We start from the raw sequence: 56425 nt of genomic DNA on the forward strand, positions 1-56425 counted from the left end.
GGCCTGCACCGCCGCGGCCCGCACCCCGAGGGCCAGCGGCTCGGCCAGCAGCGGCCGTTGGGCCAGCCGCTGCCGGCGCCGGGCGCCGACCGCGTCGGTGCCGTTGCGGGCGTCGAAGCGGTCCGCCAACTCGGTGGCCTCGGCGCTGACCTGGGCCAGCAGGGTGGCGACCGTCGAGTTCGTCCCGGGCGGGCCACTGACCGTCAGGTCCCGGTGCCCGCGCTCGGCCAGCCCGGCGGTCAGCAGCTCGACCCCGATCAGGAACTCCAGCCGGGCCAGCGGGTCGCCGTGCCCGCCGAACAGGTCGCGGTTCTCCGCCAGGATCTCCAGACCGCGTGCCTCGTTGCCGGAGAGCGCGCAGAACTCCAGGTGCAGGCCGATCTGTTCGGCGGTGCTGGACTTGCCCCGGGCGAACCGGTAGCCGACCAGGTGGCTGGAGACCGCCTCCTCGGTGCGGCCCTGCCGCAGCAGCGGCAGCAGCGCGTGCGCGTGGCTGGTGTACGGCTCCTCCGCGCAGGTGCGGTGGCCGTCGAAGACCGGCTGCCAGACCGTCAGCGCCCGGGCGTCGTCCCCGCCGCGCACATGGTGGATCGCCTGGGCCCGGATCTCGCAGGCCAGGCAGTCGCTGTACTCCGTCCGGCCCCGCCCGGCCCACAGCTCGAAGTCCTCGGGGCGGTCCTCCCCTAGGTGTGCCGCCAGGTGGAACCGCTGGGCGTAGTACGGCTGGAGCCCGTGCCCGGCGGCCCGGTAGCGGTCGCGCATCTCGGTGTGCCAGCGTCGTACGGCGGCCAACGGCACGTCAGGAACGCTCAGCAGGGCGGCGGCCACCCACTTGAAGCGCCAGAAGACCTGCCGCCCGGCCCACTCGTCGAAGTCGTCCGGGTTCTTGTCCCAGAGCTGCAGGACCCGGGCGAAGACCACCGGCGACTTGCGCTGCTCGCCGTCGTACTCGTACGCCTCCATCAGGTCGAGCAGGGTGGCGATCAGCAGTGCGGGGTCGTCGAACTGCTCGGCCGCCGCGACGAGTTCCTCGGCGGTGACGGTGCGGGGCCGCCCGTAGGGCTGGCCGTCGTTGGCCCGCAGGGCCTCCAGCACGGCGTCCTGGGTGTCCAGCATTACGACTCCTTCTGCGGCTCGGCCGACTCGTGACCGAGCATGGCGTGGTCGAGCAGGCTGATGAACGACCGGTTGAGCAGTGCGCTCTCGCTGGCGCGCAGCGGGCGGCGGGTGAGCAGCACGGCCTGTCCGTACAGCGCCTCGACGGCTGTCACCACCAGCTCCCGGTGGCCGATCGAGGCGGCCCGCCGGACCAGCGGGTTGAGGTGGTTCAGCACCAGCTGGGCGCGCGGCACCTCGGCCCGCAGCGAGCCGAGGATGTCGGCCCACAACCCGTCGGCGTCGTCCGCCAGTTGGGCCCGGGTGCGCTCGTGCCTGGCCTCCCGGTTGTCCAGCAGCAGGGCCGGCGCGCTGGCCGGGTGGAAGCTACGCAGCGCGACGTCGCAGTCGAACCGGCCGACCACCTCGCGGGCGATCGCCAGGAAGGCGGCCGCGGCGAGCTCGGCCTCCGGGGCTACGGTGTCCAGGTGCGCGGTCACCGTGCCCGGGTCCAGGTCGGCCACCGAGCTGCCGGGCCGGATCTCCGGCAGCCGGTGCACCAGGTCGCGGTCGTAGGTGTAGCCGCCGTTGACCACGCCGAGACCGGCCGCACCCGCGATCGGGGCGACCTGGCGGAACTCCTCGACGGTGCGGGCCACCAGGATCACCGGGTGGGCCCGGGCGAACTCGTCCAGTGTGACGTTGCCGTCGGTGGTCTCGAAGGGGAGCCACGGCAGCAGCATCTTCAGCAGCTCGTCGTCGTGCCTGGCCAGCGACTTGACGGCCAGGTGGTGCACGCTGATGAAGCGGTGCAGCAGCGCCGGGTCGCTGGCGGACAGACCGGTCAGCCAGTCCCTGATCCGGGCGCCGAGCGCGTCCCGGACGGCCGCCAGCGTCTCGTCCGCGTACAGCCCCTCGCGGGAGGCGGTCGGCCGCAGGCTGTCGGCGTCCACCACGCAGCGGACGAAGAAGGCCCAGTCCGGCAGGAGTTCGTCGGCCTGGTCGGAGACCAGCATGCCCTTGAGGTGCACCCGGTGCCCGGCCCGGCGGGACGGCGGCACGGCGTCGGGCAGCACGTACGCCGCGCCGCGCAGACCGACCAGCGGGAGGTCGAGCTCGATGGTGTCCAGCGGGGTGAAGTCGAAGGTGGAGCGGCAGTACGCGGTCAGCGCGTCCCGGCGGGCCAGCGGGGAGCCGTGGTCGGCGGCCCAGGGCGCGGTGACGTTGATCGTGGTGGCGGTGCCCCGGCCGTCGACCACGGTGACCTGACGGCGCAGCAGGCTGCCGTAGTGGCGGGCGAGTTCGACCACCTTGTCGGCCCTGGTCCACTCGGCGGCGTCCGGGCGCGGGATCAGGGTGACGGTGGTGCCGGGCTCCGGCTTCGCCGAGGACGGCAGGGTGGTGATGGTGTAGCGGCCGTCGGAGCTGCCGCGCCACTCGATCACCGGGGCGTCCGGGGTGGCGGCGGAGCGGGTGACCACGGTGATCTCGTCGGCCACCACGAAGCAGGCCAGCAGGCCGATGCCGAACTGACCGATGAAGTCTCCGCGCGCGGAGGCCAACCCGGCCCCGTCCAGCCGCCCGTCGGCGTCCCGCTTGGAGCTGCGGCCGATGGTGGCCAGGAAGGTGTGCACGTCGGCCTCGGTCAGGCCGACCCCGGTGTCGGTGACGGAGAGCTTGCCGTCGGCCAGCACGGTGATGGTGGCGGGCGAGGCGGGGTCGAGCGCCTGGCGGGCGGAGATCGCGTCCACCGCGTTCTGCAGCAGCTCGCGCAGGTAGACCTTGGGGCTGGAGTAGAGGTGGTGCGAGAGCAGGTCCACCAGGCCGCGCAGGTCCACCTGGAAGGTGTGGGCGGCCGTGGGGCTTTCGGAAGAGGACACCGGTGYTGGCTCTTTCGGTCGGTGCGGGAGGGATCAGGGCGGGGCGGACTTGGGCCGACCGGTCTTACTTCGCGCAGCGGTCCCGGAGCGCGGTGAACGCCTTGGCGGGGTCGTCGCCGTTCAGGTACTGCCAGGGCGAGCTGGTGACCGTGCCGTCGATGGCCTCGAACAGCTGCCGGGCGGTCCACTTCTCGCCCACCAGGGCGAACACCATGGCGAAGGTGTTGTACGCGGACTTCCAGTCGGCCGGGCGGACGTAGTCGGGGTGCAGGATCGAGCGGCCGAGCGCCTCGTGCAGCTCCGCCAGCACGTCGGGGCTGGTCAGGTAGGCGTGGTCGGCCTCGGACGGCAGGTCGAGCCAGCGCTCCAGGTGACCGAGCGCGACCAGCTCGCCGAGCGGGCTGCCGGGTGCCGCGGCCAGCATCGAGCTGCGGGCGAACTCGTGCATCTGCTGGTGCGAGCCGCCCCACTTGGCGCACAGCTGCTGGAGCCGCTGCTTGTGCGAGCCCAGGTGCCCGGGGCAGCGGCGGACCGCCGCCTCGAAGCGGATCCGGCCGGCCTCCTTGTCCACCGACGCGCCCCGGCCGCTGATCTGCAGGAAGTACCAAGGGGCGAGCCACTCCGGCTCCCGCTCCGCCACCTCGAAGAGTTGCTGCTCGGCGAGCTCCAGGCGCTGCCCGAACACCTTCCACTGCTCCTCGGAGACGTGCTGCGCCCGCGCCCCGGTCCTGGCCTCCCAGGCCCAGGCCACCTGCCGGGCACCGGAGAGCAGCAGCGGCAGCGCCGAGTCGGGCTCGCCGGTGGCCGCCTCGGAGACCCACTCCTCGATCCCGCCGACGTTCGACACCCCGGCCAGCATCCAGGTCAGCTCGGAGGGGTCCTGGATCGCGGTGAGGCTCGCGCGCAGGGCGAGCCAGTCGCCCGCCTCGGCCTGGCGGAGCATCAGGGCCAGGGTCTCGTTGCCGCAGGCGGGATCGACCGCGGGCGGCACGCTCCGGTCGCGCGACCTCCACCGGAAAAACGTCATGGTACGGCCCTCTCACCTTTGTTCGCAGACTCCGCCGGGCAGCCCGAGGACCGTCCCGAAAGGAGTGCCTATCGCCCCGAGTGCTGTGTGTTCAACGGATTATCACCGGTCGAACTGACGATCAGTTCTGCGGGAGCCGAGCTGCGACGGGGCAGGCGGAACGATTGGCACCGGTACGTCCCGGGATCGGACGTACCGGCACCGTCGGCGGCGGGGCATACCTCGGTGCCTGACCGGGCGTCAGGGCAAATGGCCGTCAGGGCAGGGTGGCGGCACCCGCGTGCAGGAAGGCCATCGCGGTGTCGATGTTCGCCTCCTGCGGGTGGTGGCACAGCTCGCTGATCATCGCCGCGGTTGCTGCGGCGGCCATCCGGGGGCCGAAGGCGTCGGGCGCGCTGCCGCGCTCCTCGGCGAGCATCCGGGCGCCCTCCTGGATCACCTCGGCCAGCCGGAGATTGCCGGCCGCCGCGAGCTGGGGGTTGGCGTCGAACATCCGGTCGGTGAGGTCGTCGAGGTCGCTGCGGTCGGTGAACTCGTGGCGCAGCCAGTGCTCCAGTGCGTCCAGGATCGTCCAGCCCTCCGGCCGCTCGCGCAGTGCGCCGGCCAGCCGGTCGGTGAAGGACTCGAACTGTGCCAGCGCCAGTTCGAGCTTGGACGGGAAGTACAGCGTCACCGTCCGCGGTGAGACCTCGGCCGCCTCGGCGATGTCGGCGATCGTGGTCGCCTCGAAGCCCCGCTCGGCGAACAACTCGTACGCGGCCCGGACGATCGCCTCGCGGCGTCGCGCCTTGCTGCGCTCCCGTAGCCCCTCAGTCGTCATGGCCGAAGCTTACCAGCGAGCGCTAAATTACAGCCGACTGTAAAAATGCCTTAGGCTGTAGCAAGACGGTGGCCCGTGGGGGCGCCTGCCGGGACGAGAGAAGGGCATCGACATGGCGTCACGCCTGTACGCATGGGGGCGCTGGGCGATCCGCCGCCGGGGCCGGGTGATCGGGGTCTGGCTGCTGCTGCTCGCCGTGGTCGGCGGCCTCGGGATCACCCTGCACGGCAAGCCGAGCACCGCGTTCTCGGTGCCGGGGATCGAGTCCCAGCAGGCCCAGGAACTGTTGGAAGCTCAGTTCCCGGCCGCGGCGGGCGGGGTGGCCCGGGTGGTGTTCGCGGCCCCCGAGGGCGGCACGCTCGCCGGGCCCGCCGCCGGGGCGGCGATCGCCACCGGCCTGCGGACCGCCGCCCAACTGCCGGGCGTGGTGGCCGTCTCCGATCCGGCCCGCGGCGGTGCGATATCGGCGGACGGGCGGATCGGCTACGCCGACGTCCGGTTCGGGGTAGCGGCCGACGAGGTGCCGCAGACCGCCAAGGACGCCCTCGCGGAAGCGATGGCCCCGGCCCGGGACGCCGGCCTGCAGGTCGAGTTCGGCGGATCGGCGATGCAGCCCAAGACCGAGGTCGGCGGCCCGGCCGAGGTGGTCGGCGTGGTGCTGGCCTTCGTCGTGCTGGCGCTCGCCCTCGGCTCACTGGTGGCGGCCGGACTGCCGCTGCTGACCGCCGCCGTCGGCGTGCTGATCGGCGTCCTCGGCGTCCAGTTCGTCTCGCGCTTCCTGGAGATGACCAACACCGCCACCGTGCTCGCCCTGATGATCGGTCTGGCGGTGGGCATCGACTACGCGTTGTTCATCATCTCCCGCCACCGGGAACAGCTCGCCGACCCCGAGGCCGACCTCGACGACTCGATCGCGCGGGCGGTCGCCACCGCCGGCAGCTCGGTGGTCTTCGCCGGAGCGACCGTGATCATCGCGTTGGCGGCGCTCGCGGTCACCGGTATCCCGTTCCTGACCGTGATGGGGCTGGCTGCCGCCGGTACCGTGCTGCTCGCGGTGCTGATCGCCGTCAGTCTGGTGCCCGCCGTGCTGAGCCTGCTCGGTGAGCGGCTGCGCCCCCGGGTCCGGCAGCCGCGCCCCGGCCGTACGCCTGCCCGCCCCGGCACCTGGAGCCTGGCCTGGGCCCGTACCGTCACCCGGCGGCCGCTGGTCGTCCTGCTGGTCGGGGTGGTCGGCCTGATCGCCCTCGCCCTGCCCGCCCGCGACCTGCGCCTCGGGCTGCCGAGCTACGCCTCCCAGCCGGCCGACAGCACTCAGCACCGCAGCTACGACCTGCTGACCGACGGCTTCGGCCCCGGTTTCAACGCCACGCTGGCCGCCGTGGTCGACACCAGCGGCATCGCGGCCGACCAACGGGACGCCACGGTAAGGGAGTTGGGACGGACGCTGGCCGCCGACCCGGGGGTGGCCGCGGTCGCCCCGCCGGTCACCAACCCCGGCGGCGGCCTCGCGGTGATCGCGGTGGTGCCCAGGACCGGCCCCGACGCCCAGGCCACCACCGACCTGGTGCACCGCCTGCGGGAGAACGCCCCCGCGGTCGACCGGACCGGCGGCACCCTCTACATCGCCGGTGCCACCGCCGCCGGCATCGACGTCTCCCACAAGCTCTCCGACGCCCTGCCGCTGTTCGTCGCCATCATCGTGATCCTGGCGCTGATCCTGCTGACCATCGCGTTCCGGTCGCTGCTGATCCCGGTCAAGGCCGCGCTGGGCTTCCTGCTGTCGATCGCCGCCTCGCTGGGCGTCACCGTCTGGGTGTTCCAGAACGGTCACCTCAACGGCCTGCTCGACATCCCCTCGGCCGGGCCGGTGACCGCCTTCCTGCCGGTGCTCCTGATCGGTGTGCTGTTCGGGCTGGCGATGGACTACGAGGTCTTCCTGGTCAGCCGGATGCGCGAGCACCACGAGCAGACCGAGGACGCGGCCGCCGCGATCATCCACGGCGTGGCCCGGAGCGGGCGGGTGGTCTCCGCCGCCGCACTGATCATGGTCGCGGTGTTCGGCGGCTTCATCTTCAACCACGACCCGATCATCAAGTCGATCGGTTTCGCGCTCGCCGTCGGCGTGCTGATCGACGCCTTCGTGGTCCGGATGGCCCTGGTGCCCGCCGCGATGGCGCTGCTCGGCCGCCGCGCCTGGTGGCTGCCCCGGTGGCTCGACCGGCTGGTGCCCGACGTCGACATCGAGGGCGCGCACCTTCCCGCGCCGGTGATGCCGACACCGGAGGGGGAGCGGTCCCGGGACACCGCCCAGGTGGGCTGACCAGGTCCGATATTCTGGCCATATGAGCGAGAACCTGCCTGCGTGCCCGAAGTGCTCCGGTGAGTACACCTACGAGATGGACGCCCTGATGGTCTGTCCGGAGTGCGGCCACGAGTGGGCCCCTGACGCAGCCGAGGGCGCCGCCGCCCCCGCCTCCGGTGAGCGCGTGATCAAGGACGCGGTCGGCAACGTGCTCGCCGACGGCGACACCGTGACCGTGGTCAAGGCGCTCAAGGTGAAGGGCAGCCCGTCGGGGATCAAGGCGGGCACCAAGGTCCGCAACATCCGGCTGGTCGACGGCGTGGACGGCCACGACATCGACTGCAAGGTCGACGGGTTCGGCCCGATGCAGCTGAAGTCGAGCGTGGTGAAGAAGGCCTGACGGTCCGTCAGGAGGGTGGGCGTTCGCCCGACGCCAGTTCGGGGGCACTGGCGTCGGGCTGTTCGGGGGACCGGCTGGTCAGGCGGCGTCGGGGCCCACGTCGGCCGGGGTGAGGGGCCGGCGGAGCGGGGCGAGGGTGGTGTACTCGTCGGCGCCGATGTCGCGGCTGCTGCCGCGCGGGTGGCCGTCGAGGTCCTGGGTCACGGCCGGAGCGGCCGTCGTCGCCGCGTTGATCGCGGGACTGCCGGCCGACAGCCGGTACACCCCGTCGGACTCCTTGCGCAGGAGCGGGTCGACCCGGCGGTAGCCGGTGGACGGGATGGTGCCGTTGGCGGCCGCGCCCCACAGGATGTTGCTCCGCCAGGTGAAGCCGGAGGTCGCCCCCATCGCGACCAGAGTGCCGGTGCTGCCGGACAGGATGTTGTCGGCGACCACCACGTCCCGGGGCGGGAAGGTCCGGGTCTCGCCCGAGAGCGTCCGGGCGTTGCCCACCAGGGTGTTGTACGCGATCACCGCGCGGTCGCAGGCGTCGTGGCCTTGGCGCTCCTCGGTGCTCTCGCCGTCGTGGTGGTCGCGGGTGGTGCCGCTGCCGATCACCAGGGCGCGGCCCGACAGGCCGGCCAGGTAGTTGTTCACCACCAGGTGGTCGTTCCCGTAGAGCCGCAGGCCGTCGGTGCCGCCGAGCAGGTAATTGCCTTCCACCGTCGAGCCGTTGCCGTGCCGCAGCACGATCCCGCCACGGCTGTCGCGGACGGTGTTGTACCGGACGGTGTTGCCCGAGGACTTCACCGAGACGGCCTCGGGATCCCCGTCGCAGCGCTCGAACAGGTTGTACTCCACCAGCGCGTCGGCGTCGGCGAGTGCCCGGCTGCTGACCCCGAGCCGGATCGACTCGCCGCCGTTGGCGCCGGAGTAGCTGTGGTCGCGGAAGTGGTTCCGGAGGATCTGCGGGCGCTGCGCCATGGCGGTCGAGCCGGGACCGTCGACCACCAGGAAGATGCCCTCGGTCGTCCGGTCGTGGAAGCGGTTCCGGTCGATCTTGGCATCGTCGCCCCGCACGACCACCCAGTCGAGCCCGCTGATGTCGGCGAACCGGAAGTCGTTGCGGGTCAGCCGGATCCGCGGGCAACTCGCCGGGATCTCCAGGGTGGTGCGCTGCCGGAAGGCGAACCCGCTGACCGTGATGTTGCCGCTGTCGCTGAAGACGAAGCCGCGTTCGCCCTGCAGCACCGCACCGCCGCGGGACTGCGAGAGGATGGTGATCGGCGCTTCGACGGTGCCGTTCCGGCCGGAGACCCGGATGGAGCCTCCTGACGGGACGGTGTACGTGCCGTCGGCCAGCGTGATCCGGTCGCCGGGAAGCGCCCGGTCGATGGCCTTCTGAAGGTCGTTCAGGGAACCGACCGTCACCGTGGTCGCGGCGCGGGCCGAGAGCGGAACCGCGGCGGCCGCCGCGCCGAGCAGCGTGCCGGTGATGAACGTGCGTCGTCGCATCGCGCCTCCTGAGTGGATACGGGCCGGACCGACGCCGAGCGCTGAGTGGCAGCAGCGCCCGCCCTCCATCCGCCGAACATTCCAGCAGAGCTGTCGGCTTACGGGGAAGCCCGCGGCGGGGCACCGAGTACTGCCCGATCGGGCAGCTGACGGAGGCTCAGGCCGTGCGGCGGTAGGTGGTGACGATGATCCTGACCGGGCTGTCGTCCGATGCTGCCGGGCTGACGGCCCGTACGAGAGCGATGTCGGTCCCGGCCGGGCTGCGGAGACAGAAGCCGGAGCCGAACGGCACGGTGGAGACGGGCCGGGTCTCGATGCCCTTGACGCAGTCGTCAAGGGTGAGCCGGTCGGCCGGGGCGACGTAGGCGACGCTGCTCTCGGGCAGGTAGAACTCACCTGCGTGGCGGCCCAGGTACCAGGTCGAGGCGTCCTGCGGAACCACCTTTCCGGCGCTGAGGTCGAACTCGAAGGAGGAGTCGGGCGAGGTGAGTTCGAGGTCGCTGTGGACCGCTACATAGCCGGGCCGGGCGGACGGGGACGGCGAGGGTGTGGGTGTGGGCGTGGGCGAGGGGGAGGCTGCCTGCACGGCGGAGTCCGGAGCAGCAGGCTCGTCCAGGTCGAGCAGGACGAACGTGCCGCCCGCGCCGACCAGCAGGGCGGCGGTCACCAGGAGCGCGGTCCGGACCGGTCGGCGCCGGCGAGCCGCGCGTCTGCCGGAGTCCGGCTCCAACCGGCGCGTGGGTGCCGGGAGGGGGACACGCGCGGTCGGTGCCAGGGCGGCATCAGGGGTGGAGGGCGTGGTCGGCAGGTCGGTGTGGCCGAGGACGGTGGTGCTGACCTGTCGGGGCAGCCAGCCCTCGGCGAAGCGGAGCTCGCCGCCGGTGGCCGGGTGGTCGCGGACCCACTCGATCAGCCGGTCGGTGCCGGGGCGGTGCCCGGGGTCCTTGGCCAGGCAGCTCCGGACCAGGTCGTGCAGGCCGGTCGGGAGGTTGGTGAGGTCGGGCTCCTCGTGGACCGCCCGGTAGAGGGCGGTCGCCCCCGGCCCGTCGCCGAACGGTGGTGTGCCGGAGCCGACCCAGCAGATCAGGGCGCCCAGGGCGAAGACGTCGGTGGGTGGCAGGCAGGCCGAGGGCCTGCTCCGGGGCCATGAAGCCGGGCGACCCGATCCGCAGGCCCGTGCCGGTGAGCGGATGGGCGTCGGCGGCGCGGGCGATGCCGAAGTCGATGACCCGGGGACCGTCGGCGGCGACCAGGACATTGCCGGGCTTGAGGTCACGGTGCACCACACCGGCGAGGTGGATGACCTGCAGGGCCTCGGCGATACCCGCGAGCAGCAGCAGGACGGTCCGTTCGGGGAGCGGACCGTGACGGTGGATCACCTGGTGCAGGGAGGGCCCCGGTACGTACGTGGTGGCCAGCCAGGGGGTGACGGCGTCGGTGCCGGAGTCGACCACCTGGGCGGTGTACAGGCCGTGGATGCGCCGGGCGCTGGCGACCTCCTGGGCGAACCGGCTGCGGAACTCCGGGTCCTCGGCGAGCTCGGGGCGGACCACCTTGAGGGCGACGGGCCGTCCGCCCGGTGTGTAGGCGAGGTAGACCCGGCCCATGCCGCCCGCGCCGAGCCGGGCACAGAGGCGGTAGCCGCCCACCTCGCGTGGGTCGTCCGGGGACAGCGCCTGGAACGCCGTGGGTGACGGGGCGCCGAACGGCTCTGTGATCATGCGGACTCCCAGCGGGTGGAGCGGGTGAGGGTGGTGCGGAGCATATCCTGACCCAAATTTCAGTCAGTGCCATCCTGTCGATCGGCCGGTGCCCCCCGGGTAGGGTGATCCCTTGTGGCTGACCGTCGAACCTTGATCATGGAAGCGGCCGCGCGGGTGATCGCCCGGCGCGGTGTCCGAGGGCTGCGCGTGGAGGAGCTCGCCGCGGAGGCGGGCGTGTCCACGGCGCTGATCTACTACCACTTCAAGGACCGCGCGGGGATCCTCCGCTCGACGTTGGAGTTCATCAACGACCGGGCCGAGCGCTACACCACGGAGCGCGCGGCGGACGCACCGCCGCTGGACGCCAGGGGCGAGCTGGAGCAGACCCTGCTGCTGGAGTTCCAGGACATCCCCGAGGTGCGGGAGAACAGCACCGCGTGGGGCGAGCTGCGGGCGAGCGCCGTGTTCGACCCCGACCTCCGGGAGGACGTGGCCCGGGCCACCCTGGTCTGGGTGCAGGAGGTGGCCGAACTGCTGGGTAGGGCAAGGCCGATGAACGGCGCCGCCGCCCTGGCCGCCTCCGCCGAGCGGCTGACCGCGCTGCTGGAGGGGCTGAGTGTCCGTTGGCTCAGCGGCAGCCTGCCGATGGAGCACGCGCGCGAGCTGATGGCCGGCGCGATCGACGGCGAGCTGGAGCGACTGCGCGGCTGATCGCCGAGCGCGAATGCCCCGGACCGGATGGGGTCCGGGGCATTCGTATGTCCGCCTGCTGAATCTTGACTGAAATTTCAGTCAGTGCGAGAGTGGGGATGCGGTCCCGGCCGCAGGTGCAATTCTTGAACCTGGAGATCCGCATGAACGACGACCGCTCCTTCCTCAGTCGCCTCTTCGGAGCCGAACCCGCTCGGGTGTCCGGCCCACGCGAGTGCCGGGTGGAGCCCGACGACGTCCCGCACGCCCGGACCTGGATGTCCTGGCCGTCCCGCAAGGGCGTCTGGGGCCGACAGCTGGCCGGCGTCCAGGAGGACATCGCGCTGATCGCCCGGACGATCGCGCGCTTCGAGCCGGTGACCGTGTGCGCCCCGGACGACTACAGCGTCCGCGAGGCCCGGTCCCGGTGCGGCCCCGCCGTGAGCGTGACCGCCGCCGTCCCCACCGACGACCTGTGGATGCGGGACACTGCCCCGGTGTTCCGGCGGGACGGCCACGGGCGGCGGGACGCCGTCGGCCTCAACTTCAACGGCTGGGGCGGGAAGCAGACCCACCAGGACGACGCGGAGGTGGCCCGGGGCATCGCCGAGATGCTCGAACTCCCCTTCTCGTACGCCGACTTCGTCGGTGAGGGCGGGTCGGTCGAGACGGACGGCGACGGCACCCTGCTGGCCACCGAGAGCAGCCTGGTGAACAGGAACCGCAACCGGGGCATGAGCCGGGACGAGGTCGAGGACGCCGTCCTCGACGTGTACGGCGCGGAGAAGATGATCTGGGTCCCCGGGATCAAGGGCAGGGACATCACCGACAACCACATCGACGTCACCTCGCGGTTCGTCCGCCCCGGCACGGTGTTGGTGCAGCTGCCTCCGGCGGACCGCCACGACGTCTGGGCCCGGGACGCCCGCGAGCAGTTCGACATCCTCTCCCGGGCCACCGACGCCAGGGGCCGTCGGCTCCGGGTGATCCGGGTGGAGGGCCCCGACACCGTCCGCTCGCGGGACTCGAAGTTCGTCGACTCCTACCTCAACTTCCATCTCGTCAACGGGGCGGTGATCACCGCCCAGTTCGGCGACCGGGAGAAGGACGAGGCCGCCCGGCGCACCCTCGCGGAGGCCTTCCCCGGACGCGAGGTGGTCCAGCTCGACGTCGACCGCCTGATGGCCGGGGGCGGCGGCATCCACTGCTCCACGATGCAGGAGCCCCGGTCCTAGCGACGCTCGCCCTCCTCACCCGCTCACCCTCATTCACCGGAGTGACTCCGTGTCAGACCCGACCATGCCCTTTTCCGCCTCCCGCCGGACGGTGCTGCGCGCCGCAGCCGGTGCGGGACTGCTCACCCTGGGGGCCGCCGCCTGCGCCCCGCCGGAGGACGGCGACCAGGCGCTGCCGCCGGGCCCCTCCGAGCCGGCCACGCCGGGCGGCGGTCAGCCGGGTCCGACGCCCGGCCGCCGGTTCGGCGCGGAGTGGGAGAACCACGTCCGGACCTTCATGTCCTGGCCCGCCTCCACCGGCATCTGGGGTGACCAACTGCCGGACGTGCGTGGGGACATCGCGCGGTTGGCCCGGGCCGTCGCGGGCTACGAGGCGGTGGTGATGTTCGCCCGCCCCGGGCAGCTGGAGGCGGCGCAGAACGCGTGCGGCAACGGTGTCGAGGTGGTCCCGCTGCCGGTCGACGACCTGTGGGCCCGGGACACCGTGCCGGTCTTCGTGGAGGACTCCGGCACGCTCAAGGGCGTCGACCTCAACTTCAACGGCTGGGGCGAGAAGCAGAAGGAGCACGGCAACGACACGGCGCTGGCCGCCGCCGTGCTCGGGAAGTACGGGGTGGAAAGGGTCCGGACGCCGCTGGTGGCCGAGGGTGGCTCGTTCGAGACCGACGGCGAGGGGACGCTGCTGGTCACCGAGAGCTCGGTGGTCAACGAGCGCCGCAACCCGGGGAAGAGCCGGGACGAGGTCGAGGCCGAGCTCAAGAAGGCGCTGGGCGTGACCAAGGTGATCTGGTTCGCCGGGGTGCGGGACCAGGACATCACCGACGCGCACGTGGACTGCCTGGTGCGGTTCGCGGCGCCGGGCGTCGTGCTGCTGGACCAGCCGTTCCCGGGCGCGCCCGCCGATGTCTGGTCACGCTCGGCCGCCCAGGCGCGCGAGGTGCTGAAGAGCGCCACGGACGCGCACGGCAGGCAGTTGCGGGTGATCGACCTGCCGCAGCCCGATCCGGACCGGATCACCGGGCGCGGCGATGCGTTCGTCTCCTCGTACATCAACTTCTACGTCGCCAACAAGGCGCTGTTCCTGCCTCGGTTCGGCGACGCCAAGGCCGACGACCGGGCCCAGCAGCTCCTGCGGGACCACTTCCCGGGCCGGGACATCGTGCCGGTCGTCATCGACAACATCGCCTCCGGCGGCGGTGGGATCCACTGCTCCACCCACGACCAGCCCGGCAAGCCGGAAGCCTAGGAGACGCGCGATGCGACTGACACCGACCGAGCGGGACCGGCTGCTGATCTTCACGGCGGCCGAACTGGCCAGGGCCCGCCGGGCCCGGGGCGTGAAGCTGAACATCCCCGAGGTGCACGCGCTGATCGCGGACACCGTGTGCGAGGCGGCCCGGGACGGCCGGCGGCTGGCCGAGGCGATCGAGGCCGGGCGCTCCGTGCTGAGTGCCGAGGACGTGCTGCCCGGGGTCGCCGACGTGGTGACGACTCTTCAGGTGGAGGCCGTCTTCGAGGACGGGACGCGGCTCTGCGTCATCGACGACCCGTTCCGGGCCCTGGGCTCGCTGGGGAAGGACGCACCCGGTGCGGCCCTGCCGGGGGACGGAGCGGGCTACCGGCCGGCCGAGGCGGCGCTGCGACTGCCGGTGCTCAACACCGCGGCGGTGCCGGTCTCGGTCACCTCGCACTTCCACTTCTTCGAGGTCAACCCCCGGCTGGCCTTCGACCGGGCCGCCGCCTACGGCCACCGGCTCGCCGCCCCGGCGGGCTCCTCGGTGCGGTTCGACCCCGGCGCCGTGGTGGAGGTGGGCCTGCTGCCGATCGGCGGGGCGCGGGTGGCGATCGGGTTCGCGGGTCTGGTGGACGGCCCGCTGGACGCGCCCGGGGCGAAGGAATCGGCGCTGGCAAAGGCCCGCGCGACCGGCTATTTGACGCACTTTCAGGAGCAGGAATGAGCGGCAGCGTCTTCGACTCCGCAGGTTGCCACGGCCGCCCGGGCGGGGTGGCCGGGGGCGGCATCGACCCGGAGGACTACATCGCGGTGCACGGCCCCCGGGCCGGTGACCGGATCAGGCTCGGCGACAGCGGTCTGATTGTGCGGGTCGAGTCCGACTCGCAGGCGCCGGGGGACGAGTTTCTGGCCGGGTTCGGCAAGACCGCGCGGGACGGGATGCTGCTGAAGGCCGCCGCCGTCCGGGACACCTGTGACGTGGTGATCAGCAACGTGCTGGTGATCGACGCGGTGCTGGGGATCCGGAAGACCTCGATCGGCCTGATCGACGGCCGGATCGCCTCGATCGGACGGGCCGGCAACCCCGATACCCTGCACGGCGTCGAGGTGGTCGTCGGGACGGGGACGGCGATCGTCTCGGGGGAGGGGCTGATCGCGACGGCGGGTGCGATCGACACGCATGTGCACCTGCTGTCGCCGAGGATCATGGAGGCGTCGCTGGCTTCGGGGGTGACCACGATCATCGGGCAGGAGTTCGGCCCGGCGTGGGGGGTGGGGGTGAACTCGCCGTGGGCGTTGCGGCACGCGTTCAACTCCTTCGACGCGTGGCCGGTCAACATCGGGTTCCTGGGCCGGGGTTCCTCCTCCGATCCGGCGCCGCTGATCGAGGCGCTGGCCGAGGGCGGCGCGTCGGGGTTCAAGGTGCACGAGGACATGGGCGCCCACACCCGGGCCCTGGACACCGCGCTGCGGGTGGCGGAGGAGTACGACGTGCAGGTGGCCCTGCACACCGACGGCCTGAACGAGTGCCTCTCGGTCGAGGACACCCTGCGCGTCCTGGACGGCCGCACCATCCACGCCTTCCACATCGAGGGCTGCGGCGGCGGACACGTCCCCAATGTGTTGAAGATGGCGGGGGTGGAGAACGTCATCGGGTCCTCCACCAACCCGACCCTGCCGTTCGGCCGGGACGCGCTGGGCGAGCACTTCGGGATGATCGTCTCCGCCCACGACCTCAAGGTCGACCTGCCCGGCGACGCCGCCATGGCCCGCGACCGCATCCGGGCCGGCACGATGGGCGCCGAGGACGTGCTGCACGACCTCGGGGTCATCGGCATCACCTCCTCGGACGCCCAGGGCATGGGCCGGGCCGGCGAGACCGTCCGCCGCACCTTCGCGATGGCCGGCAAGATGAAGGCCGAACTCGGCCCCCTCGACGGCGGTTTCGGGACGGCGGAGAGCGGCGACGATAACGAACGCGTCCTGCGCTACATCGCCAAACTCACCATCAACCCCGCCATCGCCCACGGCCTCGCCCACGAGGTCGGCTCCATCGAGGTCGGCAAACTCGCCGACATCGTGCTCTGGCGGCCCGACCACTTCGGCGCAAAGCCGCAGCTGATCCTCAAAGCAGGCTTCCCCGCCTACGGCGTGGTCGGCGACCCCAATGCCTCCACCGACCGCTGCGAACCCCTGGTCCTCGGGCCGCAGTTCGGTGCCCACGGCGCCACCGCCGCCGACATCTCCGTCGCCTTCGTCGCCCGAGCGGCAGTGGAGAACGGGGACCTGATGCCGACTCGGCGCCGCCGGGTCGCGGTGCGCGGCACCCGGGGGATCGGCCCCCGCAACATGATCCGGAACGGCCGGATCGGACAGGTCGACGTGGAAGCCCGCAGCGGTCTGGTGTCGCTCGACGGCGAGCTGCTCCGCTCCGAACCCGCCGACTCGGTCTCCCTCAACCGCCTGTACTTCCTCTGACCGGACTTTCAGTCCGAGTGCACCCGCTGGAGGTTCCCGAGCTCCGCCTCGATCGCCCCGCCGAGCAGTCGGCGGGCGTGGTCGAGGGGGAGCGAGCCGCTGAGCCAGCGGACGCTGAGCCCTTCGAGCAGGGCCGTCAGGCGCTCGGCCGCTGCGGCATGGGCCGGTGCCGTTCCGCTCGGGTGCGCACGGCCGAGCAGGTACGCGATCTCGTGGACCCAGGTATGGGTGGCTCTCGCCAGGTCCTCCCGCAGGTCCGGGTCGAAGACCGCGCTGGCTCTCAACTCGCCCCAGGCGGTGCTGTTCTCGCGCACCTCGGCGGTGTCCTGCAGTTCCAGCAGCAGGATCTGGGCCAGCTCCGCACGGGGGTCGCCGGCCGCGTCGGAGTCGGCCTCGGCGGTGTACCGGTCGGCCCGTTCGCCGATGAATTCCAGGGTCTCGCGGAGGATCCCGGCCCGGTCGGTGAAGTGGTAGTAGATCAAGGAGGCCGACACTCCGGCCTCGGCCGCCAGCTCGGCCACGCGCAGCCCGCGCACGCCGCGTCGGCTGATGACCCGTGTGGCGGCCCTGAGTATCTCTGTTCGACGGTCTGACACGGGCGTTCACTCTACCCGCACGTTCGAGTTCCTGACGAGATATTCAGTGATCTCGTCTCAAGTGACTGCTGGTCGGTGCGGGTATGTCGCTGATCCTCGCGGTTCCAGGGCCCGGAGAGGCCCGGAAAACCGGTCCGTCGTTCTTCTTGACTGAATTTTCAGTTCGGAGCAGGATGTGGGTCACCCCACACCTCCCGACCCCTCCAGGGAGCCCCCATGAACACGCCTTCCCCCTCCCGGCGCAGCCTGCTCAAGCTCGGCGTGGCTGCTCTGCCGCTGGCCACCTTCGGTGCCGCCTTCCCCACCACGGCCCGGGCCGCCACGGCGCCCTCGGGCGCCACCCTGCGGATGCCGGCCGAGACCGACCGGCACACCCGGACCTACCTGGCCTGGCCCGCGCTGCAGTCGGTCTGGGACTACCAGCTCTCGGCGGTGCGCCGGGACATCGCGAACGTCGCGTACGAGATCTCGCGCTACGAACCCGTCGTCCTGCTGGCCCGCCCCGAGCAGGCCGCCGACGCCCGGTACACCTGCGGCTCGGGCGCCTACTTCCCGATCGAGGTCGAGGAGATCGCCAACGACGATCTCTGGATCCGCGACTTCGGTCCCACCTTCGTGGTCGCACCGGGTGCGATCGCCGGTGTGGACACCAACTTCAACGGCTGGGGCAAGACCGGTACCGCGTACTACCAGCCGTTCCGCAACGACGCGGCCGCCGCGGCGACCCTGCTGGGCCGGTACCAGCTGGACCGGATCCAGGCCCCCTTCGTCGGTGAGGGCGGCTCGCTGGAGACCGACGGCGAGGGCACCCTGCTGGCCACGGTGAGCTCGCTGGTCAACCCCAACCGCAATCCGGGGATGTCCCAGGCCCAGGTGGAGTCGGCGCTGAAGTCGTCCCTGGGCCTCGACAAGGTGATCTGGGTGCCGGGCCTGGCCGGCCAGGACATCACCGACTGCCACATCGACTGCCTGGCCCGCTTCACCGCACCCGGCCAGGTCCTGCTGGACCGGCCGGGCCCGGGCACCGACGCCCGCTGGGTCGCGGTCTACGAGGAGGCGAAGCGGGTGCTGCAGAGCGCCACCGACGCGAAGGTCCGCCGCCTGCGGATCACCGAACTGCCCGGTCCTGACCGCCAGTTGATCCGGGGGCGCGGCAAGGACTTCCTGTCCAGCTACAGCAACTACTACACCGTCAACGGTGCCGTCATCGCACCGCAGTTCGGCGACCGCCAGGCGGACGGTGCGGCCTACGCGATCCTCCAGGCCCAGTACCCGGACCGCCGGGTCGTCCAGCTGAACATCGACGCCATCGCGAGCGGGGGTGGCGGCATCCACTGCGCCACGCAGTCCGAGCCGGCCGTACCGCCCGCCTCCTGAGACCTGCCCTGCCGATCCACCGATCCACCGATCTCCGATACGAGAAGAGTTGTCATGACGTTCCGCATGCCCGCCGAGTGGACCGAGCACGAGGCGTGCCTGATGGCCTGGCCCACCCGGGCCGAGCTCTGGGGTGAGACCTTCGCGGAGGCCAAGCAGGAGTATGCCCAAGTTGCCCGCGCGATCAGCGAGTTCGAGCCGGTGACGATGGTCGCCTGTCCCGGTCAGGGCGAGGAGGCGCGCGCCCTGTGCGGGGAGGGTGTCGAGGTGGTCGAACTGCCGCTGGACGACTCGTGGTTCCGCGACTCCGGGCCGATCTTCGTGCTCGGCCCCGACGGCGAGCGCGCCGGGGTGGACTTCCGGTTCAACTCCTGGGGGCAGAAGCACCACCCGTGGGACACCGACGACAAGATCGCCGCCCGGCTGCTGGAGCGGTTGGACGTCGAGCGGATCGACTCCCGGATGATCCTCGAAGGCGGGGCCGTCACGGTCGACGGCGAGGGCACGCTGATCACCACCGAGCAGTGCCTGCTGCACCCGAACCGCAACCCGGGGATGAGCAAGGAGGAGATCGAGGCCGAGCTGGTCGCCAAGCTCGGTGTCAGCACGGTGATCTGGCTCCCGTACGGCGGGCTGCTGGACACCGAGACCGACGGTCACGTGGACGGTGTCTGCGCCTTCGTGGCCCCGGGCAAGGTGGTGGTCCAGCTCCCGAGCGACCCGGCGCACCCCGACTACGAGCGGATGCGGGCCAACCGCGCGGTGCTGGAGGCGGCCGTGGACGCACAGGGCCGGCAGCTGGAGATCGTCGACCTGCCGCAGAGCGCCTTCCTCGAGGTCGGCGGCAAGCACACCGAGGTCGGCTACCTCAACTTCTACATCGCCAACGGCGGCGTGGTGGTCCCGGTGGCCGGACTTCCCGAGGACGAGGGCGCCCTCGCGGTGATCGCCTCCGCGCTGCCCGGCCGCAAGGTCGTCGGGGTGCGCTCCCGGGTGATCGCCTTCGGCGGCGGCGGGGTTCACTGCATCACCCAGCAGATCCCGTCAGCGGGCTGACCCGTACCCCACCCCTCACGGAAGAGAGCCCCCACATGACAGACCCTCAGAGAACCCCGCGTCGCCGGAAGGCCCTGCCGGTCGCGGCCCTGGCCGCAGCCGCCCTGCTCACCCTCTCCACCGCCTGCTCGGGACCGCCGAAGAGCAGCGGCACCGACGCGGAGGCGTACCGGCTGTCCGCCGACACCCCCGCCGGGCAGGCCGGCCTGGACTCCTTCACCTGGGCCGTCTACGCCGAACCGCCCACGCTGGACTACATCTCCGCCTTCGACTACCCGCAGAACACCGTGCTCTCCAACGTCTGCGAGAGCCTGATGCGGTGGACCCCGCAGCTGACCCTGGCCCCGGGGCTGGCGGAGAAGGCCACCAACCCCGACCCCACCACCTGGGTCTACGACCTGCGCCCGAACGTGCACTTCCACGACGGCGGCGTGCTGACCGCCGACGACGTGGTGTACAGCCTCGGCCGGCAGATGGCGCCGGAGAACGCGGCCGCCTGGGCCCAGCAGTTCCAGAACGTCAGCAGCATCACGAAGACCGGCCCGCTCCAGGTCACCGTCAAACTCACCCAGCCCGACTCGCAGTTCAACCAGTACATGGCCACCGCCGCCGGGGTGGTCGCCTCCCGGGCCGGGGTCGAGGCGGCCGGCCAGGACTACGGGACCAGCGGCAGCCTGGCCTGCACGGGCCCGTTCAAGCTAGGCAGCTGGACCAAGGGCCAGTCAGTGGAGCTCGAGCGCTTCGACGAGTACTGGGGCAGCAAGGCCAAGTCCGGCAAGGTGGTCTTCCGCTTCCTCACCGACCCCTCGGCCCGGGTGAACGCGATGCTCAGCGGCGAGGCGGACGGTGGCTACCTGATCCCGACCGAGAGCTACGAGCGGCTGCGGACCGGCGGCGTGGGCACGCTCTACTTCGGCGAGGGCCTCAGCACCGTCAACGTCAACGTGACCAACATGGCGGGCGTGCTCGGCGACCTGAGGGTGCGCAAGGCGCTCTCGCTCGCGCTGGACCGCTCCGGCTTCGTCCGCACCGGCCTCGGCGGGGCGGGCCGGGTCACCGGTTCGCTGACCAGTCAGGCCGCCTGGGCCGCCGCGCCCGAGCAGGTCCGCAAGGACGCCTTCGCCGGGCTCACCCCGACCGCACCCGACCTCGAGCAGGCCAAGTCGCTGATCAAGGAGGCCGGTGCCACCGGGAAGAGCATCACCGTCGCCACCAGCCCGATCGGCCAGGACGTCTCGGTGCTGGCCACCGCCGTGCAGGCCGCCGGGGCGAAGATCGGACTGGACGTCAAGCTCCGGACCATCGCGCCGAACGCCTTCACCGCGCTCTTCACCGACCCGAAGGCGCGCGAGGGCATCGACCTCTTCCCGGAGACGTACTACGACTCCATCACCGACCCGCTCGACCTGCTGGCCAACTTCAGAACCGGCGCCTACCAGAACTTCGCCTCGTTCAGCGACCCAGCCTACGACGGCCTGGTGCAGCAGGCGGTCGCCGCGACCGACCCGGCCGAGCGGTTCGCCGTCACCGCCAAGCTCCAGCGGACCGCCTCCGAGCAGCTGCTCTGGATCCCGGTCGCCGAGTGGCCGACGGCGGTGTTCCTGAACAAGCGGATCACCGGCGCGCCGACCACCATCTCCTACCTCTACTACCCGTGGGCGGCCGACGTGGGGGCGGCCCGGTGAGTTTCCTGAGATTTGCCGCGCGGCGGCTGGCCGAGATGGCCGCCACCCTGGTCGGTGCCTCGTTCGTGATCTTCGGCGCGATGTACCTCGCGCCCGGCAGTCCGGCCCGCGTGCAGCTGGCCGGCCACCTGGACGAACCGTTCCTGGTGCAGTACCTGCGCTGGGCCGGCCAGATCCTGCACGGCGACTTTGGCCGGTCGATCACCTACCGCACCGACGTCTCCCGGCTGCTCGCCGACCGGCTGCCCGCCACGCTGCTGCTGGTGGCGATGGCGCTGGTCCTGGTCGTCGCCCTCGGTCTGCTGCTCGGCTGGATCGGCGCCGTCCGGGGCGGCCGTACCGACGCCACCGTGCTGGTCGGCACCACGGTGGCGGTCGGCACCCCGTCGTTCGTCGCGGCCGTTCTGCTCCAGGGCGTGTTCGCGGTCGGTCTGGGCTGGTTCCCCACCGGTGGCACCGGGGAGGGCTTCGGGTCGATGGTCTGGCACCTCGTCCTGCCTGCCGTGGCCCTCGCGCTCTACCTGACCGGCATGCTGGCCAGGGTCACCCGGGCCGCCATGCTCGACGTGCTGGGTCAGGAGCACGTCACCGTCGCCCGCAGCCGGGGGGTGACGGAGCACCAGGTGATCCGCCGTCACGTGTTCCGCAACGCCCTCGGCACCGTGCTGACCACCGGCGGCCTGATCGTCTCCACCCTGCTGGTCTGCACCGTCCTGGTGGAGACCGCGTTCAGCGTCGGCGGCATCGGCCAGCTGCTCGAACTGTCCACCACCACCAAGGACTTCCCCACCGTGCAGGCCATCTCCCTGATCATGGTCGGGCTGTTCATGGCCGTGAACCTGATCGTCGACCTGCTCCACCCACTGGTCGACCCGCGCATCACGCTCGGCGCGAGAAGGGCCACCGGATGACCGCCACCCTGCTGCACCGGCCCGGCCTGGCCCGGATCCGGACCACCCGCGCCCCGCTCCAACTGCTCTGTCTCGGCTTCGTCGCCCTGGTCGTCCTCGCCGCGCTGCTCGCCCCCTGGCTGGCGCCCGAGGACCCGAACGCCGTCGACCTGGGCAACGCCCTCGCCGGGCCCTCCGCCGAACACCTGCTCGGGGTGGACGCCTCCGGCCGGGACACCCTCTCCCGCCTGGTCACCGGCGCCCGCACCTCGTTGCTCGGCCCGCTCGGCGTGGTCGCCTTCTCCACCCTGGCCGGGGTCGCGATCGGCGTCACCGCCGCCTGGCGCGGCGGCTGGCTGGACTCCGTACTCTCCCGGAGCACCGAACTGGTCTTCGCCTTCCCCGGCATGCTGCTGGCCATCCTGATCGTCTCGGTCTACGGCGAGGGACTGCTCGCCCCCGTCATCGCCCTCGCCGTCGCCTACCTGCCGTACGTCAGCCGGCTCACCCGCTCGCTGGTGCTCGCCGAACGCACCCGCCCCTACGTCGAGGCGTACCAGGTGCAGGGCCACTCCGGCCTGCAGATCTGCCTGCGGCACGTCATCCCCGGCATCGCTCCCGTGGTGCTCGCCCAGTCCACCATCAACTTCGGCTACGCCTTGATCGACCTGGCCGGCCTCTCCTTCCTCGGGCTCGGCGTTCCCGCGCTGACCCCCGACTGGGGCCGGATGGTCTTCGACGGCCAGTCCGCCGTCCAGCACGGCTACCCGCTGTCCGCGATCCTGCCCTGCGCCGCGATCGTGCTGACGGTGGTCGCCTTCAACGTGGTCGGCGAACGCTGGGCCGACCAGGTCGCCAGGAGGGACCGATGACCACCCTCGACATCCAGGCCTACCGCCTGCACCTGCCGAACACCGCCCGGCCCGTCCTCGCCGGGGTCGACCTCACCGTCGAGGCCCGCGAGACGGTCGCCCTGGTCGGCGAGTCCGGCTCCGGCAAGAGCCTCACCTCGCGCAGCGTCCTGGGCCTGCTGCCGACCGGCGCCGGCACCGAGGGCACCGTGCGGGTCAACGGCGACGACGTGCTCACCATGACGGACGATCAGCTCCGCGCGCTGCGTACCGGCACCGCCGCGATGATCTTCCAGGACCCCCGGGCCGCCATCAACCCGCTGCGCAGGCTCGGCGACTTCCTCACGGAGGGTCTGAACGGCCGCCTGACGGCCGGAGCCGCCGCCGAACGCGCCGCCGAAATGCTGGACGCGGTCGGCCTCCCGGCCTCGGTGCGCGGCCGCTACCCCGGCCAGCTGTCCGGCGGCATGCTCCAGCGGGTGATGATCGCGGGTGCCCTGATGGGCGACCCCGCGCTGATCCTCGCCGACGAGCCCACCACCGCACTGGACGTCAGCTCGCAGGCCGAGGTGGTGGCCCTGCTGGATGACCTCCAGGAACGCTTCGGCACCGCACTGCTCTTCGTCACCCACGACCTGGGCCTGGCCGCCGCGATCAGCGACCGGGTGTACGTGATGTACGCCGGCCGGATCGTCGAGACCGGTCCGGCCGAGGCCCTGTTCAACCGGCCGCGCCACCCCTACACGGCCGCGCTGCTCGCCTCGACCCCGCGTCCGGACGCCCCCGGCGGCCGGCTCGCCGCCATCGAGGGGCGGCCGCCGAGCCTGCGCGAGGAACTGACGGGCTGCCCGTTCGCGCCGCGCTGCCCGCTCGCGACCTTCCTCTGCACCCAGCAGGAACCCGCGCTGCTGCCGGTCGAGGCCGAACCGGCCCGGCGGGCCGCCTGCCACCACAGCGACCGAACGGGGGCCACTGATGGCTAGTCAGCTCCCGGACGCCGCAGTTCGCTCGAAGGGAGTGCCGCCGATGCGGAAGACCGTCCTGGAGGCCGTCGGCCTGCACCGCAGCTACGGCGAGGTGCAGGCGGTGGACCAGGTCTCCTTCACCCTGGCCGAGGGCGGCTCGCTGGGCATCGTCGGCGAGTCGGGCTCCGGCAAGACCACCACCGCCCGGATCGTGGTCGGGCTGGAACGGGCGGACGCCGGACGGGTCCTGGTGCACGGTCAGGACCGGACCGAGCACCGGCGCGGCTGGGCCCACCGGCTGGCCAGAGCCCGCCAGGTGCAGATGGTCTTCCAGGACCCGTACCTCTCGCTCGACCCGCGCACCACGGTCGAGGCCGTGCTGCGCGAGACCCTCCGGTTGCACTTCCCCGGGGCGGACCACCCCCGCCGGATCGCCGAACTCCTCGACCAGGTCGGTCTCGGCCCGCGCGAGGCCGGTGCGCTGCCCCGGCAACTCTCCGGCGGCCAGCGGCAGCGGGTCGCGATCGCCCGGGCGCTGGCGGTCGAACCGGCGGTCCTGGTGCTGGACGAGGCGGTAGCCGCGCTGGACGTCTCCGTGCAGGCCCAGATCCTCAACCTGCTCGCCGACATCCGCGAGCAGACCGGAATCGGCTACCTCTTCATCACCCACGACCTCGGCGTGGTCCGCTGCGTCACCGAGGACGTGATCGTGATGCGGCAGGGGCGGATTGTCGAGTCCGGCCGGACCGCCGAGGTGCTCGCCGCGCCCCAGCACCCGTACACCCAGCTGCTGTTGGACTCCGTCCCCCGGCCGGGCTGGGACCCGAAGGCGATCGCCGTCGCCCGCCGGAACCTGTGAGGCAGCGGCCGCGCGCCACCGGTTCGCCCGATCGGCGGCGCGCGGCCTCACGGGTGCGCTCTCCGGGCGGCCCTACTGTCGGATTCCGGATCCGTGCCCGCGCCACGAGGTGAGCCGCCATGCGAGAACCCGCCCTGTCCCGTCGGGCCCTGCTGAGGTCGGGGTCGGTGCTCGCCGCGCTGGCGATGCTCGAGGGCTGCTCCTCGTCGGCGGAGCCGGAGCCGTCGATCGGTACGTCGAGTCCGGGCAGCCCGGCGAGTCCGTCCGCAGCCTCCTCGGCGGTCACGTTCGTGATGCCGGCCGAGTCGCGTCCGCACACCAGGACGTTCATGGCCTGGCCGGCCCTGGAGGAGGTGTGGGGCGAGCAGCTGCCCGCCGTCCGCGAGGACATCGCGCGGGTGGCGCAGACGGTCGCCCGGTTCGAACCGGTGGTGCTGATGGCCCGACCGGAGCAGAGCGCGCAGGCCCGGCAGCTGTGCGGGTCGAGCGTGGAGGTGATCGACCTCGCGGTGGACGACCTGTGGGCCCGGGACACCGGCCCGACCTTCGTCACCGCCCCGGGCGGACTGGCCGGCGTGGACCTGAACTTCAACGGCTGGGGCAACAAGCAGACCCACGGCAACGACAGCCAGGTGGCACGGACGCTGCTGGAGCGGTACGCGATCCGGCGCATCCAGGCACCGATCACGGGGGAGGGCGGTGGGATCGAGGTGGACGGCGAGGGGACCCTGATGGCCACCGAGAGTTCGTGGGTGAACGAGAACCGCAACCCGGGCAAGTCCCGCGACCAGATCGAGGCTTCACTGAAGGAGCTGTTCGGCGTCCGCAAGGTGATCTGGTTCGCGGGCGTGGCCGGGCAGGACATCACCGACTGCCACATCGACGCGCTGGCCCGGTTCGCCGAGCCGGGCGTGGTGGTCATCCACCGGCCAGGCCCGGACGCGCCGCCGGACATCTGGTCCCGCGCCTCCGACCAGGCGCTCCAGGTGCTGCGCGACGCCACCGACGCCCAGGGCCGCAAGCTGCGCACGGTCGAGCTGGTCGAACCCGATCTCAGCCAACTCCCGGACCCCGGAAAGGACTTCCTGGCCACCTACCTCAACTACTACGTGGTCAACGGTGCCGTGATCATGCCCCGGTTCGGTGACAAGGCGTCGGACGACCGGGCGGCCGGCGTGCTGGCCGACCTCCACCCCGGACGCCAGGTGGTGCCGGTGAGCATCAACGCCATCGCCTCCGGCGGTGGTGGCATCCACTGCTCCACCCAGCAGCAGCCCGAGGCCCCGGCCGCCGCACCCCCGGTCCGGTGAGCGAGGTCCGTCCCGGCCGCAGTCGGTGGTACCTGGTCGTCCTGGTGCTGGTGGCGGCGCTGGTCGCAGCCGGGGTCGGGCTCTACCTCAACGAGCGCGAGAGCCATCGGCAGCCCCGGCAGCTCGGGTCCGAAATCGTCGGCGACGGGGTGGAGTTGGAGATCACCGCGCAGGAGGTGGACGTGGTCGCCCAGGAGGTCACCCTCTACACCGTCCTGGTCCCGCACGGCAGTCTGGCCGCCGCGCCCGGCTCACTGGCCTTCAGTCGGGCCGTGGAGGTGACGGTCGCCTCGCTGACGGCCGGCACGCTGCGGACGACGCCGGGTCAGGTCGCCACGCCGCAACCCGTCACCATCGGTCTGTACGGCGGCACTCCCACGGACTACCCGTTCGACCGGTACCGGCTGTCGGTCGACTGGTCGGCCACCGACCGGGGCGCACCCCTGCCGGTGGCGATCACCTTCACCGACGCCGACCCGTTCTTCACCGCCCGGGCCACCGATGCCTCCCAGGCGGACGAGGAGGCCCGGCTGGAGGCGGTGATCGGCAGGTCGCGCAGCACGTACATCCTGGCCTGGTTCATGATCGCGGCGATGTGGGCGCTCGCGCTGGCGGTGCTCGGCGGTGCGCAGGTGCTGATCCGCAAGCGCCGGCCGCTGGTCCGGCCGGCGCTGGGCTGGATGGCCGCGACGCTGTTCGCCCTGGTCGGGCTGCGCAACGCCGCGCCCGGTGCGCCGCCGATCGGTTCGGTCATCGACTACGTGGCGTTCTTCTGGGCGGAGGGGATCATCGCGGCGAGCCTGGCGTGCACGGTCGCTTTCGGGCTGCGGGTCGAGCACCGGACGGCGGACGACTGACGGTCCGTCACTGTGATGCGGCTCCTGCGGCGAGTCCGAGGATCAGCGCGCGGACCACGGGCGCCGGGTCGATCTGCGAATCGAGGGACTGGATCGCGGCCAGGCCGTCCGTACCGGCGGCGGCGGCCTCGCCGAGCGGTCGCGGGTCGAAGGCGCCGCCGCGTTCGTCCGCCAGCACCCGGAACAGGGCGACGAAGCACTCCCGCCAGCGCTGGTACTCCGCCGTCAGGCTCTCCCGTACGCGCTCGTCGTTCAGGGCGAACCAGTGCAGCGCGGAGTGCAGCCTCGACAGGTCGCCGGCCTCCGGCTGGGACAGCAACTCGACCACCCGCTCGGCCCGTTCGGCGAAGCTGCCGGGCTGGGCGACAGCTTCCTCCATGGGCGTGATCCACTCCGGCCGGATGGCCTCCAGCACCGCCACGATCAGGTCGGTGCGGGTCTGGAAGTGGTAGTGGCACATGCCGTGGGTCACCCCGCCCAGGGCGGCGACGTTGCGGGTGGTGAACGGCACCTGGCCGTCTCCCGCGAGCAGTTCGCGCGCGGCGGCGAGCAGCCGGGCCCGGGTCTGCTCGCCCTTGGTCGAGGAGCGCGGCTTCCGGGCGCCGGCGGTCGGCGGGGTCGCCGGGGCGGCGGGCTGTGGGTGATCGTCACGCGTGGCCATCCGGGAACTCTAGTGCCACGCCCCGAGAGGTCGAGGGCGAACTGCTGTCCCAAAGTATTGACCGAGCGCTTGGTCAGTTTTACGTTCAGGGTCAGGCCGTGGAGCGACCACGGTCCACAGCAGGAGGCAGCAGATGAACGATCACAGCGAACCGCAGGTCCCGTCCGGACGAGCCCAAGCACCGCTCGGACGCCGGAAGTTCCTCGCCGCAGCCGGGCTCACGGCAGCCGGCGCGGCCCTCGCGGGGGCGGGCTCCGCCGCCGCCAAGGCGATCGCGCAGCCGACGGCCGCCGGGGCGGTGAGTGCTACCGGGACCTTCACGGTGCCGGTCGACACCGTCCAGCACACCCGTACCTGGATGGCCTGGCCGGACGACCCCACCATCTGGACCGGTCGTGGGGGCGGGCGCCGAGGCGGCCCCTCGCTCAGTCAGATCCAGGCCAACATCGCGCTGGTCGCGAACACCATCGCCAAGTACGAGCCCGTGTACCTGTGCGCCAACCCCGCCGCTGCGGCCGCTGCCCGCAATGCGTGTCCCGGCGCCAACATCACGGTGATCACCACCATCCCGGTCAACGACTGCTGGATGCGGGACAGCGGCCCGGTCTTCCGCACCGACGGACTCGGCGGCCTGGACGCGATCGGCCTCAACTTCAACGGCTGGGGCGGCAACCAGACCTACACCAACGACGGCAAGGTCGCCTCGCGCGTCGCCGCCCTGCTCGGCGTGCCGTTCACGGCGGCGGGCCTGGTGGGGGAGGGCGGCGCCGTCGAGACCGACGGCGCGGGCACCCTGATGGCCACCAGGAGCAGCATCCTGGTCTCCAACCGCAACCCCGGGATGAGCCAGACCCAGGCCGAGAACGCGATGAAGGCCGCGTACGGCGCCAGCAAGGTCATCTGGTTCACCGGGGTCGCCGGCCAGGACATCACCGGCGACCACGTCGACGCGACCTCGCGCTTCCTCGCCCCCGGTAAGGCGCTGGTCCAGCAGCCGAACGCAACTGACGACCCGTACGACGCCTGGACCAAGGACGAGATCAACCAGTACAACGTGCTGGCCGCCGCGACCGACGCCCGCGGTGTCCGGATCCAGGCCACCAAGCTCGGCGGCCCCGACTACTACACGATCCGGCAGAGCGACCCCGCGTTCGTCGGCTCCTACGCCAACTACTACGTCTGCAACGGCGCGGTGATCGCCTCCCAGTTCGGCGACTCGCGGGCCGACGCGGCGGCCAAGACGAAGCTCCAGTCGCTCTTCCCCGGCCGGGTCGTGGTCCAGCTGAACGTCGACTACATCGGCCTCGGGGGCGGCGGCATCCACTGCGTCACCCAGCAGCAGCCGGTCGCGTAGCCGTCCGCTCCGGGCCCCGGCCCCGCCGCCGGGGCCCGGACGGAATCCCCTGCTCTGGGCGGCAGTTCCGCATCCAGGTGTGCCCAGCTGTCCCAGGGCGGGGGCTCCAGGCTGGTGCACAGGTCCTGGGACGCATCCGGGACCACGGCCTCATGCCGGCGGGCAGGTCGAATTCCTAACGTGGGAGCACGCGTTGAGCACTCGGCCGGTGACACCGGCAGGCGGCTCACGCGAGCCAGGTCGTCGTCGGCGGCCCGGTGCATGAGCCGGGACTCCCCGGCCCGTGTGTTCCGACAGCGAAGTACTGGAGGATCCCAGATGGGTTGGAACCAATTCACCCTCTCCTCGAGCGGCAGCTCGGATCAGTCGAGCCGGCTCGCTGCGGTCTCCCGGATCGACGGCAGCATGGAGGTCTGGTGGGTCGCCTCGGACGGCTCCGTCCAGGGGGCGTACTGGTACGAGGGAGCGCCGTGGAAGCGCTACGAGCTCGCGCCCGCCGGTAGTGCCTCCGTCAACGGCGGTATCGCGGCCGTCTCCCGGATCCCCGGGAGCATGGAGGTGTGGTTCGTGGGTGCGAACGGTTCGGTGCAGGACCGTTTCTGGTACGAGGGCAGTACGTGGCAGGCGTTCGAGCTCGCGCCCGCCGGCAGTGCCTCGGTCACGGGTGGGGTCGCCGCGGTTTCGCGGATCCCCGGGAGTATGGAGGTGTGGTTCGTGGGTGCGAACGGTTCGGTGCAGGACCGTTTCTGGTACGAGGGCAGTACCTGGCAGGCGTTCGAGCTCGCACCTGCGGGCAGCGCCGCCATCACCAGTGGCGTCGCCGCGGTTTCGCGGATCCCCGGCAGCATGGAGGTCTGGTACGTCGGCCCGAACGGTTCGGTGCAGGACCGTTTCTGGTACGAGGGCAGTACGTGGCAGGCGTTCGAGCTCGCGCCCGCCGGCAGTGCCTCGGTCACGGGTGGTGTCGCGGCCGTCTCGCGGATCCCCGGGAGTATGGAGGTGTGGTTCGTGGGTGCGAACGGTTCGGTGCAGGACCGTTTCTGGTACGAGGGCAGTACCTGGCAGGCGTTCGAGCTCGCGCCCGCCGGCAGTGCCTCCACCCACACCGGCATCGCCGCCGTCTCCCGTATCCCCGGCAGCATGGAGGTCTGGTACGTCGGCCCGAACGGTTCGGTGCAGGACCGTTTCTGGTACGAGGGCAGTACCTGGCAGGCGTTCGAGCTCGCGCCCGCCGGCAGTGCCTCCATCACCAGTGGTGTCGCTGCCGTCTCCCGGATCCCCGGCAGCATGGAGGTCTGGTACGTCGGCGGCGACGCGTCCGTCCAGGACCGCTTCTGGTACGACACGTCGAGCAAGAACTTCGACCAGGACGTCACCACCGACATCGCCATCGGAGGCTCGGCGCACGTCGTGATGCGGCAGGACGGCTTCTTCTCGTTCAGCACGCACGCGCACGACAGCGGTTTCGACAACATCGACTACACGATCTCCGCCGCCGTGATGGCCGCGGACGGAACCGTATTCACCTTCCAGCACTCCGGTCACACCGAAGGAACCGTCGCCGGCCTGCCCTTCGGTACCCCGGACCGCAACGACGACTTCACGTTCACCGGCAACAACCCGCAGATCACCGAGAAGTGGGACGGCATCCTCAACGGCACCTTCCAGGCCAACCTGCAGGGGACGGACACCCTCGCGGCCGGCGTCACCGGCGCTCTCGGCGACCTGGTGGACGCGATCGTGTCCGCGGCGGGGAAGGCCGCAGCCGAGGCGATCATCAAGCTCGTCTCCTGACCCCCGGCCGGTTCCGGCAGTAACCGGCCCCTACCCCAAGGCATCGGCCCSGCTCCCTCCCCAGGAGCCGGGCCGACTGCTGTCGTACCGTCAGCCGGTACGGTCTAGGAGAGCAGCTCCCGGGCCTCGTCCGTGAGGGCGAGCTCCGGATCCGTCTCCAGCGCGGCCCGGACGTCGGCGACCGCCTCGGGGTGGCGGCCCAAGGCCTTCAGTGAGTGGGCGCGTTGGAGCCGGGCCGACGGGTCGTCGGTCTCCGTGACGACGGCGTCGAGCAGGTCGAGGGCCTCGCTGTGGCGTCCCGCGTCCTGGTAGGCGACGGCCAGGTTGAAGCGCAGGCCCGGGTCATCGCTCAGGTGGACGGCTCGTTCCAGGTCGGCGGCGGCCGCTGCCAGGTCGCCCTCCTCGTAGGCGAGTTCGCCGCGCAGGGCCCAGGCCTGGGCGAGCTCCGGGTCCGCCGCGAGGGCCGCCGAGTACGCCGCGCGGGCCTGCGCGTGCTCGCCCTCCGCTGCATGCAACTGTCCCTTGACGGTCAGCAGTTGGGCATTGGCCGGGTCGAGGGCGAGTCCGGCCGTGACGTCCCGGTGGGCGCCCGGCAGGTCGCCGAGGTCGGTGAGCAGCCCGGCCCGGTTGAGGTAGGCGTCGACGAAGGCCGGGTCGAGTTCGATGACGTAGCCGAAGTCCTGCACCGCGCCCTTCACGTCGCCGAGTTCGGCCCGGACGTCGGCGCGGTTGTAGTACGCCTCGGGGAAGGGCGGAGAGAGGCGGATCGCCTCGTCGAAGTCGGCCAGCGCCTCGGCCGAGCGGCCGGTGCGCCGCAGCACGATGCCCCGGTCGAAGTAGTACTCGGCGTAGTTGGGGTCGACGCTGATCACCGAGGTGTAGTCGGCCACCGCGTCGTCGTGGCGGCCGAGCCCGCCGTGTACCTGGGCGCGGTTGTAGACCAGCACCGAGCGGTGCAGGGCGTGCTCGCCCGGGTCGAGGATCTCGTCCAGCCGGGCCACGCACTCGTCCAGCAGCGCGAGCGCCGCCTCCGGCCGGCCTTCGCGGACCTCGATCAGGGCAAGTCCGTTGCGGTTGAAGGCCGTTCGGAAGGCCCGCTCCTTGGGATCCGGTGTCCGGGTGGCGAAGGCGATCGCGGTGTTGATCCAGCCACGCGCCACCTGGTGATCGCGCCGGTCGTCGTCCAGGAAGCGGGTGTAGAGCATCGCCGTGCCGTACGCGCACTGCAGGTGGATCTCCGGATCGGTGCTGACCGCGCGGGCCTGCTCCCAGAGCGGGAGGATCTGGTCGGTCAGACCGAGCCCGGCGAGCGCGTTGGCCGGCTTGGCGATGAAGGTCCACCAGTGGCGGGGGKGGGTGTCGTGGGTGACCAGGGCGCTTCCGCGCTCCCCGAAGTCCAGGACGGCGTGGTAGAAGCCCATGTCGGTGCAGTAGTTGCTCGCCTCGCGGAGCAGGTCGGCGCCCGCGCCGGACGGGTCGGAACCGTGCTCGGCGTGCCAGAGCAGGGCCCCCAGGCCCAGCGACTGCTGGTCCAGCGCCGCCAGTTCGAGCCGGCGGGCGTCGTGCAGCGCGGCGCGCTCGGCGGGGGAGAGCAGCTCGTACGCCTCGGCCGTGCGCGGGTCCTCGGCCGTGCCGTCGCCGGCCACGTACAGCGCCGCGCGCTCGGCCGGAGTCTCCGGGAGGGGTTCGGCCGGGGCCGTGCCGTGGACGGGTACGCAGTGCGCAGCGAGGGCGGGCTCCAGCGGGGCGGCCGTCTCGCCCGGGGGCTGCTCGAGCGGCTCCGTCCCGGTGTGCGCGACCACCGTGAGCAGCGCCGGGTCCATCCGGCGGACCAGGACGGCGAGGAACTCCTGGTCGGTCGGGTCGGCCCGGTGCAGGTCCTCGACCACCAGGGTGTGCGGCCCGTCGCCCAGCGCGAGCGCGTACTCGGTGAGGAACTCGACCAGGCCGTGCGCGATCCGCAGGGTGCGCAGCCGGGAGTAGTAGCGGGTGCGCTCCTTGGGTACCGCCAGCGAGGTGAGGGTCTCCCGGGAGGCGGGGACGACGCCGCGCAGTTCGGGCGCGGTGCTGAGGATCTCGACGTCGTGCCGCCGGACGGCCTCGGGGCAGCGGGTGAGCGCGTCGGGGACCAGGGCCCGCAGCAGGGAGCCGACGGCGGTGTACGGGCCGCGCAGCCGGCGGTGCGCACTGACCGTCACCAGGACCGGCGGCAGCGCCAGTTGCTCGTGGGCGGCGACGCGGGCGGCGCGGTGCGGCGCCCGGACCCAGTGGTGGCGGGGCTCGGCCATGGCGGTGGTGCCTTTCGTCAGAGAGCGGCTGCGGGAGCTTCGGGGGTTACCGGGGCTACGGGACCTTCGGGGTCGGACTTCCGGCGGCGCCGGTTCCGGCGGACCATCACGGCGACGGCGCCGAGCTGGAGGACCGCCAGGGCGAAGAACACCGTGGAGTCGATGAACGGGCCGAGCGGCGCGTGCCCGCCGAAGCGGTCCAGCGCACCCGTGACGAACCGGGCCCCGGCGGGGAGCACACCGAGGGCGAAGACCGTCAGCGAGAAGGCGTAGCCGCCCACGATCAGCCAGGAGTACCAGCGCGCCGCCCGGCGGTCGACGGCGTGCCAGGCCGACTCGTCCAGCAACGGGCGCCCCCGGCGGCGGCGGACGGTGTTGCGCAGCACGCCCATGGCGGTGGTGTGCAGGTCGCGGCAGCCGAGCACGGTGCTGAGCAGCACGTAGAGGTCGGTCCGCAGATAGAGGAACGCCTGCCAGGCGATCCGCAGCAGGGTGGCGTAGGCCAGCGCGAGGCAGAGCCGGCCGAACCCGCTGAGCGCGCCGCCGGGTAGGCGGGTGGCCTGGGCGGTCAGGGTGAGGGCGGCGGTCAGCACGGTGTCGGCGAGCACCCCGGCCAGGATCGGCAGGTAGCGCTTGCGCCTGGGCACGGTGACCAGCCCGTCGAGCGAGGTCTCCAGCACGATGTAGATCAGGCGATGGCCGAACGAGAGCCTGCTGGGCAGGCCGAGCCGGCGCCCGGCGAGGGCGTGGAAGGCCTCATGGACCAGGATCAGCGGGAACTGACAGACGAACAGGACCAGGGCGACCACGCTGAAGTAGGGGCTGAAGAACACGTTTGCGGGGTGCGGCGCCAGCTCGGGCACCCGGACCGTCTCGGCGATCCAGGCGGCGACGACCAGCAGGTAGCAGGCCCAGGCCGGCGGGCTGAACAGGGCTCGGCCGAGGCGCTGCCAGCGCACCGGCGGTGGTGGCGGCTCGTCGCCGGTGCGGACGAAGCCGAGCTCGTCCAGGCCGGCCAGCAGGTCCGCGATGTCGACGCTCTCGCCGTGGGCCCGCTCGTAGGCGCGGGCGGCCTCACGGGGCGTCAGGCCGTCGGCCAGCAGCCGGACCAGCTCCGCCCCGTCGGCGGGGAGCACCGCGTAGGAGTCGGTGTCGACCCGGCCGACGGTGACCTCCTCGCCCTCGTCCAGGTAGACCAGCGGGTGCAGCGCGACCGGACGGTCGAGATCCGGGCCTGCGGGCGCTCGGTCGGTCGAGGGGCTCATCGGTCCTCCCGGAGAAGATCTCTGCTGGGCGGTGTGGTTGCCGGGTCCGGCCGGGTGGTTGCCGGGTCCGTGTGTGGTTGACGGGGCCGGCCGCCGGAGCGGCCGACCCCGTCAGAGGGCGTTGAGGCCTCAGGCGTCGCAGCCGCAGCCGTACATGGTCTGGGCCGAGCTGGTCAGGCGGACCGGGCCGGCCTTGCGGATGACGATCTTCTTCATGGTGTGTCCTTCCCTCGGGCTGACAGAGAACGAGCAGGTGTGAATCACTTGGCTTCGAATTTTCATCTCAGCTGTCGCGACGCCCATCAGCATGGAACGGGGCCACGCTCATGTCAACAGTGGGGAAGCCGAGTTGATGATCCGTCAGGTCCGGCGTGGAAGCCGCCGTCGACGAACAGCAGCGGGGCTCCGGAGGTGGCCCGGTGCTCCAGGACGCGACCGATCAGGATCAGGTGGTCGCCGGCCGGGACGGTGCGGTCGCGGTGGCAGATCAGGGTCGCGACAGTGCCGTCCAGCCGGGGCAGCCCGTACCGGCCGGCCTCGGTGCGCAGCCCGGCGAAGCGGTCGCCGGGTCCGGCGAAGCGGACGGCGAGATCGCGCTGGTCGGCGGCGAGCAGGTGGACCGCGAAGTGGTCGGCGCCGGTGAACGCGGCCTGGCTGGTGGAGGACCGCTGCAGGCACCAGAGCACGAGTGGTGGCTCCAGCGAGACCGAGGTGAAGGAGTTCACGGTCAGGCCCGCGGGCCGTCCCCGGTGGCGGGTGGTCACCACGGCGACCCCGGTCGCGTAGCGCCCCAGCACCGCGCGCAGTGGTCGGTCCGCCTCGACCGCCTTGTCGAGGGCCATCCGGCACGCTCCTCCCTGCTGGAGTGTCCAACCAGTCCCAGATGAACGGGACTTGGTGTTGTCATTCATCTCAGACGGAGCCCTCGCAGGTTGACAGCTCTCCGCCGAGGCGTCAACAGGTCCGGCGGGCACGGCTGGTGGCCGTCGGCCGGGCGAGCGGGGCACGGCCGACCGGGGTGGTTCCGGCCGGTGGCCAACTAGGATGGGGCGACGGAGCTGTCGGGCTCCGGCCGCGCTCGCGGCGCAGCGATGGAACGAGCAAGGGAGGTGCGCGGTGCCCCGATCCGGAGCCGCCACGCTCGCCGACCGGATCGACCGGCTCTTCGAGGTGGTGCGAGGCCCCGACCGCGAGCCGTACCGCAACGAGGAGGTCGCCCGGGCCTGCCGTGAGGCCACCGGCGAGACCTTCTCCGCGACCTATCTCTGGCAGCTCAGAACAGGCCGTCGGGACAATCCGACCAAGCGCCACCTGGAGGCACTGGCGCAGTTCTTCCAGGTGCCCCCGGCCTACTTCTTCGACGACGAGCAGAGCGCCCGGATCGCCGAGGAGCTCCAACTGCTGGGCGCACTGCGGGATGCGGGTGTCCGCGACGTGGCGCTGCGGGCCGTCTCGCTCTCGCCCGAGGGGCTCGGGACGATCAGCGACATGATCGAGATCATCGCCCGCAGAGAGGCCGGATCACACTAATCCGAATGACTGTCCATCAGACCTTCACACGCCTAGGATCGCTCTCAGCGCGTCGGGCATCGCTGACCGTGATCGGACCGGGCCTGGGGGTAGGACTGTGCGGTTACACATGGACCGGCGGCGACGGATGCTCTGGCGCCGATGTCGGCGGATGGTGGAGGCCCTCCCGCTGTCGGCACCCTTCGACCCGGAGGAGCTGGTGGCCGCACTGGCCGAGCGGCGCGGGCGGCCGATCGAGCTGATCCAACTGCCGGTCCGCGGCCGTACCCCCTGTGGCCTGCTGGTCACCACGGACCGAGCCGACTACATCGGCTACCCGAGCGCCACCACGGCGCTGCACCAGCAGCACATCCTGCTGCACGAGTTGGGCCATCTGCTCTCCGGTCACGTGGGAACCGGGGAGCTCAGCGCCGGAGCCGCGCAGGCGCTCCTGCCCAACCTCTCCGACGAGCTGGTGCACCGAGTCCTCGGGCGTACGGTCTACACCGAACTCGAGGAGCAGGAAGCCGAGTTGTTCGCCTCGCTGGCCCTGCACCGCCCTCGACACGGCAGCCGGGTGTGACCGCGGCACCGGTCCGCTGGGTGCGGGCCTGGACGGCGTACCGGCGGATCGGCCCGCTCTGGGCCGCCCTGCACCGCGCGGTGCCCGAGATCGCGCTCTCCACGCCCACCGTCCGGCTCTGCCCGGTCTTTCCGCGCGGAGCGGAGTTCGCGCTGTACCGCCGCATCATCGAGATCCACGACGGCCGGCTCGCGCTGCGCCCCTACGTCCACCCAGGGGTGCACACCTGGGCGGTGGCGACCGCCGGCCGGCAGGGCACGGGCGGCAACGCGGCGGCGCGGGCGGAGGCGGCGTGCATCGCGGCCGCGCTGGCCGCCGCCAAGGCCGGGCTGCCGTACCTGGCGGGGCCGCCCGTCCCGTACGCCGCGCACGAGGTGCAGGCCAGCATCGAGGCCGAGACCGCCTGGCTGATCGCCGTGACCGAGGCCTTCACCCGCTCGACCCGCGCGGCCGAGGTCGGGACACACCGTCCCGGCGTGCGGCACGCCGCGCTCTGGCAGCCGGTGATCCGGCACTGCTGACGCCACTGCGGGAGCTGCGCCGTTCCGGGCAACGGGGGGCGGGGTGGAGGTCTCTTGAGGACGAAATGGGACAATCTGCCCCTAATCTCCGACCATGGCACTCCAACTCGTTCAGGCGATCGTCGAGGTACTGGCCGTCCCGGGGGCTGATGCCTCCGCTACTCCCACCCCGTCCCCGAATCCCGCTTCGGGCGGTGTGGGAAGCGGGTCCGCTGCACCGATCTGGGGCATGTTCGCGCTCGCCGCCCTGCTCGCCCTCGTCGCCCTCGGCTACCAGGTGAGCAAGGGCTCGAACCCGGCCAAGTCCGGGATCGTGCGCAGTGCCATCGCGCTTGTGCTGGTGATCGCCCTGGTGGTCCTCGCGGTCGCCAGCCTCTACGACACCACTGACAAAGACATCAAGATGCTGCTGCTCGGCGCCATCGTCGCGATGTCATCAGGCGTGATCGCGTTCTACTTCTCCTCCCGCAGCGCCGAGTCGGCGCGCAAGGACCTGCTCGCGGCGACCACCGGGGTCCCGGTGGTCGTACCCGAGCTGATCGGCCTGACGGTTGCTCAGGCGAAGGCCAAGATGAGTACCTCCCACCTGCGGCTGAGGCTCCCGTCCGGCGCGGCCGACGCGGACACGATCGCCACCCAGGACCCGACCGAGGGGCGCATGGTGCCCCTCGTCTCCGAAGTGACCGCCACGACGACCACCGCAGCCGTGAGCACTTCCTAGCTCTCTCACGACCGGCCTGCCGGGGCTCCTGGAGAGCCTCCAGCGCCTGGGCGAAATCCACCACCGCGTCTGCGCCGTCCGGCCGTTCCGCCATCGGGGCGAAGCCGTTGTCGACCAGCCAGTCCCGCAACTCCTCGACCGGGAAGACGGGCCACACGGCCGCCTCCACAGGGATCAGGCAGGACATCCCGCGCATCGCAAGCTCGTACAACCGCTCGTGCCCGCCGCGCTGTGGCCGGACCTCGTTCGACACGCCCTTCTCCAGCTCCGTCGCGGGGGAGCCTGCCTTCCACCGGAACGTGCGAGCCTGGCCGCGGCCCTGGCTCGACCGGCCCGGAGACCTCGTTGTCCGAGATCGCTCCGGACCCTTGGCGCGAAGCGGTTGTCCCGGGTCAGTCAGCCGTCGAGGGCGATCGGGCCGAGTCCGGGTGGCAGATGGCGCACGGCCACTGCCACGGCCTCGTGCGCTGTGGCGAACAGGCCGAGGTCCGGAGTGATGAAACCCCTGCCCAGCCCGTACGTGCTGTCGCTGCCCGCAGTCAGGCAGGGGCCGACGACGGTGAGGTCCGGGCGGGTGGTGGTCGAGAAGCGCAGCGCCCAGTGGCTCGTGAACGGGTAGAGGGCGCGCAGTGCCGGCTCGGCGTAAGCCGCCTCGATCAGGGCTTGGTACGGCTCCTGCCAGTCGTACTCCAAATCGGCCGCCTCCTGACGCTTACCCTGCCACTCGGATTCCGTCAGTCGCGCGGGATCGTGGTCGGGCACCTCGAACCGGCCGGTCAGGTGCACGAAGGGTGCCGCCCTCCGGATGTTCTCCAGGGCCGCCCCGTCGTGCCATGCCCGGGCAGCCCTGGCGACCTCCGCCAGGTCGTCTGTCAGGCCGTCGATGAGGGATAGACCCTGAAACAGGTCCGTGCCCCGAATCGACCAGCGCCGGTCGTGCGACCACGCGCTGATCTCCAGCGGGCCGCGGTGCGGCAGAGTGCTTGCGACGGCCGCGTGGAGCAGCGGAGCGAAGTCCGGGGAGGTGACGGGGACGGCACTGAGACGGTCCGCCGATGCGACCTGGAGTGCTGCGGCGAGGCTGCCGCAGGCCGCGACCTCGGGGTACAGGACGGAGGGATCAGGAGGGGTGGGCATGGCATGAACCTTCCCCGTGATCTTGGAAACTCGCAACAACTCGAGGCTGGGATAGTGCTCCTGACGATAGATTCTGACTGCTGGTCGGAGACGAGTTCGGCGATGTTGCGCATCTGCCGGATCGCGACGCGGCCGATCATGGTGTGGCCATCGAGGTCCTCCGCCGCCGCCCGCACCTCGATACCCAGTTCGGTGAGGCTCTCCGGCTCCTGCAGGGACTCGCGCAAGTTGCGCCCGAACCGCTGAACCGTGACCACAGTTATGGGATCAGGACCTCGAACTCGGTGGCCTGGGCCGTGGCGTCGGCACGGCAGGTTTGGTGTCGGTGAGCCGGACATGATCAGCTGATTCTCTGCTCTGCCCGCGTTCGGGCACCTGCGGAGGAGGAGTGTGACCATGGCCGGCTTCGGGTGGAAGCTGCACGGGGACGGCCGGAGCCCGGGGCCGGGGGCGGTGGTGCGGCCCGACGAGCGGCTGTCCTGGGGGCGGACTGTCGGGCTCGGGGCGCAGCACGTGGTGGCGATGTTCGGGGCGACCTTCGTCGCGCCGGTGCTGATGGGGCTGGATCCGAACCTCGCGGTGATGGTGTCGGGTGCGGCGACCGTCTTCTTCCTGTTGGTGACGGGTGGTCGGATTCCGAGCTACCTGGGCAGCAGCCTCTCCTTCGTCGGCGTGGCGGCGGTGATCAAAACCCAGGGCGGGGACGCGGCGACGCTGACCGGTGCGCTGCTGGTGGTCGGTGTGGTGCTGGCGGCGTGCGGTGCGGCGGTGCAGGCGCTGGGGGCGCGGGTGATCCACGCCGTCCTGCCGCCGGTGGTGACCGGTGCGGTGGTGATGCTGATCGGCTTCAACCTGGCGCCGGTGGCGGCCGGGACGTACTGGCCGCAGGACCAGTGGGCGGCGCTGCTCACCGTGTTCTTCACCGGGTTCGCGCTGGTGGCGCTGCGCGGTTTCTGGTCGCGGATCGCGATCTTCCTCGGGCTGGTCTTCGGGTACGGGATCTCCTGGGTGCTCGACCGGGTCTTCGGGCAGATCCACTCGGCGAACGGCGCGGGCCAGGTCACCGATCACTGGCGGCTCGATCTGTCGGGTGTCGAGCACGCGGACTGGATCGGCCTGCCGTCCCTGCACGCGCCGAGCTTCTCGCTCTCGGCGGTGCTGGTCGCGCTGCCGGTGGTGGTGGCGCTGATCGCGGAGAACGCCGGGCACGTGAAGGCGGTGGGCGAGATGACGGGCGATCAGCTGGACGACCGGATGGGCGTCGCGATCATGGCCGACGGCGCCGCCACCGTCATGTCGACGGCGGTCGGCGGCCCGGCGACGACGACGTACGCCGAGAACATCGGGGTGATGGCGGCGACCCGGGTGTACTCGACGGCGGCCTACTGGTGTGCGGCGGGCTTCGCGATCCTGTTCGGTCTGTGCCCGAAGTTCGGTGCAGTGGTCGCCGCCATCCCCGGCGGGGTGCTGGGCGGGATCACGGTGGTGCTGTACGGGATGATCGGCCTGCTCGGCGCCCAGATCTGGGTCAACAACCGGGTCGACCTCGCCAACCCCCTGCACCTGGTCCCGGTGGCAGCAGGCGTCATCATCGGCATCGGCAACGTCACGCTCGAGTTCACCGACACCTTCGAACTGAGCGGCATCGCGCTCGGCACCCTGATCGTCCTGACGGGCTATCACGTGCTGCGCCTGCTGGCCCCGGCCCACATGAAGCACTCCGCCGGATCACCGCTCCTCGACGCGGGGACCACCGACTACGACGGTCGGCCCACCCCTCGCTGACTGGTGATCGGACCTTGTCGTGGCGCACAGTGGAGCGGTCTGCAGCGAATCAGCAGCCCCGCCCCTGAACCCCCAGTCGCCCTCTGGAGCAGATGACTGCACGTCAGACGGTAGACAGCCCGCGCTGTTCGTTCATGAAGTGGCGCCTCGGAGGCAGCGGCACACAACGCGTGGTCCCCGGCGAGTCCCCAATCCCAAGAGTGCAGCCCATACCGGTCGGCTAGGGCACGATCCGGATTGCGAGCAGGCTGCCGCCGTCGCCGAACGAGACTGCCTGCCACTGTTCGTCGCCGCTGCGCTGCAGTTTTCCGCGCAGCTCGTAGGCATGCCGTCGGTACTGCTCGACCTGGTGTGCCGTCAGCAGCTCGAACAGGTCGGCCTTCAGCCCGGAGAATGCCTCCACTCGGACTCCGCCGAGTCGGAACACCTGATCGGTGCCGACGTACCGGGTGGCGCCGAAGTGGTGCTCCGCATCGTGGACGCTGTCTGATCCCGCGAAGGTGTCGGTCTCGTAGTGTTTCCTGCCCTGATCCTCGGTCAGGTACCAGGCGATGTGTTTACCTACGCCTGCCAGAGCGAGCTGACTCGCTGCTCCGACATGCGCCATGACCCGTCCGAACCAGGCCGCGGTTTCGCAGGTCGATGTCGGAGCCGAGACGATGGCAGCGGCCTGTCGTACAGTCGCCAACTGTGATGACGACCCTGATGACGTACGCGGGCACCACCGAGCCCAACGCAATGGTCACCCGCACCGGTGGGGTGCCCCTGGCCCCGGCCGGGACTGCCTGGCCTCAGTGCTCCACCTGCGACGGACCGATGCAGTTCCTGGCCCAGGTACTCCTCGACGACCTCGGTCGCCACGCGGGCGAGGGCCCTGCCGAGGGGCGGGACGTGCTCGCCCTGTTCATGTGCCAGAACGATCCGGGCATGTGCGAGGAGTGGGATCCGCAGGCGGGCGGGAACCGGGCGCTGATCTTCCCTGCCGCGGCCGCGCTCCAGCCGATCCCGGTGCCCACGCTGGACGAGGATGACGACCAGGAGCCGGTCTTGCTCGGTGCTGTGAGCGCCGTCGCGTACGAGGCTCCGTCGACGGCGGTGGATTACGGCCAGGCCTGCAAGGAGTGGGTGGGCCAGCCGGGCCGGACTCCTCTGGACATCCTCGGTCAGCTGGGCGGGCAGCCCGCGTGGCTGCAGAACGACGAGACCCCTGCCTGCCCGACCTGCGCGCGGGAGATGAGGCTCGTCGTCCAACTCGAGGAAGGACGGGACCACGCCACCGCGATGAACTTCGGCGGCCGCGGCGAGGCCTACGCCTTCGCGTGCGAGCCCTGCGCACAGGCCGTGTTCCTGTGGCAGTGCTGACCGCAGTAACTCCCCGCCCTGGCGCGGACAGCCGAACCGCGCTGGAGAAGCTGTGCGTGCAGCTCGGGGAACCGGCGTGCTGGGGTTGGGTCAGGCCCGCGATCTGGGATGCCAGTGAGCGGTACCTCGGCTTCCGGCTGCCGGCCGACTTCAAGGCATTCCTCGATCTGTACGGACCCGGTTCGGTGGACGGCTATCTAACAATTGACCGTCCGATGGACACCACACCGGCCGAGCTGGAGCGCTATTGGGGACCCCCACCTGAGCGGCCGGCCTGGTACGGCGAGATCGCCGAGGGCTGGTGGGATGTGGACGAGTCCGACGTCAACTCAGGCGTTCTAATGCTGTGGGGAAGCGACGAGCATGGCAGCCGGTACTTCTTCCGCGCAGTCGAGGGCGATCCCGCCGAGTGGCGGATCATCATCAGCAGTGACGAGGGCGAGTGGTTCGAGACCGCCGGGACCTTCACCGAGTTTTTGGTCCGCTGCTTCCACCGGATCGACCGCCCCGACTTCATTGACCCCAACTGGCCGAGACCCGGCGCACGCTACGAGTCCCGTCCATGACCACTGCTGAACGCCGACGGCGTGTGCGGTGATCGCCGGGCAGGGGTCGAGTTCTTCCGGCGAGGTCGCCCCGGTAATGGGAAACGGACGGGCACGGGAGCCGTCCGAGGAGGGACCGGCTTCCGTGCCCGGAGGTGCCTGCTGACCGTGGGTCAGACGCGGTCGGCCGCGATCAGGAGGTACTGGAAGGAGCCGTCCTTGTAGGAGTTGATGAAGGCCTCCTCGATGCCGGTGACCAGGGAGGAGGTGGCGCGGAGCTCCCAGTAGGGCAGGGTCGCGGGGGTGAGGTCGATGATGGTCTGGGGGACGAGGCGGTTGTCGGCCATCGCGCGGAGGTACTCGCGGCGGGAGTGGATGTTGCACTCGAAGTGGGCGTTGATCTGGGAGACCCACTTGGACGGCTGGCCGTAGACGGGGTTCCAGCAGCCGGTGATGGTCACGTAGCGGCCGCCCTGGGCGAGGACGCGGGCGTGCTCGGCGAAGAGGTCCTCGAGGTCCACGTACATGCTGGACTCGTTGTTCCAGGAGGCGGCGGCCTGGCCGGTTTCGAACGGCATGTGGAGCATGTTGGCGACCCGGGAGCGGACGGCGTGGTCGATGCCGAGGTCGCGGGCGCGCTGGTTGCCGAAGTCGGCCTGCTTGGCGGAGAGGGTGACGCCCTCGACGGTGCAGTTGAAGCGCTGATGGGCCATCACCATGGAGCCGCCGCGGCCGCAGCCGGCGTCGACCAGGGTGTCGTCGGCGCGGATCGGACCGAGGTGGTCCAGCAGGACGTCGGTCTGGGCGGACTCCAGGCGGTGCAGCTCGGTGACGAGCCGCTCCTCGCGCTCGGCGGCCGGGCCCGCCTCCAGGGCGGCGTGGTCGACGTCGCCGATGCCGTAGTGGTGGTGGTAGAGGCCGTCGACGTCACCGAGGCGCAGATTGACGGGGCGGGCCTCGTGGTCCCAGTAGCGGGCGATGTCGCCCTGGTAGCTGGTGGCGGGAGCGGGGATGGCGGCGTTGGGAACGGTGGTGGTCATGGGGGTCTCCTTTTGGGCTACCAGAAGTCGGGCAGGGTGTAGCGGTAGGTGTTGGTGCGGTGCCAGTGGTGGTTGCCGTCGATCCAGACCGCGACGCCGCGCAGGTAGCGCAGCAGGGTCGGGACGGGGCAGGCGGCGGCGAGCGCGGCGGCCTCGGCCTCGAAGGCGTGCATCAGGTCGTTGTGGATCCGGATGGCCTTGAGGTACGCCTCGCGGTCGGTGAGGTTCTCGTGGTGGGCCAGCACCACGGGCAGGTTGACGTGCAGGCCCGGGCTGGCGAGTTCCTTGGTGTACGAGTAGAGGTCGTTCATCACGGTGGTCGCGTTGGCCGCGAGGGCGATGGCGCGTTGCAGGGCCGGCTGGGCGTGCAGATCGGTGGCCAGTTCGTAGCCGCCGATGGTGTCGGTGAGGGTGGGGCAGGGCCGGAAGCTGTTGAACTGACGCATCGCCAGGTACTCCCACACCTGTGGGACGTACTCGGTCTGGTCCCAGGCCGCCTCGGCGAGGTAGCCCATGTGCAGCCGGGCCATGTCGTGGCGGTAGCGGTCGGCCTGGGAGGGGGTGGCGGCCTCGGTGAAGTACTGCATGGCGGAGCGGTAGGCCCGCCGGGGAGCGTCGGCCTGTAGGGACTCCTCCCAGGCGGGCCGGTACTCGGGCGTGGTGTGGAGGTCGTCGAGTGCGGTGTGGGCGAGCAGCAGGCGTCCGCCGAGGCCGACCGGGGAGCCGCCGTGGTCCTCGCAGTAGGTGTCGTCGAGGACGTTCTCGGCGGCCATCAGGCGAGTGGCGATCATCAGGTGGTCGACGGTGGGGGCGTCGGGGTGACAGACCGTCATGTAGCTGCCGAGGGCGAAGCCGTCGAACTGGTCCTCCCACTCCGGGGGAAAGAGCTGGACCTCCTCCACGGCCCAGGCCTTGATGCGCCGGCTGACCTCCTCGACCCGGGCGGGGTCGGGCTCGGCGACGGGGTGGAAGTACAGGCCGGGAACCGGGTCCCCGGGCGCCGGACGGCCCTGTTCGGACGGCGACGAGGCCGGGACGGCCGGGGCGGCCGGGGCGGGCGGGGCGGGCGCCGGCTGAGGCCGGGTCAGGTAGAGGCTCTGGGTGCCCAGGCCGCTGGGGCCGCGCAGGATGCGCTGCAGGTCGGTGGAGTCGATCACGCCGCTGCCCCGATCTGGCAGTTCTCGAGCAGCCCGAGGGCGTCGGGGACCAGGACGGCGGCGGAGAAGTAGGCGGTGACCAGGTAGCGCATGACGGCCTGTTGGTTCATGCCCATGAAGCGGACGTTCAGCCCGGACTCCACCTCTTCGGGCAGCTCCTGCGGGCGCAGGCCGATGACGCCCTGCTCCTTCTCGCCGAAGCGCATCGCCATGACGGTGGAGGTGTGGGCGTCGGAGACCGGGATCTTGGAGCAGGGGTAGAAAGGAACGTTTCGCCAGGCGGGCACCGTACGGCCGTTGACCTCGGCGGGGTCGGGGTAGAGGCCGCGCTTGTTGCACTCGGCGAAGAACGCCGCGATCACCTTGGGATGGGCGAAGAACGCGTGGGTGGAGCGGCGCATGGCGAGCAGCTGGTCGAGGTCGTCGGGGGTGGGCGGGCCGCTGCGGGTGGAGATCCGCTGCTCGTAGGCGGCGTTGTGCAGCAGGCCGAACTCGCGGTTGTTGACGATCTCGTGTTCCTGCCGCTCGCGGAGCTCCTCCACGGTCAGCCGCAGCTGCTGCTGCAGCTGGTCCATCGGGTCGTTGTAGAGGTCCGCGACCCGGGTGTGGACCTGGAGCACGGTCTGAGCGAGCGACAACTCGTACTCACGGGGCGCGAGTTCGTAGTCGACGAAGGTGGTGGGCAGCTGTGGCTCGCCCCGGTGGCCGGCGCTCAGCTCGATCTCGGCCTCGCCCTTGCGGTTGACGGCGCGCTTCGCGCGGGCCCGGAAGGCGTCGGCGTGTGCCCGGAGGGAGGGAGTGCGGTCGAGGATCTCCCGGTACCCGGCCCAGGGCAGTGCGAGGACGGTGGCCTCGGTGGCGGCCCTGAGGGTGGCCGACCACTCGGCTCCGGGGCGCAGGTGGGCCTCGTCGCCCAGGTGGGCGCCGTCGGTGACCACGCCCAGGAGTTGGGCCTCGCCGTACTTCCCGGCGACGATCCGTTCGAGCCGGCCGTGGGCGATCAGGAAGACCTCCTCGACCGGCTGTCCCTGGTGGGCGAGGAGGTCGCCGGGCCGGACGTGCCGGGGCTCGAACCGGGCGGCGATCTCGGCGAGTACGTCCTGGTCGGGGTAGTCGCGCAGGGCGGGGAGCGCGTCCAACGAGGCGGGGACGACCCGGACTTGGTCGGCACCCTGCTGGACGAAGAGCACCCGCCCGGCACCGGTCCGCAGGGTCAGCCGCCGGTTGACCCGGTAGGTGCCGGCGGCGACGTCCACCCAGGGCATCGCCCGCAGCAGGTTGCGGGAGGTGATGCTCTGCATCTGTGGTTCGGACTTGGTGGTGGTGGCCAGCTGCCTGGCCGCCCGGGTGGACAGGCTCGACGTCGGGGCGGGTGGTGCTGCGAGATCAGGCATGGCTACTCCTCGAGGAAAGGCGCCCGCCGGGCCTGCCGGGGCGCGAGTTCACCGCAAAAGCGCGTCAGGCGAATCGGCCTGTCCGGCCGGTGCACCTGACGCGGGTGAGAGCGCGTGCCTGCGCTACGAGACGTGGAACGGCGGCACGGTGATCGGTGTGGCGAACACTGACGGATCCCCCCAGACCGGCTGACTGCTTCCGAGGATCATGATTACGGGGTTCGGTCGACTGTCGGGGCAAAGGACCGCAAGAGACCGAATGTGATCGTTCCGCTTCGTACGGCAGTGCGGGATCAGGCCAGGGTGAGGCTCCAGAGCTCGGCGTAGACCCGGCCGCCGTCGAGGAAGCTGCGGCGGCAACTCCCGGTGGCGGCGGCTGAGCTGGGCGTCGAGGCGGCCGTACGCCGGCCACGCTCACCGTCCTGAATCCCCGCGCGGCTGACGGCGTGTTCGGATACCGTCCGATGATCAAATCAGCTTGAGCTTGAGGAGAGCAGTGACCGTACGCCCGCCTGCCCGCAGAAGCGCCGTCCCGGCTGCCGCGCTGCTCGCCGCGACCATCCTGGTGCTGAGCGGTTGCACGAGTCCTGGCGGAGGCGCCGCCCCGGCGCCCACCGGGCCGCCGTTCGCGGGGCCAGGCCGGCTGGTGGTCGCCACCTGCGAGCAGTGGGCCGCGCCGTCGCCGACCATGGCGGACGGCAAGGTGCACATGGTGACCGTCACCGCCCTCTCGGCCACCGACGGCAGAGAGGAGGCCCGCCGGATCGCCACCCTGCCGGACCGGGCCACCAGTGCCGCGATCTGCGAACCGACCCTGGGCATCACCGTCTCGGCGGCCGCCGACCGGCAGGCGTTCAACGCCGACTTCTCGCTGATCGCCGGGACCCTGGCGCCGAGTGAGGGCGCGATGAAGCGGGCGGCCGCATTCACTCTGCCCGGCGGGCAGGTGGGCTCCACCGCGTCGGCCGACGGACCGGGGGAGGACCGGCGACCGCTCTTCCAGGAGGGCTCCTCCGTTCTCTGGTACGAGACCGCGGGCCGGAAATTGACCAGCCGTGATCTCGCCGTGCATGGCGCCGACCCGGTCGTCCGGGGTACGGCGCCCGGCGAGGACTTCGCCCTGCATGGCGACCGCCTGTGGCTGGGGCGCCCGTTCGACACCAAGGCCGAGGGAGTCTCGGTCGCTCCCGGCGGCGAGGTGGCGGCCGGCTACGCCCAGCAGTACGCGGTGCTGTGGCGCGCCGACCAGTTGGCCGGAGGCGTCGACGGCATCGTGGAACCGCGGTTGCTCGGTGCGGCCACGCCGGGCCGCCAGACCGTGCCCGGTTCGGAAAAGGTGCCGGTCGGCTGCCTCCCCAGGCTCTGGCTCGACGGCCGCCAACTGCTCTGCGGGACACGGGACAACCTCTACCGGGTCGGGTTCGCAGCCGACTTTGGCCGGGTCGAGGGCGTGGCGGCGCTGCTGCCGGCCGGGCAGCAGTTCGTCTGGGGGGCGGTGCTCTCCCCGGACGGTAAGGCGCTTGCCTATCTGTCGGCTATCGACGGCATCGAGTCGATCCACCGGATCGACCTGGTCCCGAACGCGGTTCCGGTCAAGCTGGTCGAACTGCGCCCGGCGGCAGCCGCTGGGGGCGACCCCGGCAACGCACTGCCGCACCTGGTGGCCTGGCTCTAGGGAGTGTGTCGGCTGGGACGGCGCTGGCTGGGCTCGACCGGTTGGGGTTGTGCCCGGCGGATGACCTGCACTGCCTCGGGCACTGAGCCAACAGTGAACTCAGGGGTGACGCTGACGGAGCGTTGGTCCGATGCTCGGCGTCCGCGAAGCCAGATGGTGCGGAGTCCCGCAGCCTGCCCACCCTCGATGTCGGCGGACAGGCTGTCGCCGACCATCCAGCCCCCGTGGTCGATCAGGGTTCCGCAGCGTTGGGCGGCCATTCGGAAGATCTCCGGGTGGGGCTTGCGGACGCCGGCCTCTTCCGAGATGCACCAGGAATCGACCAGGTCGGCGAGGCCGGTGCGCTGGATCTTGGCCAGCTGATTGTCCTGCGTACCGTTGGTGACTATCGCGACCCTCCACCCGGCGTCACGGAGTTCACGTAGCGCCGCGAGGGCAGAAGGCCGGCACACAACCAGCTCCGGCATCCGCTTGCGGTACTGGCCCCAGAGGTGTTCCACCGACTCGCCAAGGCCGAACCGCTCACGCACCTTGTCGAAGAAGCCGCCCATCGGACCGGTATGGCGGCCATCCTCAAGCGTCAGCCAGTCGCGCGCTCTCTCGTCAAGCGTCCAGTCACTGACGAACTCCCCGACCCAGACGGCGAATGCGGCATCGCGGTCAATAAGCGTGCCGTCAAGATCGAAGAACGCCAGTCGCTGCATCCGAGCACCCTAGTCAGTCGGGCGCCGCTGCTCTCCACCGTCAGCGCGCGGCTCAGCCGGGGCCAGTGGCGGTGAGCAGGGTGGTGAGGCGCTCGATCTGGTCGTGGGCGTCCGGGCTGCCGCTCTGACCGGTCATCAGGAGGTGGTGGACGGTGCCGACCAGAGCCAGGGCGACGGTGGGGGAGTCTGTGGTGGTGGGGAGGCGGCCGTGTTGCTGTTCGCGGTCGAGGTAGCTGGTGATTGCGTCCTGGACGGCGGCGAAGCCGGGGGCGCCGGCTGCCAGGGCCTGCCGGATCTGCTCGGCGGCGCCGGGGCGGGTGAGGGCGAGGCCGGCCAGGGTGGGGCCGGCGGAGGACAGCAGGGCGAGGGCGACGCCGTGGAGGTTCTCGGGGACGGTCGCCCGGCCGACCCGGTGCTGGAGGTCCTCGGCCTGGTGGGCGGCCCGGGCGAAGCGGTCGAGGACCAACTCGGCGACGAACTCGTCGAGTCCGGCGAAGTGGGCGTGCAGCATGCCCTTGGCGCAGCCAGCCTCGCCGGTGATGGCCCGGCTGGTCAGGGCGCCGGGGCCCTCGCGGGTCAGCACCTCTTCGGCTGCGGTGAACAGGCGCTCGCGGATGTCGGGAATCGCCACTCCACGCGGTGACATGAGATCTCTCCTGAGGGATTGTCAGTTTGGGCGCATGCCCATACTGTTTGGGCACGCGCCCATACTAGCCTCGGGCGCCCAGCCAGCAGGAGGCGGATCCATGCGAACCACTGCCAATGCCGAACAGCACCAGGCCTGGAACGGCCACGAAGGAGCTCACTGGGCCCGGCACCAGGACCGCTGGGACGCCGTGAACGCGGGCTTCGACGAGCCGCTGCTCACCGCCGCCGCCGTCGGAGCGGGGGACCGCGTACTGGACATCGGGTGCGGGGCCGGTAGCACCACCCGCCTGGCCGCGCGCCGGGCCGGGCACGGGAGCGCCTTGGGGCTGGACCTCTCCGCGCCGATGCTGGCCCGCGCCCGGGAGTCCGCCCGGCAGGAGGAGATGGCGAATGTCGAATTCGAGCAGGCGGACGCCCAGACCCACCCACTGGGACCCGCCGCCTTCGATGCCGCGATCAGCCGCTTCGGGGTGATGTTCTTCGCCGACCCGGTGGCCGCCTTCGGCAACATCATCCGGGCGCTGCGCCCTGGCGGCCGGCTCGCGTTCGTCTGCTCCGCGGCTGCCGAGCGCAACGAGTGGCTCCAGGCGATGGCGGCGCTCGGCGCCCATCTGCCGACCGGTGGTTTCGGTACGCCGGGCGGGCCGGGGATGTTCTCGCTGGCGGACTCCGGCCGGGTGCGGGAGGTGCTGGCCGCTGCCGGGTTCACCGGCATCACGGTGGCCGCGGCCGAGGCGTACGGGACCTGGGGGAGCGACGCCGAGGAGGTGGCGGACTTCCTGCTCGACTCGGGACCGGGCCGCCACCTGGCCGGCCAGGTCGGCCCGGCGGCTCGGGAGCGGGCCCGGGCCGATCTGGTCGCCGTGCTGCGCGGTCACGAGCGGGACGGTGCCGTCCGGCTGCGCAGCGCGGCCTGGCTGGTCACCGCCCACCGCCCGGAGTGACCCGGCCTAGGCGTGTGCACGGCGAGTTACGGGCGGATGGCGGCGGTCGGGGCCCGGAAAGCCCCTGGTCGGTCGGTGGAGCGAGGTGCGGAAGGCGTGGGCGAGCCGAGGGTGATGGCCCCTCAGGGGTGGGCTGACCAGCGCTGACGTGCGGCAGTGGGATCGCACGGCGATCCGGGGCGCGGGGCCGGCGGTGAGATGGCTGGTGAACGAACGAGGGGTGGGAAGAATGTGACGGCCCGTGAACTTTGGCGCGAGGTTTCGTGGTTGTTATTCGATATGACTAATATCCATCCGTCAATGTTCTTACCGGACAAGGTCGGTCCTCCGCGACCGCCGCCGTCTCCAAGGAGAATGCCCTGCGCGCGCGTGCGTCTCGGCGGATCGCCCCAACGAACCAGGGGTCGGCGGCCGAGTCGTCGCCCCCCACGGCAGCCCGACGGGGTGGCCGGCCCGGCCGCCGCCGGTCCCGGTTGTCACTACGGTCCGCACTGCTGATCCTGGCCATCGTCCCCGGTCTCGCGTTGGCCGCCCTCTGGGCGGTGACGACGGGTGAGACCTTCGTCAACTTCCAGCGGATGGCCGCCCAGGGGCAGTTGGCCCAGCAGGCCGGCCAGCCGTCCAACATCGTGTACTACAACCTCCAGGAGGAGCGCCGGCTCAGCGCCGAGTCGATCGCCAAGCCCGGCAGCGTCACCGACCAGCTGCGCGAGCAGCGGCGCAAGACCGACGAGGCGATCGGCACCTTCCAGAAGCTGTCCGACATCGCCACCGACGACGCACCCACCGAGGTACGCGACGCGGTGCTCCAGGCCCGGCAGGCGATGGGGCAGCTTGCCTCGCAGCGGGCCGCCGTGGACGAGGGCGGCTCGGCCGACCGGCAGGCGACCGTCTACCGCTACTACACCGACCTGATCGCGGTCGACCTGCGGCTGTTCGGCGCGCTCAGCCACGTCGACGACGGCAAGGTCACCACGATCTCGCAGCCGCTGGTCGCGCTGTTCTGGACCAAGGAGATGATCTCCCGTTCGGACGCGCTGCTGGCCCGTGGCTGGCCGGTCGGACGGCTCTCGGTCCAGGACTACCAGCAGGTCCAGCAGGCGGTGCACGAGCAGCCGTTCCGCTACGGCACCGAGGTGGTCCCCTACCTGAAGCCGGCCGAGGCGGCGATGTGGCAGGAGATCGTCAACAGCCCGGCCTGGCAGGCCAAGACCGAGGTCGAGCAGTCCCTGCTGAAGCCCACCGCGGCCGACGGCGCCGGCACCGTGCCGCTGGCGCCGAACCAGCAGAAGTGGCGTCAGGCGATGGACCAGCTGACGCCCAAGCTGGTCGCCCTGATGGAGAGCAGGACCAGTGGTGTGGTCGAGGTCGGCCTCGGCTCCATCACCCATCTGCTGCTGACCGTGGTGCTGACCAGCGTGATCGGCCTGTTCGCGGTCATCGCGGTGATCGTCACGACCTGGCGGCTGACCCGCTCGATGCGTCGCCGGATCACCGAACTCCAGGAGCAGGCCGAGCAGTTGGAGCGCAGCCTGCCCGAGGTGGTGGAGCGGCTGGCCCAGGGCGAGCAGATCGATCTGGCGGCCGAGGCGGCCGCCATCGAGCAGGAGCCGCAGGGCACCGGGGACGAACTCGCCCGGCTCGGCCACGCGCTCAACCTGGCCCGCGCCAGCGCGATCGCGGCGGCCGTCCGGCAGGCCGACCAGCACCGCGGCTTCGAGAAGCTGCTGCAGCGGATCGCCCGCCGTACCCAGCTGCTGATCGGTCAGCAGCTGCGCAAGCTGGACGAGCTGGAGCGACGCCATGAGGACCCGGAGGTGCTGGAGGGTCTGTTCGACCTCGACCACCTGACCGCCCGGCTGCGCCGTTACGAGGAGAACCTGGTCATCCTGGCCGGCGGCACCCCGCACCGGCGCTGGCGGAAGCCGGTCCCGCTGCTGGACGTGCTGCGCGCCGCCCAGGGCGAGGTACAGGACTACACCCGGGTGGTGCTCGACCTGGACGGCAGCCCCTGGCTGTCCGAGCGGGCGGTCGGCCCGGTCGCGCACGTGGTCGCCGAGCTGGTCGAGAACGCGCTGACCTTCTCGCCGCCGCCGACCCCGGTGGAGGTCCGGGCCGGCACGGTCGGCCGGGGCCTGGCGATCGAGGTGGAGGACCGCGGCCTCGGCATGGACGAGGAGCAGCTGGCCGCCGCCAACGACCTGATGAGCCGTCCGCCGCGGCTGGACGTGCTGGCCAGGACCGAGGACATCCGGCTCGGCTTCCACGTGGTCGCCCGGCTGGCCGCCCAGCACGGGCTGCGGGTCGAGTTCCGGCAGTCCGCCTTCGGCGGCACCCGGGCGATCCTGCTGCTGCCGGACACCCTGCTGGTCGGCCCGCCCGGCATGCACGTGGTGCCGGACGTCACCTCCGCCGAGGTGCTGCCGACCCGCTCGCGGGGCGAGGCGATGGCCAGGGCGACCGCTCCCGAACTGCCCCGCGCGGTGCAGAGCGGCCAGGAGTCGTACCGTCCGGTGGCCGAACTGCCGTACGGCGGGCCGGAACCGCGGCAGGACGGCCCGTACAGGCCCGAGCTGTACGGCGACCCGTTCCCGCAGGCAGGCCCGTTCCCGCAGCCGACCCCCTTCCCAGCTGCGGACCCGTTCCCGGCGGCCGCTCCGTTCCCCGCCGCCGACCCGTTCCCGCCGGCCGAGCACGGCTACAGCGGCCTGCCGTACCAGCAGCAGGCCCGGACGCCCGCCGAGCCGGAGGCGGAGCCGCCGCTGCCGCGCCGGGTCCGGCAGGCCAGCCTGGTGGACGAGCTGCGGCTCGCCCCGGAGGAGTCGAACACCCGCCCGAAGCCGCCCCGTTGGGACGAGAACCCGCTGCTCCGACCGGCCCCCCGACGGGCCGGAGCAGCGATCGGAGCGTTCCAGCGACGCTCCAGGGCCGCCCGGGAGAACCCGGCGGCGCCGCTCGACCACAGCGGGCAGGATCTGCCCACCCCTACGACGGAAGACCGGTCATGACGCGCACCACCGCCACCCATCAGGATCTCGACTGGCTGCTCGACGGCCTCGTGGACTCGGTGTCCGGGACCAGAAACGCCGTCCTGCTCTCCGACGACGGCCTGGTGGTCAGTCACTCGCGGACCATCGACCGCGCGGACGCGGAGCGCCTGGCCGCCGTCGCCACCGGGCAGCAGAGCCTGGCCCGTGGCGTCGGACAGCTCTTCGACGGCGGTCCGGTGCACCAGGTCATCGTCGAGCTGGCCGAGTTGTGGCTGTTCATCATCACGGCCGGCCAGGGCACCCACCTGGCGGTGACCGCCTCCCAGGAGGTCGACGCCGAGGTGATGTCGCTGGCCATGCACAAGCTGGTGCAGCAGGTCGGCCAGAAGCTCAGCACGCCGGCCCGCGGCGACTTCGACGCCTTCGGGGCCCGTGGTGGTGGTCGGGGGTGACCTCGCCGCCGCACTGGTACCGGGACCCGGTGGCCGACGAGGCCGAGGAGGACGCCGCCGACTCGATGGTGCGTCCGTACACCGTGACCCGGGGCCGCACGGCTCCGGAGCGGGACGACTTCAGTCTGATCACGGTGCTGACCACCGTCCGGGAGCAGAGCGACGAGTTCGGGGCCCCGGCCCGGCCGTCGGCGCGCGGGCTGCAGCCCGAGCACCGGGTGGTGCTGGAGCGATGTCGGCGTTCCGCGGCCCTGGCCGAGGTGGCCGCCGAACTGCGGCTGCCGGTCTCGCTGGCCAAGATCCTGGTCGCCGACCTGGTCTCCCAGGGCCTGCTGCTCGCGCGGGCGCCGCTCGCGGTCGCCGTCGGCGGCCGCGCGGACCTCGGCCTGCTGACTGCCGTCCGCGAAGGCCTGCGGCGACTCTGACCCCCTTTCACCTCCCGCCCCACCGACCGGCCGCCGGCCCCCGCCGCGCGGCCGGTCGAGATACCCCCTGTGAGTGAGATGACAGACAGCCAGGTGGCCCAGGCCGCCGTGAAGATCCTGATCGCGGGCGGCTTCGGCGTGGGCAAGACCACCATGGTCGGCGCGGTCAGCGAGGTCGCGCCGCTGCGCACCGAGGAGTACCTGACCCGGGCCGGTGAGAGCGTGGACGACCTCTCGGGCATCAACCAGAAGGACACCACCACGGTGGCCCTGGACTTCGGCCGGATCACGGTCAGCCCCGAGCTGGTGGTCTACCTGTTCGGCACGCCGGGCCAGGAGCGGTTCTGGTTCATGTGGAACGACCTGGTCAACGGAGCGCTCGGCGGTGTGGTGATCGCCGACACCCGTCGGCTGGAGAGCAGCTTCGCCTCGATCGACTTCTTCGAGAGCCGGGGCATCCCGTTCGTGGTCGCGATCAACTGCTTCCACGGCCACAACACCCGGACCGCGCAGGAGATCAGGGCCGCGCTCGACCTCGACCCGGGGATCCCGCTGCTGATCGGCGACGTCCGCGAGCGGGCGTTCGGCAAGGACGCGCTGCTCGCCCTGGTCGACCACCTGATGGCCCTGCCCGAGCCCGTCCCCGTCGGCTGACATACCTTCAGCCCGGCCCACTCACCTCCCCCGGAGAGACCTGACATGGCAACACCCCTGCGCGTCCTGATCCACGGCGGCGGCATCGGCGGCCTCACGCTGGCCACCGCACTCGCCCAGCGCGGCCACCTGGTCCGCGTCGCCGAGCTGCGCGGCGAGCTGGACGCCCTCGGCGTCGGCATCATCCAGCCCTCCAACGCCCTGCACGTGATGGGCGAGATCGGCGTGCTCGCCGACTGCCTGGCGGCGGGCTTCGAGTGGGACACCCTGACCATCAACGACCCGGTCGGCAACACCCTGGCCAAGATCCCGCAGCCGCGGATGGCCGACGGGCCGGCCTGCAACGGCATCCCGCGCCCCGCGCTGGCCGCGGTGCTCGGCGCGGCCGCCGTCGCGGCGGGTGCCGAGATCAGCTTCGGCACCACCATCACCGAACTGGCCGACGACGGCGCGGGGGTGGAGGTCACCCTCTCCGACGGCAGCACCGGGCGCTGGGACCTGGTGGTCGGCTTCGACGGCATCGGCTCCCCGCTGCGGCAGCGGCTGTACGGCGAGCGCTACGCGCCCGAGTACACCGGCTTCGCCAACTGGCGGGTCACCGTGCCCCGGCAGAGCGAGGTGCAGGGCGTGGTGATGAGCACCGGCGACCGGACCGCCAAGGCACTGCTGACGCCGATCACCGAGGAACTGATGTACCTGGGCGCGGTGTTCGCCGAGTCCGAGGACTTCCGGCCCGACCCGGAGCGGGCGCACGAGCAGCTGGCCGAGCGGCTCGCCGGCTTCGGCGGGCCGGTCGCCGAGGCGCTCACCCAGGTCACCGACCCGGCCGCGGTGGTCTACTCGCGGATCTCCCAGGTGACGGTCGAGGAGCCCTGGCACGTGGGCCGGGTGGTGCTGGCCGGCGACGCCGCGCACGCCTCCACCCCGCACATCGCCCAGGGCGCGGCGATGGCCGTCGAGGACGCCCTGGTGCTGGCCCAGTCCCTGGACGCGGCGACCGACGTCCCCGCAGCGCTGGCCGCCTGGGAGGCCCGCCGCCGCCCGCGCGCGATGTGGGTGCAGAACATCTCCCGGGCGGTGCTCAAGCAGGAGACCGGCACGCCGACCACGCCCGAGGAGGACGAGCTGCTGAAGGTCGGCATCCCCGGCGCCGCGCACGTCCTGGTCAAGCCCTACTGACCGATCCGGACGGCCCGTCTGCGGATCTGAGTACGGGTACTCATGATCGGCGGGCGGGCCGTCGGGACAATGGCCTGAACGAGAGACGGGGGTTTCCGGTGAGGCGAGCTGTGCCTGCGGTGCTGGTCGGGATGCTGGTGCTGGCCGGCTGTGGGAGCGTTCCTGCGCCGGACGGGCCTGCGGCGAGCAGGCCTGCGGTGCCGTCCCCGGTGTCCTCGTACGAGGAGCAGGCGAAGCTCGCCAAGGCGGAGCACGACCGGGCGTTCCCCGAGGTGGCGGCGGCCTGCGCCGACGTGGCGTCAGGTCCGAGCGCGACGTCCAGCACGACGCCGAGCGGGACCGGCAGTCCGGACCCGGAGGCGGCCAAGTACGCGGAGAACCACGCCTATCTGACCACTGTGCGGATGACCCCGGAGGCGGAGTGCCGGGGCGGGGCCCACGCCAAGCGGATCACCGCCGCACTGACCCAGCGGGCAGCGAAGGCGCCGCTTGGTGCGGACGCCGTCTCCGACGTCCTCGCGGGGCTCGGGTATCCGGGGCGGGAGCACCTCGTCGAAGGGTCGGCGGGCGCGCTGGGCTTCACCTTCATGCTCCCCGGCATCGGCCCGTGCATCACCGGCAAGGTCGGACCGCCGGTCGTGGTCGAGGCGCACGGGGTGTACGTCGAGGGTGGCTGCAACCGGCCGCGCGGCGGGCACTGACCGCCGTCGGTGGCGGACTGTGACATCGGTGTGTCGCCCGTGGGCGGCTGAGTGAACGTCTGCCTTCGCGAGATGCACAGCATGCGAACGGCGGTGGTGGACGAGTGCGCCGCGAGCGCCGTCCGGCCGGGCC

Annotated in this window: 51 protein-coding genes and 2 pseudogenes; 33 read left to right on the forward strand and 20 right to left on the reverse strand. The window is 71.7% G+C overall.

Going from position 1 to position 56425, the window contains the following annotated elements:
- The 4 genes and pseudogenes from ACXJMZ_RS06430 to ACXJMZ_RS06445 all read right to left on the reverse strand — a co-directional run.
- Positions 1-1116 (reverse strand): annotated as a pseudogene (locus ACXJMZ_RS06430) (hypothetical protein); the annotation flags it as partial.
- Positions 1116-2975 carry an HSP90 family protein gene (locus ACXJMZ_RS06435; RefSeq protein WP_457028983.1) on the reverse strand — a complete coding sequence of 620 codons (1860 nt, stop codon included), beginning with the start codon at positions 2973-2975 and terminating at the stop codon, positions 1116-1118. The gene ACXJMZ_RS06435 and the pseudogene ACXJMZ_RS06430, both read right to left, overlap by 1 nt.
- Positions 2976-3039: 64 nt before the next feature.
- Positions 3040-4002 carry a hypothetical protein gene (locus ACXJMZ_RS06440; protein WP_457028984.1) on the reverse strand — a complete coding sequence of 321 codons (963 nt, stop codon included), beginning with the start codon at positions 4000-4002 and terminating at the stop codon, positions 3040-3042.
- Positions 4003-4258: 256 nt separating this feature from the next.
- Complete coding sequence (locus ACXJMZ_RS06445) at positions 4259-4822, reverse strand: TetR/AcrR family transcriptional regulator (RefSeq protein WP_457028985.1); 564 nt, start codon at positions 4820-4822, stop codon at positions 4259-4261.
- A gap of 112 nt (positions 4823-4934) precedes the next feature.
- On the opposite strand from ACXJMZ_RS06445, the gene ACXJMZ_RS06450 reads away from it, so the two are divergent.
- The gene (locus tag ACXJMZ_RS06450; protein ID WP_457028986.1) at positions 4935-7142 is read left to right on the forward strand and encodes an MMPL family transporter; all 2208 of its coding nucleotides are present in this window, start codon (positions 4935-4937) and stop codon (positions 7140-7142) included.
- Positions 7143-7164: 22 nt separating this feature from the next.
- A complete protein-coding gene (locus tag ACXJMZ_RS06455; protein ID WP_457028987.1) occupies positions 7165-7524 on the forward strand; it encodes a zinc ribbon domain-containing protein YjdM in 360 nt (119 codons plus the stop codon).
- A 78-nt stretch (positions 7525-7602) separates the two neighbouring features.
- Here ACXJMZ_RS06455 and ACXJMZ_RS06460 read toward each other — a convergent pair whose 3' ends face one another.
- The 3 genes from ACXJMZ_RS06460 to ACXJMZ_RS06470 all read right to left on the reverse strand — a co-directional run bounded on the left by ACXJMZ_RS06460 (position 7603) and on the right by ACXJMZ_RS06470 (position 10739).
- Positions 7603-9018: a polysaccharide lyase 6 family protein gene (locus ACXJMZ_RS06460; RefSeq protein ID WP_457028988.1), complete on the reverse strand. Its 1416-nt coding sequence runs from the start codon at positions 9016-9018 to the stop codon at positions 7603-7605.
- A gap of 157 nt (positions 9019-9175) precedes the next feature.
- On the reverse strand, positions 9176-9685 hold the full coding sequence (locus ACXJMZ_RS06465) for a hypothetical protein (RefSeq protein WP_457028989.1): 510 nt from the start codon (positions 9683-9685) through the stop codon (positions 9176-9178).
- A 115-nt stretch (positions 9686-9800) separates the two neighbouring features.
- Positions 9801-10739: a protein kinase domain-containing protein gene (locus ACXJMZ_RS06470; protein ID WP_457028990.1), complete on the reverse strand. Its 939-nt coding sequence runs from the start codon at positions 10737-10739 to the stop codon at positions 9801-9803.
- A 138-nt stretch (positions 10740-10877) separates the two neighbouring features.
- Between ACXJMZ_RS06470 and ACXJMZ_RS06475 the strand changes: the two genes are divergently transcribed.
- From ACXJMZ_RS06475 to ACXJMZ_RS06495, 5 genes are all read left to right on the forward strand, one after another.
- Positions 10878-11432: a TetR/AcrR family transcriptional regulator gene (locus ACXJMZ_RS06475; protein ID WP_457029095.1), complete on the forward strand. Its 555-nt coding sequence runs from the start codon at positions 10878-10880 to the stop codon at positions 11430-11432.
- Positions 11433-11575: 143 nt separating this feature from the next.
- Complete coding sequence (locus tag ACXJMZ_RS06480) at positions 11576-12646, forward strand: agmatine deiminase family protein (RefSeq protein WP_457028991.1); 1071 nt, start codon at positions 11576-11578, stop codon at positions 12644-12646.
- Between the two features lie 64 nt (positions 12647-12710).
- Positions 12711-13892 (forward strand): agmatine deiminase family protein, encoded by a 1182-nt coding sequence (locus tag ACXJMZ_RS06485; protein WP_457029096.1) that lies wholly within the window; start codon positions 12711-12713, stop codon positions 13890-13892.
- A gap of 10 nt (positions 13893-13902) precedes the next feature.
- Positions 13903-14604: an urease subunit gamma gene (gene ureA, locus ACXJMZ_RS06490; RefSeq protein ID WP_457028992.1), complete on the forward strand. Its 702-nt coding sequence runs from the start codon at positions 13903-13905 to the stop codon at positions 14602-14604.
- A complete protein-coding gene (locus ACXJMZ_RS06495; protein ID WP_457028993.1) occupies positions 14601-16358 on the forward strand; it encodes an urease subunit alpha in 1758 nt (585 codons plus the stop codon). The genes ureA and ACXJMZ_RS06495 overlap by 4 nt, the downstream gene beginning before the upstream one ends.
- Positions 16359-16366: 8 nt before the next feature.
- Here the strand turns inward: ACXJMZ_RS06495 and ACXJMZ_RS06500 are convergent, their stop codons facing one another.
- Positions 16367-16954, reverse strand: coding sequence for a TetR/AcrR family transcriptional regulator (locus tag ACXJMZ_RS06500; RefSeq protein ID WP_457028994.1), 588 nt, complete (start codon positions 16952-16954; stop codon positions 16367-16369).
- 216 nt (positions 16955-17170) lie between these two features.
- Here ACXJMZ_RS06500 and ACXJMZ_RS06505 point away from each other — a divergent pair, with 216 nt between their 5' ends.
- The 9 genes from ACXJMZ_RS06505 (at position 17171) to ACXJMZ_RS06545 (ending at position 26804) form a co-directional block, all read left to right on the forward strand.
- Positions 17171-18331 (forward strand): agmatine deiminase family protein, encoded by a 1161-nt coding sequence (locus ACXJMZ_RS06505; RefSeq protein WP_457028995.1) that lies wholly within the window; start codon positions 17171-17173, stop codon positions 18329-18331.
- 54 nt (positions 18332-18385) lie between these two features.
- Complete coding sequence (locus ACXJMZ_RS06510; protein WP_457028996.1) at positions 18386-19387, forward strand: agmatine deiminase family protein; 1002 nt, start codon at positions 18386-18388, stop codon at positions 19385-19387.
- A gap of 35 nt (positions 19388-19422) precedes the next feature.
- On the forward strand, positions 19423-21072 hold the full coding sequence (locus tag ACXJMZ_RS06515; protein ID WP_457028997.1) for an ABC transporter substrate-binding protein: 1650 nt from the start codon (positions 19423-19425) through the stop codon (positions 21070-21072).
- The gene (locus ACXJMZ_RS06520; protein WP_457028998.1) at positions 21069-21983 is read left to right on the forward strand and encodes an ABC transporter permease; all 915 of its coding nucleotides are present in this window, start codon (positions 21069-21071) and stop codon (positions 21981-21983) included. The genes ACXJMZ_RS06515 and ACXJMZ_RS06520 overlap by 4 nt, the downstream gene beginning before the upstream one ends.
- Positions 21980-22834, forward strand: a complete 855-nt coding sequence (locus ACXJMZ_RS06525; protein ID WP_457028999.1) for an ABC transporter permease — start codon at positions 21980-21982, stop codon at positions 22832-22834. The genes ACXJMZ_RS06520 and ACXJMZ_RS06525 overlap by 4 nt, the downstream gene beginning before the upstream one ends.
- Positions 22831-23796 carry an ABC transporter ATP-binding protein gene (locus ACXJMZ_RS06530; protein ID WP_457029000.1) on the forward strand — a complete coding sequence of 322 codons (966 nt, stop codon included), beginning with the start codon at positions 22831-22833 and terminating at the stop codon, positions 23794-23796. The genes ACXJMZ_RS06525 and ACXJMZ_RS06530 overlap by 4 nt, the downstream gene beginning before the upstream one ends.
- Before the next feature lie 43 nt (positions 23797-23839).
- Positions 23840-24637 (forward strand): ABC transporter ATP-binding protein, encoded by a 798-nt coding sequence (locus ACXJMZ_RS06535; protein ID WP_457029001.1) that lies wholly within the window; start codon positions 23840-23842, stop codon positions 24635-24637.
- A 119-nt stretch (positions 24638-24756) separates the two neighbouring features.
- Positions 24757-25947, forward strand: coding sequence for an agmatine deiminase family protein (locus tag ACXJMZ_RS06540; protein WP_457029002.1), 1191 nt, complete (start codon positions 24757-24759; stop codon positions 25945-25947).
- Positions 25944-26804, forward strand: a complete 861-nt coding sequence (locus tag ACXJMZ_RS06545; protein WP_457029003.1) for a DUF4436 family protein — start codon at positions 25944-25946, stop codon at positions 26802-26804. The genes ACXJMZ_RS06540 and ACXJMZ_RS06545 overlap by 4 nt, the downstream gene beginning before the upstream one ends.
- Positions 26805-26811: 7 nt before the next feature.
- Here the strand turns inward: ACXJMZ_RS06545 and ACXJMZ_RS06550 are convergent, their stop codons facing one another.
- Positions 26812-27465: a TetR/AcrR family transcriptional regulator gene (locus tag ACXJMZ_RS06550; RefSeq protein ID WP_457029004.1), complete on the reverse strand. Its 654-nt coding sequence runs from the start codon at positions 27463-27465 to the stop codon at positions 26812-26814.
- Positions 27466-27598: 133 nt separating this feature from the next.
- On the opposite strand from ACXJMZ_RS06550, the gene ACXJMZ_RS06555 reads away from it, so the two are divergent.
- Both ACXJMZ_RS06555 and ACXJMZ_RS06560 read left to right on the forward strand, forming a co-directional pair.
- Positions 27599-28819: an agmatine deiminase family protein gene (locus ACXJMZ_RS06555; RefSeq protein ID WP_457029005.1), complete on the forward strand. Its 1221-nt coding sequence runs from the start codon at positions 27599-27601 to the stop codon at positions 28817-28819.
- A gap of 318 nt (positions 28820-29137) precedes the next feature.
- Positions 29138-30613 carry a hypothetical protein gene (locus ACXJMZ_RS06560; RefSeq protein ID WP_457029006.1) on the forward strand — a complete coding sequence of 492 codons (1476 nt, stop codon included), beginning with the start codon at positions 29138-29140 and terminating at the stop codon, positions 30611-30613.
- Positions 30614-30717: 104 nt separating this feature from the next.
- On the opposite strand, the gene ACXJMZ_RS06565 is transcribed toward ACXJMZ_RS06560, so the two are convergent.
- From ACXJMZ_RS06565 to ACXJMZ_RS06580, 4 genes are all read right to left on the reverse strand, one after another.
- A complete protein-coding gene (locus ACXJMZ_RS06565) occupies positions 30718-32901 on the reverse strand; it encodes a tetratricopeptide repeat protein (protein ID WP_457029007.1) in 2184 nt (727 codons plus the stop codon).
- Positions 32902-32918: 17 nt separating this feature from the next.
- Positions 32919-34166 (reverse strand): hypothetical protein, encoded by a 1248-nt coding sequence (locus tag ACXJMZ_RS06570; protein WP_457029008.1) that lies wholly within the window; start codon positions 34164-34166, stop codon positions 32919-32921.
- Between the two features lie 129 nt (positions 34167-34295).
- Complete coding sequence (locus tag ACXJMZ_RS06575; protein ID WP_457029009.1) at positions 34296-34475, reverse strand: hypothetical protein; 180 nt, start codon at positions 34473-34475, stop codon at positions 34296-34298.
- 20 nt (positions 34476-34495) lie between these two features.
- The gene (locus ACXJMZ_RS06580) at positions 34496-35008 is read right to left on the reverse strand and encodes a flavin reductase family protein (RefSeq protein ID WP_457029010.1); all 513 of its coding nucleotides are present in this window, start codon (positions 35006-35008) and stop codon (positions 34496-34498) included.
- A gap of 274 nt (positions 35009-35282) precedes the next feature.
- On the opposite strand from ACXJMZ_RS06580, the gene ACXJMZ_RS06585 reads away from it, so the two are divergent.
- The 4 genes from ACXJMZ_RS06585 to ACXJMZ_RS06600 all read left to right on the forward strand — a co-directional run bounded on the left by ACXJMZ_RS06585 (position 35283) and on the right by ACXJMZ_RS06600 (position 37500).
- A complete protein-coding gene (locus tag ACXJMZ_RS06585; RefSeq protein ID WP_457029011.1) occupies positions 35283-35696 on the forward strand; it encodes an XRE family transcriptional regulator in 414 nt (137 codons plus the stop codon).
- Positions 35697-35805: 109 nt separating this feature from the next.
- Complete coding sequence (locus tag ACXJMZ_RS06590) at positions 35806-36258, forward strand: hypothetical protein (RefSeq protein ID WP_057228797.1); 453 nt, start codon at positions 35806-35808, stop codon at positions 36256-36258.
- Positions 36255-36779 carry an MAB_1171c family putative transporter gene (locus ACXJMZ_RS06595; protein WP_457029012.1) on the forward strand — a complete coding sequence of 175 codons (525 nt, stop codon included), beginning with the start codon at positions 36255-36257 and terminating at the stop codon, positions 36777-36779. Before ACXJMZ_RS06590 ends, ACXJMZ_RS06595 begins: the two co-directional genes overlap by 4 nt.
- 229 nt (positions 36780-37008) lie before the next feature.
- Positions 37009-37500, forward strand: coding sequence for a hypothetical protein (locus ACXJMZ_RS06600; protein WP_457029013.1), 492 nt, complete (start codon positions 37009-37011; stop codon positions 37498-37500).
- 396 nt (positions 37501-37896) lie between these two features.
- Here ACXJMZ_RS06600 and ACXJMZ_RS06605 read toward each other — a convergent pair whose 3' ends face one another.
- Positions 37897-38673, reverse strand: coding sequence for a DUF6193 family natural product biosynthesis protein (locus tag ACXJMZ_RS06605; protein WP_457029014.1), 777 nt, complete (start codon positions 38671-38673; stop codon positions 37897-37899).
- Positions 38674-39033: 360 nt separating this feature from the next.
- On the opposite strand from ACXJMZ_RS06605, the gene ACXJMZ_RS06610 reads away from it, so the two are divergent.
- Positions 39034-40422: a uracil-xanthine permease family protein gene (locus tag ACXJMZ_RS06610; protein WP_457029015.1), complete on the forward strand. Its 1389-nt coding sequence runs from the start codon at positions 39034-39036 to the stop codon at positions 40420-40422.
- A 220-nt stretch (positions 40423-40642) separates the two neighbouring features.
- Here ACXJMZ_RS06610 and ACXJMZ_RS06615 read toward each other — a convergent pair whose 3' ends face one another.
- Positions 40643-41110, reverse strand: coding sequence for a hypothetical protein (locus tag ACXJMZ_RS06615; RefSeq protein ID WP_457029016.1), 468 nt, complete (start codon positions 41108-41110; stop codon positions 40643-40645).
- Between the two features lie 50 nt (positions 41111-41160).
- Between ACXJMZ_RS06615 and ACXJMZ_RS06620 the strand changes: the two genes are divergently transcribed.
- Together ACXJMZ_RS06620 and ACXJMZ_RS06625 are read left to right on the forward strand one after the other, a co-directional pair.
- The gene (locus ACXJMZ_RS06620) at positions 41161-41784 is read left to right on the forward strand and encodes a DUF1963 domain-containing protein (protein WP_457029097.1); all 624 of its coding nucleotides are present in this window, start codon (positions 41161-41163) and stop codon (positions 41782-41784) included.
- Between the two features lie 56 nt (positions 41785-41840).
- Positions 41841-42350, forward strand: a complete 510-nt coding sequence (locus tag ACXJMZ_RS06625) for an SMI1/KNR4 family protein (RefSeq protein WP_457029017.1) — start codon at positions 41841-41843, stop codon at positions 42348-42350.
- A 152-nt stretch (positions 42351-42502) separates the two neighbouring features.
- On the opposite strand, the gene ACXJMZ_RS06630 is transcribed toward ACXJMZ_RS06625, so the two are convergent.
- The 3 genes and pseudogenes from ACXJMZ_RS06630 to ACXJMZ_RS06640 form a co-directional block, all read right to left on the reverse strand.
- A complete protein-coding gene (locus ACXJMZ_RS06630) occupies positions 42503-43369 on the reverse strand; it encodes a geranyl diphosphate 2-C-methyltransferase (RefSeq protein WP_457029018.1) in 867 nt (288 codons plus the stop codon).
- Between the two features lie 17 nt (positions 43370-43386).
- Positions 43387-44580, reverse strand: a pseudogene (locus ACXJMZ_RS06635) (family 2 encapsulin nanocompartment cargo protein terpene cyclase); the annotation flags it as partial.
- Positions 44523-45920 (reverse strand): family 2B encapsulin nanocompartment shell protein, encoded by a 1398-nt coding sequence (locus ACXJMZ_RS06640; RefSeq protein WP_457029019.1) that lies wholly within the window; start codon positions 45918-45920, stop codon positions 44523-44525. The gene ACXJMZ_RS06640 and the pseudogene ACXJMZ_RS06635, both read right to left, overlap by 58 nt.
- Before the next feature lie 496 nt (positions 45921-46416).
- On the opposite strand from ACXJMZ_RS06640, the gene ACXJMZ_RS06645 reads away from it, so the two are divergent.
- Positions 46417-47595: a hypothetical protein gene (locus ACXJMZ_RS06645; protein ID WP_457029020.1), complete on the forward strand. Its 1179-nt coding sequence runs from the start codon at positions 46417-46419 to the stop codon at positions 47593-47595.
- Here the strand turns inward: ACXJMZ_RS06645 and ACXJMZ_RS06650 are convergent.
- Both ACXJMZ_RS06650 and ACXJMZ_RS06655 read right to left on the reverse strand, forming a co-directional pair.
- Entirely contained in the window at positions 47592-48299 is a 708-nt protein-coding gene (locus ACXJMZ_RS06650; RefSeq protein WP_457029021.1) for an HAD family hydrolase, read from the reverse strand. The two genes, ACXJMZ_RS06645 and ACXJMZ_RS06650, sit on opposite strands and share 4 nt — an antisense overlap.
- Positions 48300-48351: 52 nt before the next feature.
- Positions 48352-48945, reverse strand: coding sequence for a TetR/AcrR family transcriptional regulator (locus tag ACXJMZ_RS06655; RefSeq protein ID WP_457029022.1), 594 nt, complete (start codon positions 48943-48945; stop codon positions 48352-48354).
- 100 nt (positions 48946-49045) lie between these two features.
- On the opposite strand from ACXJMZ_RS06655, the gene ACXJMZ_RS06660 reads away from it, so the two are divergent.
- The 7 genes from ACXJMZ_RS06660 (at position 49046) to ACXJMZ_RS06690 (ending at position 56292) form a co-directional block, all read left to right on the forward strand.
- Entirely contained in the window at positions 49046-49891 is an 846-nt protein-coding gene (locus ACXJMZ_RS06660; RefSeq protein WP_457029023.1) for a class I SAM-dependent methyltransferase, read from the forward strand.
- 473 nt (positions 49892-50364) lie between these two features.
- Positions 50365-52899, forward strand: coding sequence for a nitrate- and nitrite sensing domain-containing protein (locus tag ACXJMZ_RS06665; RefSeq protein ID WP_457029024.1), 2535 nt, complete (start codon positions 50365-50367; stop codon positions 52897-52899).
- Complete coding sequence (locus tag ACXJMZ_RS06670) at positions 52896-53333, forward strand: roadblock/LC7 domain-containing protein (RefSeq protein WP_457029025.1); 438 nt, start codon at positions 52896-52898, stop codon at positions 53331-53333. The genes ACXJMZ_RS06665 and ACXJMZ_RS06670 overlap by 4 nt, the downstream gene beginning before the upstream one ends.
- Positions 53330-53758, forward strand: coding sequence for a DUF742 domain-containing protein (locus ACXJMZ_RS06675; RefSeq protein WP_457029026.1), 429 nt, complete (start codon positions 53330-53332; stop codon positions 53756-53758). The genes ACXJMZ_RS06670 and ACXJMZ_RS06675 overlap by 4 nt, the downstream gene beginning before the upstream one ends.
- A 78-nt stretch (positions 53759-53836) precedes the next feature.
- Positions 53837-54412 carry a GTP-binding protein gene (locus ACXJMZ_RS06680; RefSeq protein ID WP_457029027.1) on the forward strand — a complete coding sequence of 192 codons (576 nt, stop codon included), beginning with the start codon at positions 53837-53839 and terminating at the stop codon, positions 54410-54412.
- Positions 54413-54457: 45 nt separating this feature from the next.
- Entirely contained in the window at positions 54458-55591 is a 1134-nt protein-coding gene (locus ACXJMZ_RS06685; RefSeq protein ID WP_457029028.1) for an FAD-dependent monooxygenase, read from the forward strand.
- 98 nt (positions 55592-55689) lie between these two features.
- A complete protein-coding gene (locus ACXJMZ_RS06690; protein WP_457029029.1) occupies positions 55690-56292 on the forward strand; it encodes a hypothetical protein in 603 nt (200 codons plus the stop codon).
- The last annotated feature ends 133 nt before the right edge of the window (positions 56293-56425 follow it).

This window comes from Kitasatospora sp. P5_F3 (assembly GCF_054049135.1).

Coding starts and splice junctions, on each gene's coding strand:
- ACXJMZ_RS06485 (WP_457029096.1), top strand. CDS start 12,711: ATGCCCTTTTCCGCCTCCCGCCGGACGGTGCTGCGCGCCGCAGCCGGT.
- ACXJMZ_RS06535 (WP_457029001.1), top strand. CDS start 23,840: ATGCGGAAGACCGTCCTGGAGGCCGTCGGCCTGCACCGCAGCTACGGC.
- ACXJMZ_RS06510 (WP_457028996.1), top strand. CDS start 18,386: ATGACGTTCCGCATGCCCGCCGAGTGGACCGAGCACGAGGCGTGCCTG.
- ACXJMZ_RS06560 (WP_457029006.1), top strand. CDS start 29,138: ATGGGTTGGAACCAATTCACCCTCTCCTCGAGCGGCAGCTCGGATCAG.
- ACXJMZ_RS06655 (WP_457029022.1), bottom strand. CDS start 48,945: ATGTCACCGCGTGGAGTGGCGATTCCCGACATCCGCGAGCGCCTGTTC.
- ACXJMZ_RS06570 (WP_457029008.1), bottom strand. CDS start 34,166: ATGAGCCCCTCGACCGACCGAGCGCCCGCAGGCCCGGATCTCGACCGT.
- ACXJMZ_RS06680 (WP_457029027.1), top strand. CDS start 53,837: ATGACAGACAGCCAGGTGGCCCAGGCCGCCGTGAAGATCCTGATCGCG.
- ACXJMZ_RS06670 (WP_457029025.1), top strand. CDS start 52,896: ATGACGCGCACCACCGCCACCCATCAGGATCTCGACTGGCTGCTCGAC.
- ACXJMZ_RS06495 (WP_457028993.1), top strand. CDS start 14,601: ATGAGCGGCAGCGTCTTCGACTCCGCAGGTTGCCACGGCCGCCCGGGC.
- ACXJMZ_RS06540 (WP_457029002.1), top strand. CDS start 24,757: ATGCGAGAACCCGCCCTGTCCCGTCGGGCCCTGCTGAGGTCGGGGTCG.
- ACXJMZ_RS06505 (WP_457028995.1), top strand. CDS start 17,171: ATGAACACGCCTTCCCCCTCCCGGCGCAGCCTGCTCAAGCTCGGCGTG.
- ACXJMZ_RS06525 (WP_457028999.1), top strand. CDS start 21,980: ATGACCGCCACCCTGCTGCACCGGCCCGGCCTGGCCCGGATCCGGACC.
- ACXJMZ_RS06455 (WP_457028987.1), top strand. CDS start 7,165: ATGAGCGAGAACCTGCCTGCGTGCCCGAAGTGCTCCGGTGAGTACACC.
- ACXJMZ_RS06600 (WP_457029013.1), top strand. CDS start 37,009: ATGTTCGCGCTCGCCGCCCTGCTCGCCCTCGTCGCCCTCGGCTACCAG.
- ACXJMZ_RS06480 (WP_457028991.1), top strand. CDS start 11,576: ATGAACGACGACCGCTCCTTCCTCAGTCGCCTCTTCGGAGCCGAACCC.
- ACXJMZ_RS06590 (WP_057228797.1), top strand. CDS start 35,806: ATGGACCGGCGGCGACGGATGCTCTGGCGCCGATGTCGGCGGATGGTG.
- ACXJMZ_RS06515 (WP_457028997.1), top strand. CDS start 19,423: ATGACAGACCCTCAGAGAACCCCGCGTCGCCGGAAGGCCCTGCCGGTC.
- ACXJMZ_RS06460 (WP_457028988.1), bottom strand. CDS start 9,018: ATGCGACGACGCACGTTCATCACCGGCACGCTGCTCGGCGCGGCGGCC.
- ACXJMZ_RS06660 (WP_457029023.1), top strand. CDS start 49,046: ATGCGAACCACTGCCAATGCCGAACAGCACCAGGCCTGGAACGGCCAC.
- ACXJMZ_RS06550 (WP_457029004.1), bottom strand. CDS start 27,465: ATGGCCACGCGTGACGATCACCCACAGCCCGCCGCCCCGGCGACCCCG.
- ACXJMZ_RS06470 (WP_457028990.1), bottom strand. CDS start 10,739: ATGATCACAGAGCCGTTCGGCGCCCCGTCACCCACGGCGTTCCAGGCG.
- ACXJMZ_RS06630 (WP_457029018.1), bottom strand. CDS start 43,369: ATGACCACCACCGTTCCCAACGCCGCCATCCCCGCTCCCGCCACCAGC.
- ACXJMZ_RS06610 (WP_457029015.1), top strand. CDS start 39,034: ATGGCCGGCTTCGGGTGGAAGCTGCACGGGGACGGCCGGAGCCCGGGG.
- ACXJMZ_RS06475 (WP_457029095.1), top strand. CDS start 10,878: ATGGAAGCGGCCGCGCGGGTGATCGCCCGGCGCGGTGTCCGAGGGCTG.
- ureA (WP_457028992.1), top strand. CDS start 13,903: ATGCGACTGACACCGACCGAGCGGGACCGGCTGCTGATCTTCACGGCG.
- ACXJMZ_RS06620 (WP_457029097.1), top strand. CDS start 41,161: ATGGTCACCCGCACCGGTGGGGTGCCCCTGGCCCCGGCCGGGACTGCC.
- ACXJMZ_RS06440 (WP_457028984.1), bottom strand. CDS start 4,002: ATGACGTTTTTCCGGTGGAGGTCGCGCGACCGGAGCGTGCCGCCCGCG.
- ACXJMZ_RS06650 (WP_457029021.1), bottom strand. CDS start 48,299: ATGCAGCGACTGGCGTTCTTCGATCTTGACGGCACGCTTATTGACCGC.
- ACXJMZ_RS06450 (WP_457028986.1), top strand. CDS start 4,935: ATGGCGTCACGCCTGTACGCATGGGGGCGCTGGGCGATCCGCCGCCGG.
- ACXJMZ_RS06445 (WP_457028985.1), bottom strand. CDS start 4,822: ATGACGACTGAGGGGCTACGGGAGCGCAGCAAGGCGCGACGCCGCGAG.
- ACXJMZ_RS06685 (WP_457029028.1), top strand. CDS start 54,458: ATGGCAACACCCCTGCGCGTCCTGATCCACGGCGGCGGCATCGGCGGC.
- ACXJMZ_RS06575 (WP_457029009.1), bottom strand. CDS start 34,475: ATGCTGATGGGCGTCGCGACAGCTGAGATGAAAATTCGAAGCCAAGTG.
- ACXJMZ_RS06580 (WP_457029010.1), bottom strand. CDS start 35,008: ATGGCCCTCGACAAGGCGGTCGAGGCGGACCGACCACTGCGCGCGGTG.
- ACXJMZ_RS06530 (WP_457029000.1), top strand. CDS start 22,831: ATGACCACCCTCGACATCCAGGCCTACCGCCTGCACCTGCCGAACACC.
- ACXJMZ_RS06555 (WP_457029005.1), top strand. CDS start 27,599: ATGAACGATCACAGCGAACCGCAGGTCCCGTCCGGACGAGCCCAAGCA.
- ACXJMZ_RS06640 (WP_457029019.1), bottom strand. CDS start 45,920: ATGCCTGATCTCGCAGCACCACCCGCCCCGACGTCGAGCCTGTCCACC.